At 43.9% G+C, this 57,671-nt stretch carries 39 protein-coding genes (2 of these 39 cut by a window edge); 31 read left to right on the top strand and 8 right to left on the bottom strand.

The window, feature by feature from the left end; all coding sequences use genetic code 11:
• The 16 genes from sucA to IW644_RS07750 all read left to right on the top strand — a co-directional run.
• Positions 1-2,436: the 3' portion of a 2-oxoglutarate dehydrogenase E1 component gene (gene sucA / locus IW644_RS07825; protein ID WP_269917140.1), read on the top strand. The gene continues 384 nt to the left of window position 1, outside the view; only the last 2,436 of its 2,820 coding nucleotides appear in the window; its start codon lies beyond the left edge, outside the window; the stop codon is at positions 2,434-2,436.
• Between the two features lie 9 nt (positions 2,437-2,445).
• A complete protein-coding gene (odhB, locus tag IW644_RS07820) occupies positions 2,446-3,957 on the top strand; it encodes a 2-oxoglutarate dehydrogenase complex dihydrolipoyllysine-residue succinyltransferase (protein ID WP_269917139.1) in 1,512 nt (503 codons plus the stop codon).
• Between the two features lie 153 nt (positions 3,958-4,110).
• Positions 4,111-5,277: an ADP-forming succinate--CoA ligase subunit beta gene (gene sucC, locus IW644_RS07815; protein ID WP_012518365.1), complete on the top strand. Its 1,167-nt coding sequence runs from the start codon at positions 4,111-4,113 to the stop codon at positions 5,275-5,277.
• Positions 5,277-6,149, top strand: a complete 873-nt coding sequence (sucD, locus tag IW644_RS07810; RefSeq protein WP_025255209.1) for a succinate--CoA ligase subunit alpha — start codon at positions 5,277-5,279, stop codon at positions 6,147-6,149. Before sucC ends, sucD begins: the two co-directional genes overlap by 1 nt.
• Positions 6,150-6,334: 185 nt before the next feature.
• Positions 6,335-7,243 carry a sialate O-acetylesterase gene (locus IW644_RS07805; RefSeq protein WP_269917138.1) on the top strand — a complete coding sequence of 303 codons (909 nt, stop codon included), beginning with the start codon at positions 6,335-6,337 and terminating at the stop codon, positions 7,241-7,243.
• A gap of 468 nt (positions 7,244-7,711) precedes the next feature.
• Positions 7,712-10,528, top strand: a complete 2,817-nt coding sequence (locus tag IW644_RS07800; RefSeq protein WP_269917137.1) for a TonB-dependent receptor — start codon at positions 7,712-7,714, stop codon at positions 10,526-10,528.
• Between the two features lie 127 nt (positions 10,529-10,655).
• Positions 10,656-12,176, top strand: coding sequence for a tryptophan halogenase family protein (locus tag IW644_RS07795; RefSeq protein WP_269917136.1), 1,521 nt, complete (start codon positions 10,656-10,658; stop codon positions 12,174-12,176).
• 296 nt (positions 12,177-12,472) lie between these two features.
• The gene (locus IW644_RS07790; protein WP_269917135.1) at positions 12,473-15,523 is read left to right on the top strand and encodes a TonB-dependent receptor; all 3,051 of its coding nucleotides are present in this window, start codon (positions 12,473-12,475) and stop codon (positions 15,521-15,523) included.
• Between the two features lie 83 nt (positions 15,524-15,606).
• Positions 15,607-19,938, top strand: a complete 4,332-nt coding sequence (locus IW644_RS07785; RefSeq protein ID WP_269917148.1) for an alpha-1,6-glucosidase domain-containing protein — start codon at positions 15,607-15,609, stop codon at positions 19,936-19,938.
• A 167-nt stretch (positions 19,939-20,105) separates the two neighbouring features.
• Positions 20,106-20,966: a patatin-like phospholipase family protein gene (locus tag IW644_RS07780; protein ID WP_269917134.1), complete on the top strand. Its 861-nt coding sequence runs from the start codon at positions 20,106-20,108 to the stop codon at positions 20,964-20,966.
• A 694-nt stretch (positions 20,967-21,660) separates the two neighbouring features.
• Entirely contained in the window at positions 21,661-22,170 is a 510-nt protein-coding gene (locus IW644_RS07775; RefSeq protein ID WP_179983403.1) for an RNA methyltransferase, read from the top strand.
• Positions 22,171-22,271: 101 nt separating this feature from the next.
• A complete protein-coding gene (locus IW644_RS07770; protein ID WP_269917133.1) occupies positions 22,272-23,183 on the top strand; it encodes a PEP-CTERM/exosortase system-associated acyltransferase in 912 nt (303 codons plus the stop codon).
• A 133-nt stretch (positions 23,184-23,316) separates the two neighbouring features.
• Complete coding sequence (locus tag IW644_RS07765) at positions 23,317-25,260, top strand: alpha-amylase family protein (protein WP_269917132.1); 1,944 nt, start codon at positions 23,317-23,319, stop codon at positions 25,258-25,260.
• Between the two features lie 176 nt (positions 25,261-25,436).
• The gene (locus tag IW644_RS07760) at positions 25,437-27,335 is read left to right on the top strand and encodes a glycoside hydrolase family 13 protein (protein WP_269917131.1); all 1,899 of its coding nucleotides are present in this window, start codon (positions 25,437-25,439) and stop codon (positions 27,333-27,335) included.
• Between the two features lie 38 nt (positions 27,336-27,373).
• Positions 27,374-28,855 (top strand): MFS transporter, encoded by a 1,482-nt coding sequence (locus IW644_RS07755; RefSeq protein ID WP_269917130.1) that lies wholly within the window; start codon positions 27,374-27,376, stop codon positions 28,853-28,855.
• Position 28,856: 1 nt separating this feature from the next.
• A complete protein-coding gene (locus IW644_RS07750) occupies positions 28,857-30,557 on the top strand; it encodes an alpha-amylase family glycosyl hydrolase (protein WP_269917129.1) in 1,701 nt (566 codons plus the stop codon).
• A 110-nt stretch (positions 30,558-30,667) separates the two neighbouring features.
• Here the strand turns inward: IW644_RS07750 and IW644_RS07745 are convergent, their stop codons facing one another.
• Complete coding sequence (locus tag IW644_RS07745) at positions 30,668-31,690, bottom strand: LacI family DNA-binding transcriptional regulator (protein ID WP_269917128.1); 1,023 nt, start codon at positions 31,688-31,690, stop codon at positions 30,668-30,670.
• A gap of 285 nt (positions 31,691-31,975) precedes the next feature.
• Here IW644_RS07745 and glnS point away from each other — a divergent pair, with 285 nt between their 5' ends.
• Positions 31,976-33,643, top strand: a complete 1,668-nt coding sequence (glnS, locus tag IW644_RS07740; protein WP_269917127.1) for a glutamine--tRNA ligase — start codon at positions 31,976-31,978, stop codon at positions 33,641-33,643.
• Between the two features lie 97 nt (positions 33,644-33,740).
• Here the strand turns inward: glnS and IW644_RS07735 are convergent, their stop codons facing one another.
• Positions 33,741-34,484, bottom strand: a complete 744-nt coding sequence (locus tag IW644_RS07735; protein ID WP_269917126.1) for a YciK family oxidoreductase — start codon at positions 34,482-34,484, stop codon at positions 33,741-33,743.
• A 320-nt stretch (positions 34,485-34,804) separates the two neighbouring features.
• Between IW644_RS07735 and IW644_RS07730 the strand changes: the two genes are divergently transcribed.
• From IW644_RS07730 to IW644_RS07715, 4 genes are all read left to right on the top strand, one after another.
• On the top strand, positions 34,805-37,402 hold the full coding sequence (locus tag IW644_RS07730; protein WP_269917125.1) for a VolA/Pla-1 family phospholipase: 2,598 nt from the start codon (positions 34,805-34,807) through the stop codon (positions 37,400-37,402).
• Positions 37,403-37,642: 240 nt separating this feature from the next.
• Positions 37,643-40,168 carry an acylase gene (locus IW644_RS07725; RefSeq protein ID WP_269917124.1) on the top strand — a complete coding sequence of 842 codons (2,526 nt, stop codon included), beginning with the start codon at positions 37,643-37,645 and terminating at the stop codon, positions 40,166-40,168.
• A gap of 119 nt (positions 40,169-40,287) precedes the next feature.
• Positions 40,288-41,328 carry a protease SohB gene (gene sohB, locus IW644_RS07720; protein WP_269917123.1) on the top strand — a complete coding sequence of 347 codons (1,041 nt, stop codon included), beginning with the start codon at positions 40,288-40,290 and terminating at the stop codon, positions 41,326-41,328.
• A gap of 101 nt (positions 41,329-41,429) precedes the next feature.
• On the top strand, positions 41,430-42,053 hold the full coding sequence (locus IW644_RS07715) for a TetR/AcrR family transcriptional regulator (protein WP_179983413.1): 624 nt from the start codon (positions 41,430-41,432) through the stop codon (positions 42,051-42,053).
• Positions 42,054-42,150: 97 nt separating this feature from the next.
• Here IW644_RS07715 and IW644_RS07710 read toward each other — a convergent pair whose 3' ends face one another.
• Complete coding sequence (locus tag IW644_RS07710) at positions 42,151-42,486, bottom strand: hypothetical protein (protein WP_269917122.1); 336 nt, start codon at positions 42,484-42,486, stop codon at positions 42,151-42,153.
• Between the two features lie 250 nt (positions 42,487-42,736).
• Here IW644_RS07710 and IW644_RS07705 point away from each other — a divergent pair, with 250 nt between their 5' ends.
• Together IW644_RS07705 and IW644_RS07700 are read left to right on the top strand one after the other, a co-directional pair.
• Positions 42,737-43,498: a Nif3-like dinuclear metal center hexameric protein gene (locus IW644_RS07705; protein ID WP_269917121.1), complete on the top strand. Its 762-nt coding sequence runs from the start codon at positions 42,737-42,739 to the stop codon at positions 43,496-43,498.
• A gap of 15 nt (positions 43,499-43,513) precedes the next feature.
• Positions 43,514-44,266 (top strand): methyltransferase, encoded by a 753-nt coding sequence (locus tag IW644_RS07700; RefSeq protein ID WP_269917120.1) that lies wholly within the window; start codon positions 43,514-43,516, stop codon positions 44,264-44,266.
• Between the two features lie 44 nt (positions 44,267-44,310).
• On the opposite strand, the gene IW644_RS07695 is transcribed toward IW644_RS07700, so the two are convergent.
• Both IW644_RS07695 and IW644_RS07690 read right to left on the bottom strand, forming a co-directional pair.
• Complete coding sequence (locus IW644_RS07695) at positions 44,311-45,306, bottom strand: 2-hydroxyacid dehydrogenase (RefSeq protein ID WP_269917119.1); 996 nt, start codon at positions 45,304-45,306, stop codon at positions 44,311-44,313.
• Between the two features lie 199 nt (positions 45,307-45,505).
• Positions 45,506-45,988 (bottom strand): glutathione peroxidase, encoded by a 483-nt coding sequence (locus IW644_RS07690; RefSeq protein WP_269917118.1) that lies wholly within the window; start codon positions 45,986-45,988, stop codon positions 45,506-45,508.
• 88 nt (positions 45,989-46,076) lie between these two features.
• On the opposite strand from IW644_RS07690, the gene IW644_RS07685 reads away from it, so the two are divergent.
• Positions 46,077-46,946: an NAD(P)-dependent oxidoreductase gene (locus IW644_RS07685; protein WP_269917117.1), complete on the top strand. Its 870-nt coding sequence runs from the start codon at positions 46,077-46,079 to the stop codon at positions 46,944-46,946.
• 56 nt (positions 46,947-47,002) lie between these two features.
• On the opposite strand, the gene IW644_RS07680 is transcribed toward IW644_RS07685, so the two are convergent.
• Positions 47,003-48,613, bottom strand: a complete 1,611-nt coding sequence (locus IW644_RS07680) for a response regulator (RefSeq protein WP_269917116.1) — start codon at positions 48,611-48,613, stop codon at positions 47,003-47,005.
• Positions 48,614-48,843: 230 nt separating this feature from the next.
• On the opposite strand from IW644_RS07680, the gene IW644_RS07675 reads away from it, so the two are divergent.
• The 4 genes from IW644_RS07675 to gmhB all read left to right on the top strand — a co-directional run bounded on the left by IW644_RS07675 (position 48,844) and on the right by gmhB (position 52,876).
• Positions 48,844-49,998, top strand: coding sequence for an acyl-CoA dehydrogenase family protein (locus IW644_RS07675; RefSeq protein WP_269917115.1), 1,155 nt, complete (start codon positions 48,844-48,846; stop codon positions 49,996-49,998).
• A 61-nt stretch (positions 49,999-50,059) separates the two neighbouring features.
• Positions 50,060-51,190, top strand: coding sequence for an enoyl-CoA hydratase/isomerase family protein (locus IW644_RS07670; protein ID WP_269917147.1), 1,131 nt, complete (start codon positions 50,060-50,062; stop codon positions 51,188-51,190).
• A gap of 230 nt (positions 51,191-51,420) precedes the next feature.
• Positions 51,421-52,311 (top strand): putative RNA methyltransferase, encoded by an 891-nt coding sequence (locus IW644_RS07665; RefSeq protein ID WP_269917114.1) that lies wholly within the window; start codon positions 51,421-51,423, stop codon positions 52,309-52,311.
• Positions 52,298-52,876, top strand: coding sequence for a D-glycero-beta-D-manno-heptose 1,7-bisphosphate 7-phosphatase (gene gmhB / locus IW644_RS07660; RefSeq protein WP_269917113.1), 579 nt, complete (start codon positions 52,298-52,300; stop codon positions 52,874-52,876). The genes IW644_RS07665 and gmhB overlap by 14 nt, the downstream gene beginning before the upstream one ends.
• Before the next feature lie 83 nt (positions 52,877-52,959).
• Here the strand turns inward: gmhB and IW644_RS07655 are convergent, their stop codons facing one another.
• Together IW644_RS07655 and IW644_RS07650 are read right to left on the bottom strand one after the other, a co-directional pair.
• Positions 52,960-54,486, bottom strand: a complete 1,527-nt coding sequence (locus IW644_RS07655) for a DUF3413 domain-containing protein (protein ID WP_269917112.1) — start codon at positions 54,484-54,486, stop codon at positions 52,960-52,962.
• Positions 54,487-54,494: 8 nt separating this feature from the next.
• Entirely contained in the window at positions 54,495-54,713 is a 219-nt protein-coding gene (locus IW644_RS07650; protein WP_179983423.1) for a DUF1414 domain-containing protein, read from the bottom strand.
• A 160-nt stretch (positions 54,714-54,873) separates the two neighbouring features.
• Between IW644_RS07650 and yejK the strand changes: the two genes are divergently transcribed.
• The 3 genes from yejK to IW644_RS07635 all read left to right on the top strand — a co-directional run.
• Positions 54,874-55,980 carry a nucleoid-associated protein YejK gene (yejK, locus tag IW644_RS07645; RefSeq protein ID WP_269917111.1) on the top strand — a complete coding sequence of 369 codons (1,107 nt, stop codon included), beginning with the start codon at positions 54,874-54,876 and terminating at the stop codon, positions 55,978-55,980.
• 66 nt (positions 55,981-56,046) lie between these two features.
• A complete protein-coding gene (locus IW644_RS07640) occupies positions 56,047-56,922 on the top strand; it encodes a 6-carboxytetrahydropterin synthase (RefSeq protein WP_269917110.1) in 876 nt (291 codons plus the stop codon).
• A gap of 139 nt (positions 56,923-57,061) precedes the next feature.
• Positions 57,062-57,671: the 5' portion of a M23 family metallopeptidase gene (locus IW644_RS07635; RefSeq protein ID WP_442864431.1), read on the top strand. It continues 242 nt past the right edge of the window; 610 of the gene's 852 nt are visible here — the first part of the coding sequence; it begins with the start codon at positions 57,062-57,064; its stop codon lies beyond the right edge, outside the window.

Below are 57,671 nucleotides of genomic sequence, written 5' to 3'. Positions count from 1 at the left end.
GAACTTTCTCACCACAGTCTTTCCGAGAAAGATTTTGATTCAGTATTCAATGTAGGTTCTTACGCCATTGGTAAAGAGTCTATGCCGCTAGGTGAGCTGTTTAAATCCCTTAATCGCACATACTGTGGCTCTATCGGTGCAGAATACATGCACATCACCGATACCGAGCAAAAGCGTTGGTTACAGCAAAAGATTGAATCAGTTCAGGCCAAACCAGAAATCTCACGCGATGAAAAATTAGGCATTCTTAAAGGGCTAACCGCAGCAGATGGTATGGAAAAATACCTAGGCTCTAAATTCCCGGGTGCGAAGCGTTTCTCATTAGAGGGTGGTGACGCTCTGATTCCTATGCTTAAAGGTCTCATCACCAAGGCAGGCACAGCAGGTACCAAAGAAGTGGTTATCGGCATGGCTCACCGTGGTCGTTTGAACGTGCTGGTCAATGTGTTGGGTAAAAACCCTTCAGTTCTGTTTGATGAATTCTCTGGTAAGCATGATGACTCTCTTGGTGCGGGTGACGTTAAATATCACGCGGGTTTCTCTTCTGATTTTGCAACCCCAGGTGGCAATGTTCACCTAGCGCTAGCATTTAACCCGTCTCACTTAGAAATCGTTAATCCCGTAGTAATGGGGTCAGTACGCGCTCGTCTTGCTCGTCGCGATAACGACACTAACACAGTGCTTCCTATTACTATTCACGGCGACTCAGCAATTGCCGGTCAGGGTGTGGTACAAGAAACCTTTAACATGTCGCAAACGCGCGGCTTTGCAGTAGGTGGTACCGTTCGTATAGTGGTGAACAACCAAGTTGGTTTCACTACGTCAAAAACGGAAGATACCCGCTCTACTCAGTATTGTACTGATATCGCTAAAATGGTTCAGGCGCCAATTTTCCACGTGAACTCTGATGACCCAGAAGCGGTTGCCTTTGTTACACAGCTTGCGCTTGAATATCGTAATAAGTTTAAGAAAGACGTAGTAATTGACCTAGTTTGTTACCGTCGTCATGGTCACAACGAAGCGGATGAACCAAATGCCACGCAGCCGTTGATGTACCAAAAAATTAAAAAGCACCCAGTTCCACGTGTGCTCTATGCTGACCAGTTAATTGCTGAAGGCGTGATTGAGCAACGCGATGCCGACCGCTATCTTGAAGAATACCGCGAAGCGCTAGATCACGGTGCATGCGTTGTTGAAGAGTGGCGTCCAATGACTGAGCACAGTGTAGACTGGTCTCCGTATTTAGGACACGACTGGGATACACCATATGATGGTGCAGTTTCGGTTGAAAAGCTTAAAGAGCTAGGTGAATTAATTACCACCATTCCTGAAGAGCACAAGCTTCAGTCTCGTGTTAACAAGCTTTACCAAGACCGCAAAGCTATGGTAGCTGGTGAGAAAAAGCTTGATTGGGGAATGGCAGAGAACTTAGCTTATGCCACTATCGTAGACGCCGGTGAAGACATTCGTATTACAGGTCAAGATTCTGGCCGTGGTACTTTCTTCCACCGTCACGCGGTATTGCACAATCAAAAAGACGCATCGACGTACATGCCACTACAGCATATTCGCGAAGGTCAGGGTGAAATTGAAATTTACGACTCTGTGCTTTCGGAAGAAGCAGTAATGGCATTTGAGTATGGTTATGCGACAGCAGAGCCTACATGTCTGACTATTTGGGAAGCCCAGTTCGGCGACTTCGCTAACGGTGCGCAGGTTGTTTTTGACCAATTCTTAAGCTCTGGTGAAGCGAAGTGGGGCCGTTTGTGTGGTCTAACCGTTTTACTGCCACATGGTTATGAAGGTCAGGGACCAGAGCACAGCTCTGCACGCCTTGAGCGTTTCTTGCAAATGTGTGCTGATCACAACTGGCAAGTATGTGTACCTTCAACACCAGCTCAGGTATACAACATGCTTCGTCGCCAAGTGGTGCGCCCAATGCGCAAGCCACTTATCGTGATGTCGCCTAAGTCATTATTACGTCATCCAATGGCCGTATCTTCGTTAGAGGAGTTAGCAGAAGGTAAATTCCACAACGTAATTGGTGAAATAGACGATATCGATCCTAAGAACGTTAAGCGCGTTGTTATGTGTTCAGGTAAGGTTTACTACGATTTGTTAGACCAACGCCGTAAAAATGAGCAAACAGACGTCGCAATCGTTCGTTTGGAGCAACTTTACCCATTCCCACAAGAAGAATGCGCTAAAGTTGTGGCACAATACAGCCATGTAAAAGATTGGGTTTGGTGTCAAGAAGAGCCTCAAAACCAAGGCGCTTGGTACTGTAGCCAACACCACTTCTGGCAAGCAATTCCAGATGGTGCAAAATTAACATATGCAGGTCGTGATGCATCCTCGTCACCTGCAGTAGGTTATGTATCCGTTCACAACCAGCAACAGAAAGCCCTGGTTGAAAACGCACTCACAATTAAATAAGGAACAGTAATGACAATTGAGATAAAAGTTCCGGTTCTACCTGAGTCAGTTGCCGATGCCACCATTGCAACCTGGCACGTAAAGGCCGGTGACGCAGTTAAACGAGACCAGAACCTGGTTGATATTGAAACTGATAAAGTAGTTTTAGAAGTTGTGGCGCCAGCGGACGGTACAATTGGTGAGATCTTAAACGAAGAGGGTGCAACAGTTTTAGGCGAGCAAGTGATTGCTAAACTAGAGAAGGGTGGCGCTGCTGCTTCTTCTGAGCCGAAAGCTAACAGCGAACCTAAAGAAGAGTCTAAGTCTGAATCAGCACCGGCTGCATCTGGTAAAACTTCAGATGTTAAAGTACCTGTTCTTCCTGAATCAGTCGCTGACGCGACTATCGCTACATGGCATGTAGCCGTGGGTGAATCTGTTTCTCGTGACCAAAACTTGGTTGATATCGAAACTGACAAAGTAGTACTTGAAGTTGTTGCTCCGGCAGACGGATCACTGGCTGAAATCGTCGCAGAAGAAGGCGCGACTGTTACAGCTGAAGAAGTTATTGCTAAATTTGTAGAAGGCGCTGCAAGCGGTGCTTCTACACCAGCATCAAGCGAAAGTGATGATAGTGATGATGGAGACAGCAGCGATGCGCTTAGCCCGTCAGTGCGCCGTCTACTTGCTGAAAAAGGCGTAGACGCAGCGAAAGTGAAGGGCACAGGTAAAAATGGCCGTATCACAAAAGAAGACGTAGAAAAGTACCTTAAAGGCGGCGATAGCGCTGCTAAGGCTACACCTGCTGCCGAGTCTGCACCAGCAGAACTGCCAACAGGCAACCGTACTGAGAAACGTGTTCCTATGACTCGTCTTCGTAAGACGATCGCTAATCGCCTTCTTGAAGCGAAGAACTCAACGGCAATGCTTACAACGTTTAACGAAGTAAACATGAAGCCGATTATGGACCTTCGTAAACAGTATCAAGAAAGCTTCGAGAAACGTCACGGTATTCGTCTTGGCTTTATGTCTTTCTACGTTAAAGCGGTAACTGAAGCTCTTAAGCGTTTCCCTGAAGTTAACGCGTCTATCGACGGTGATGACATTGTTTATCACAACTACTTCGACGTATCTATTGCTGTTTCTACACCACGCGGCCTTGTGACTCCAGTACTTAAAGATACTGATACACTAGGCATGGCTGGTGTTGAAAAAGGAATTAAAGAACTAGCACTTAAAGGCCGTGACGGTAAATTGTCATTGGCTGAGCTACAGGGTGGTAACTTCACAATTACCAACGGTGGTGTGTTTGGTTCACTAATGTCTACACCAATCATTAACCCGCCACAAAGTGCAATTCTTGGTATGCATAAAATCCAAGACCGCCCAATGGCTGTTAATGGTAAAGTAGAAATTCTACCAATGATGTACCTAGCGCTTTCTTATGACCACCGTATTATCGATGGTAAAGAATCAGTAGGGTTCTTGGTAACCGTTAAAGAGATGCTTGAAGATCCAACACGTCTACTTCTAGACGTATAGGACTTTCGTCTCGCGGAATTGTGGTTAGGTGTTAGGCTTGTGTATGCTAGCTTAGCACCTAACGCAACGCTGATATTTGCCCTATAATATCAGTCAAACTAATCAAGTCGCACTTGCGACTTTTGTCTCATAAAAAAATCGGATAGAAACACCATGAATTTGCATGAATACCAAGGTAAGCAGCTATTCAAAGAATACGGCTTGCCTGTTTCTGAAGGATACGCAGCAGACACTGCTCAAGGTGCTGTAGAAGCCGCTGACCGCATCGGCGGTGAAGAGTGGGTAGTTAAGTGTCAAGTACACGCGGGCGGTCGCGGTAAAGCTGGCGGTGTAAAGCTAGTTAAAAACAAAGACGACATTCGCGCTTTCGCTGAAAACTGGCTAGGCAAAAATTTGGTGACTTTCCAGACTGACGAAAATGGTCAGCCTGTGAGCAAAATCCTAGTTGAATCTTGCACCGATATCGCTAACGAGCTTTACCTTGGTGCAGTAGTTGACCGTACAACCCGTCGCGTTGTATTTATGGCATCTACTGAAGGTGGCGTTGAGATTGAAACTGTTGCAGAAGAGACTCCAGAGAAAATCCTTAAAGCTGAAATCGACCCAATTGTAGGTCCTCAGCCTTACCAAGCACGTGAAATGGCGTTTGCTCTTGGTCTTTCTGGCGTTCAAATCAAGCAATTCACTCAAATCTTCCTTGGCCTAGCTAAGATGTTTGAAGAGCTTGACGTTGCACTTATCGAGATTAACCCGCTAGTTATCAAAACTGACGGTAACCTACACTGCCTTGACGCAAAAGTTGGTATCGATGGTAACGCACTATATCGTCAGCCTAAGCTTAAAGACATGCAAGATCCTTCACAAGAAGACGCGCGTGAAGCTCACGCTGCTCAGTGGGAACTTAACTATGTTGCACTAGACGGTAACGTAGGTTGTATGGTTAACGGTGCTGGCCTTGCAATGGGTACAATGGACATCGTAAACCTACACGGTGGCAAGCCAGCTAACTTCCTAGATGTTGGTGGCGGCGCGACTAAAGAGCGTGTAGCTGAAGCATTTAAAATCATTCTTTCTGATGACAATGTTAAAGCGGTATTGGTTAACATCTTCGGTGGTATCGTACGCTGTGACATGATTGCAGAAGGTATTATCGGTGCGGTTAAAGAAGTTGGCGTAGAAGTACCAGTAGTTGTACGTCTTGAAGGTACCAATGCAGAGCTTGGCCGTGAAGTTCTAGCGAACTCTGGTCTAGATATCATTGCTGCTGAATCGCTAACTGATGCAGCGCAGAAAGTAGTTGCTGCAGCGGAGGGCAAATAATGTCTGTATTAATTAATAAAGATACTAAAGTAATTTGTCAGGGTTTCACTGGCGGTCAGGGTACTTTCCACTCTGAGCAAGCAATTGCTTACGGTACGCAAATGGTTGGTGGTGTAACACCAGGCAAAGGCGGCACTGAGCACCTAGGTCTTCCAGTATTTAATACTGTTCGCGAAGCGGTAGAAGCAACTGGCGCAACTGCGACAGTTATCTACGTACCAGCGCCATTCTGTAAAGATTCAATTGTTGAAGCTGCAGATGCGGGTATCGAGCTAATCGTATGTATTACTGAAGGTATTCCAACGCTAGATATGCTTTACGTTAAAGAATACGTAGAAGCAAAAGGCGTTCGCATGATCGGTCCAAACTGCCCAGGTGTTATCACTCCTGGAGAGTGTAAAATTGGTATCATGCCTGGTCACATCCACAAGCCTGGTAAAGTAGGTATTGTTTCTCGCTCTGGTACACTTACGTACGAAGCGGTTAAGCAAACTACTGACGAAGGTTTCGGCCAGTCTACTTGTGTTGGTATCGGTGGTGACCCAATTCCTGGTTCAAACTTCATCGACATCCTTCAGATGTTCCAAGACGATCCGCAAACTGAAGCTATCGTGATGATCGGTGAGATCGGTGGTACTGCAGAAGAAGAAGCGGCTGCGTTCATTAAAGAGAACGTAACTAAGCCAGTTGTTTCTTACATTGCTGGTGTTACTGCTCCTCCGGGTAAGCGTATGGGTCACGCTGGTGCAATCATCGCAGGCGGTAAAGGTACTGCTGATGAGAAATTTAAAGCACTAGAAGACGCAGGCGTTAAAACAGTACGCTCACTTGCTGAAATCGGCAAAGCGCTACGCGAAACTACAGGTTGGTAAGCTAACGCTTATTAGTCGAATTGAAAGCCCGCATTAAGCGGGCTTTTTTGTTTTTAGTATTTTAACCTAATTTACTTTTTGAGTTTTCGTAAGCTTGCAATCGTATTCACGTTGTTATGATTATGTTTACCAGTAATCTTAACGGGTCAATAAATTACGCGAAGAACTATATGAAGAACTGTATTATGAAAAATACCGCAATAGCCTGTTTAGCTTCACTGATTTCCTGCTCGAGTGTAGCCGATGAGTATTTGACCTTTTTCATGGCTGGCCAATCGAATATGGACGGCTATGGGTACGTTTCTGATTTACCGCGTAATCTAACAAAAGAACAAGATGTCATGATTTTTCATGGTAATGGCGTCTTCGATAATCAAGAGAATGGCGGTGTAGGTCAGTGGGATAAGCTAAAGCCCGGTCACGGTACAGGCTTTAAATCAGATGGCAAAGCTAATGCGCTCTCTGAGCGATTCGGAGCAGAGTTAACCTTTGCAAAAGCCATACAGCAGCAGTATCCAAATAAAAAAATTGCCATTATAAAGTATGCGGTAGGCGGCACTGGACTGGCGCTTAATACGGGTTACAGCAACTGGTACCCCAATTTTAATGAAGGCAAAGGACTTAACCAGTACGACTTCGCTCTAGAAACGATTAACAATGCCTATTCCTTCATTGATATCGACGGGGATGGTGAACCAGATACACTTAAACCTATGGGTGTTATTTGGATGCAAGGCGAGGCAGATGCTCATGCAAGCGAAGCATCGGCCAATGCATATCTAAATAATCTTACTTCTTTAATGGAGTTATTCCGTGCCGCGTTACGAACTGATGATTTACCTGTTGTTATTGGCAAAATTACCGATTCCGAAATGGGCGAAGAAGATATTATGTCTTACATAGAAAGGGTGCATTTAGCGCAGCAGCTTTTTGTTGAGTCAGACAATTGCGCTACTTACATGTCTAACTCTGACACATACTCATATGGCGATGACCCTTGGCACTATACCAGTGAAAGTTTTATACAAATGGGGAAAGACTTTGCGTCAGCTTATAAGCAAGCCGCAGAGAAGTGTGGATTCGGCGTTGAATAAACATTAGTGGGCCGTTATTAGCTACTATCTCTACAAAGCCTCGTTTTTACGAGGCTTTCTTGCTTAAGCTAGCCTGTCACACGAGCCTGTTGAATAGGTTTTTAGTGTTTTGACTGTTACTATAAACTACAAATATACGCGTTTAGCGTCCTTTCTACCCTTTAACAAACCTAGTATCAACACCGCTTGCATGTCTTTTTTCGAGCATAGATACACAATTCTCCTGAAACTTAATTTCATAAAAATTTTACATATCGGCTGGTGCGCCTGATATGTGTTGTAAAATTACATCACTAACTCTTCGCGACTTGTTAAAACCGTGTTGCATATATTTTATTGAATACGTATGCAGGCAATTGTGCAAAACCTAGGGCATCTATAGCATTGTCCCCGTGAGATGTATTGTCATTTATTTGTCATAAGAACAACAAAAAGACAACAACTATAACCGTATGGGACACCCGTTTTATGAAACAATTTAAACCCAACCTAATTAAAGCTGCGCTTATTTCAGGCGGTATGGCATTTGGTAGTGCACCTGCACTAGCTCAAGAAGCAAACACTGATGCTGTTGATGAAGCTAATCTAGAAGTTATTCAAGTAAGCGGTATACGCGGCAGCCTACAGCGTGCTCAAGCAATTAAAATGGATAATACGTCCATTGTTGAAGCGCTTTCAGCTGAGGATATCGGTAAACTTCCTGATACAAGTATTGCAGAATCAATTGCACGTCTACCAGGTGTTACTGGTGAGCGTCGCAACGGTCGAACAAGTGGTATCTCAGTCCGTGGTTTTAACGAAAATTACGTTGGAACGTCTTTAAACGGCCGTGAGCTTTTGGGGATGGGTGACAACCGAGGGGTTGAGTTTGACCTTTATCCTACGGAAATTATTTCAAACATTCTGGTATACAAAACACCTGAAGCGGGCATGACCACGCAAAACATCGGTGGCTCAATTGACCTTCAAACCGTTAAGCCTCTTACAGCAGAAAGTACCTTTACCGTAAACGGTACATTCGAGAAGAACGCTGAAGATTCTCCGAATCCAGATTTTGATAATGATGGACACCGCGTCTCTGTAAACTTTGTTGACCAATTCGCAGACGATACAATTGGTTTAGCATTAACGGTTGCAACAATGGAATCGCCTCGTCAAGAGCAACAGTTCCGCGGTTGGGGTTATGCCGGTATTAATTTTGACAATGAGCGCCGTGCTCTTGACCCTGTAGAAGTACCAGAAGATACAGTTGTACTTGGTGGACATGACTCTTTCCAACGTTCTGCCATGCTAGAACGTGATTCTTTTGCAGCTGTTGTTGAGTGGGCTCCGACAGATAAGTTAAATATCCAACTTGATGCGCTTTACATCGATTTCGTTGAAGACGACGTTCGTCGTGGTCTTGAAGAAGGTGGAGCAGAGTGGGGTACAAGTGCTTATACCATCACTGGTGTTGAAGACGGTCTTGTTACCAGTGGATACTCTGACGGTTTCTATAGTGTTGTGAGAAACGATGCTCGCCGACAGGAAGCTGATCTAACCACTGTAGGTATTAACGCTGAGTACCAAATTAATGATTCTTGGACACTGGAAGTTGATTACTCTACAGGTAAAGTAGAAAAAGAAATCATTGACGTAGAAAGTTACTCAGGTGTTGGTCGTGCAGGCACAGAAGGTCGCCCTCTCACTGCTCGCAGTTGGGAAATGACCTCTACCGGTGTTATGTTCTCAGACCACCCAACTATTGCGCCAGTTGACTTAACTGACCCAGCACTTATCACATTAGCCGGTCCACAAGCATGGGGTGCACCACCTCTATTAGAGCCTGATGGTCAAGACGGCTTCGTAAACCAACCTGTTTTCGAAGAAGAGCTTGATACATTGCGCTTCGACCTTAAAGGTTATGTAGATTGGGGTGTGGTTACAGGTCTTTCGGCAGGTGTTGTTTATTCTGACCGTTCAAAATCTAAAGATAACAACGGTGCTTATTTAACGGCTCCTACATATCCAGGCGATGCAGCAATTCCAGATGTATTAGGTGTAACAAATCTAGATTTCATCGGTATCGAAGGCATTTTAGCGTATGACTCGTTAGGCTTATATGAAAGCGGATATTACATCGAAAGTGATGCCAGCCGTGTTCAAAATGATCGCCTAGGTGATACCTACACGGTAGACGAAGAACTCATTACGCTTTACACCAAATTAGATTTGGAAATGGAGTTCGGTGATATCTGGGTACGCGGTAATGTAGGTGTTCAAGTTGTAAACGCAGACCAGCAGTCTACAGGTTTCTCAACTACATCAGATACAGACGGTTACACTATTGCTAATCCAATTAGCGGCGGTGCTGACTACACAGATGTGCTTCCAACTTTGAATCTATCGGCTGAAGTAGCGGAAGGTCAGTTTGTGCGCCTAGGGTTAAGTAAAGTAATTTCTCGTCCGCGTATGGACGATATGCGCCCGAATACCCAGGTGACTTTCTCATTCAACGATAACCAAATTGAAAGTACAGACATTGAAAACGGTCCTTGGAGTGGTAGCGCTGGTAACCCGGAGCTGCGTCCACTTGAAGCGAACCAGTTTGATTTGGCTTATGAAAACTATTTCGCTGATACGGGTTACGTTGCAGTGTCTTTCTTCTACAAAGATATTAAGAACTGGCACCGCAGCACATCACTCGTTGCTGACTTTACTGACTTCTATATTCCAGACCTTCATCAAGGTTCTGAAGGCCAAGCGCCTGTGTTGTTCGAAGGTCAAGTAGGCAGTGTGCTAGACGGTTTTGAAGGCTTTGTACGTGGCTACGAATTGCAGGGCTCGCTACCATTTGACCTTGTACATGAATCTCTAGAAGGTTTTGGCTTATTTGCAAGTGCTACCTTCATGGACGGTGAAGTTGATGCAGCGCCAGGTCAAAGTGAAACAAGAATTCCAGGCCTTTCAGAAGAGTCTTACAGCATGACTTTCTTCTACGAAAGCAACGGTTTCGAGTTCCGTTTAGCTGCAACGAAGCGTGATCAATACTTGACTGAAGAGCGTGGTTTAAGTCTTGCGTTAGTTGATGCAACGAAGCAGGGTGGAACGCTTGTTGATGCCCAAATTGGTTATGACTTCGGCGAATCTGGTATCGATTACCTAGAAGGTTTACGTGTAACGCTTCAAGCACAGAACTTGACTGACGAGGACGACGTTCAAGCATCTGCTGCTGACGGACGCCAAATTACACAGTTCCAGACTTACGGAACAAACTACTTGTTAGGTTTTAACTACAAGTTCTAATCACTTCGTGTGTGTAAAGCCACCTGCTGCTTTTTGTTTTAGCTTATGCTAAAAGAAAGCAAACGGTGGCTTTTCTTTTTTGTATAAAGAAAAATCGTTAATAGTAGCTGATAAATTCGAGACGTTTATGCTTACCCCTCTTAAAAAATCTATAAATCGCGTTGTAATAGCAGGAGGCGGTACTGCCGGTTGGTTAGCTGCTTCACTTTTGAAGAAGCTGCTTGGCCAGGCTATTGAAATTACGCTTGTGGAATCTGAAGCCATAGGTAAGGTTGGTGTTGGAGAAGCAACCATTCCTCCAATTCGACTCGTAAATCAAGTATTGGGTATAGACGAAGCTCAGTTCATCCACGACACTAAAGCTACGGTTAAACTCGCCATTCGTTTTGAGAACTGGAAGACTAAAGGAGAATGTTACTACCACACCTTCGGAGCTCCTGGCAGAAGTATGGCGTTTTGTCATTTCCATCACTATTGGGTGAAGGCTCGCCAACAAGGTCTAAAGAACGATTTGTGGGATTATGATCTTAATTACCTCGCTGCTGAAGCGGGAAAATTCGCCCAAATTAATGCAAAAGACCCCGTCTTAGAACTTCCGTTTGCATACCATTTTGACGCCAGTCTGTATGCGCAGTATTTGCGAAAGCTAAGTGAACAAATGGGCGTAGTGCGTGTAGAGGGTAAGATCGCAAGGGTACAACGTTGTAATGACAGCGGATATATACAAGCGCTGCACCTGGAAAGTGGAGAAGTCATTGATGGCGATTTATTTATAGATTGCACCGGTTTTAAAGGCTTGTTGATTGAAGGTGCTTTAGGGGCGGGCTATGACGACTGGTCCCACTTATTACCCTGTGACAGTGCACTGGCTGTTCCGTCAGAAAGGCACGAAAAAACCGCACCGTACACGCGCTCCATAGCACACGATGCAGGGTGGCAGTGGCGAATTCCGTTACAACATAGGAATGGTAACGGTCATGTTTATAGCTCTCGTTATATAAGCGATGACCAAGCCTGTGACACTTTATTATCAAACCTAGATACTAAACCGTTGAGCGATCCAAAGCTGATAAAATTTACAACCGGTAGAAGGCGAAAGCAATGGTATAAGAACGTGGTGGCGGTAGGCCTATCAAGCGGATTTCTAGAGCCTCTAGAATCAACTAGCATTCATCTTATTCAATCAGCAATTGTGCGTTTAATTCAGCTGTTTCCGCACAATGGTGTGACAAAGAGCTTAATTGACGAATACAACAAACAATCAGAACTCGAATTCGAACAAATCAGAGATTTTTTGGTATTACACTATGTAGTGAATGAAAGAACGGACAGTGCCTTTTTTAACGATATGCGCAACATCACGCTGCCAGACTCATTAGCCCATAAGATTGAGCTTTTCAAAGAAAATGGTGTTCTTCAAAGGGAGCAAAACGATCTTTTCCTTGAAAGTTCTTGGCTTCAAGTTTTATACGGGCAGGGTGTAATGCCAAAGGATTACCATGGCTTAGTAAATAGCGTATCCGATGCACAATTAAATCAAATGTTAACAAAGTTGCTAGAACTTAAAAGAGAGCCTATTGCTAAATTGCCTTCACATGACGATTACATAAACGGGATGGTTGCGAAGTACAAGCGTTCAATGAAGTAGGTTACTCGAAGATTTTCCATGTTATTTAGCGTATTTTTAACGCATTAGCGAGGTAAATAAACGTATTCTATTAAGCAGCCATATGGCTGCTTTTTTATTTCTGATAATAAAGTGTTAACTAAATTGCTAAAAAAACATGATTTATTAAATATATGTTTCTCATATGTAAATGAATACGTATGCATAGCATTGCTCCCTTTTTATACAAACCAGTAGTATTTGGTGTTGAACCATAAGAGGCATTTTTGGGTGTGGTATTCCTAAAAATGTCGATAATAAACAAGGATGGGACACCAATGAAAACATTCAAACCCAGCACTATCATGGCGGCCTTGATCAGTAGTGGGGTCGCGTTTAGTGCGCTGCCGCTCTATGCTCAAGAGTCACCAGACACACCCGTAGGTGAAGTTGAACGACCGCATGAAGATACCTTAGAGCGTATCGAAGTACGTGGTTTCAGTACCAGCTTAATTCAATCACTAAACCAAAAACGTTTCTCTGACACGGTTTCTGAGCAAATATCTGCAGATGACCTTGGCGGGCTTCCCGACGTATCTATGGCCGATGCTCTGACCCGCTTGCCGGGTATCTCGGCAGTGCGTACCGGCGGACAAGCAGCGCAAATCAATATTCGCGGTTTATCAGGCGACTTTGTTTTTTCTACGTTAAACGGTAGAGAGCAGGTATCCACCAGCGGAAGTCGCGCTATTGAATTTGACCAATATCCGTCTGAGCTTATTAGCGAGGCAGCGGTTTATAAATCTCCCAAGGCATCGCTAATTGAAGGCGGTATTGCGGGTACGGTTGAACTAAAAACAGCATCACCGCTGGCCATTGAAGAGCAACATAAATTTAGCGCTAATATGCGCGGTATGTATAACGATAGAGCATCCGAAATAAGCGATGCTACAGAATACGGTCATAGACTAAGCTTTTCTTATCAAGGCAAGTTCCTAGACGATACCCTAGGTGTATCGTTGGGCTATGCACGTCTATTCCAGCCAAGCGTTTCTACGCAGTTCATCGGTTTAGCTTATAACGGTCAAGTAGATGTTGATGGACTAGAAGGGGATACCGACGGCCCGGCAGATTGTCCAAACTGTGAGCTCATTTCAGAAGGTTTTGAGATGCAGCACAAAGGCGGTGAAGAAACGCGCGATGGCTACGTTGCGGCGTTTGAATGGGCGCCTATCGATACGTTTACCTTAAAAGCTGATGCCTTCATTTCAAAATTTGATTCTGAAGCATTTGCTCGAGGCTTTCGCGTTAAGTTAGGTGGTATTAATGCGGGTATTACTAACCCGGTTGTAGTTAACAACAGCGTCGTTGGCGGTACTTTTTCTCGCACAGACAATAGCTTCACCCGAGTTGAACTGGTAAACGACGACAATCAAGATTTCGACAGTGTTACTAACTTAGGTGTTAATGCTAGCTGGGAAATATCACCGGATTTAGCAGTTCAGTTTGACGTATCTCGTTCAAGTGCTGAAAGTGACTTTAGAAACGGCTTGTTATGGTCGCTTGTAGGCGAAGATGCGACAGCTGCGAACCCAGTATTTGATGAAAACGTTCAAATATCTTATTTGCTGAACGGCTTAAACCTACCTGATATTGGTTTTAACCAAACAGATGCCTTTACCGATTTAGACCGGGTCATGGTGAGCAAGTACGGTATCTATCCATTTGAAAACAAGGATGAGCTAGATGCATACCGTGTCGACTTCCAGTATTACGTAGACGTACCAATCATCTCTGGTTTTGAATTTGGATATCGTTATTCAGATCGGGAATACAACAACGATCGCTCTGTCTTTGAATACGGTAATGACAGTGCCTTTTCAGTCAGTGAACCGCCACTTCGTTTAACGTCAGACATGGTTGAACAAGTTGATTGGAGCGGTGATTTTGGATATTTCCCAAGCTATTTATCAGTCGATTTAAACAGTGCGCTCAATGCTTGGTTCCCAGAAGGTAGACCGCAGCCTGTTCAAACATGGGGGCCTGGAGCTGCTGGCGTTATTAATGGCCCAGGAACAGGCCCCGCTACAGCGTGGACACTGCAAGAAAGCGGTGATGTATTTGAAACCGTAAACTCGGCTTACTTAATGGCAAACATCAACACTGAAATTGGTAGTATTCCTATTACGGGTAATATCGGTGTTAGATACGTTAAAAGCAAACAGAGCTCAACTACACTGCAGCGTGCTACCCAGCTTATTCAAGACTTAGAAACGGGGACGTCGGTTGAGGTAAGCGACCCTACGGCAGGCGCGCAAAACATTACAGATGACGTAGGGCTCATCAATAATTTTTATCGTCCAGCGTTAATTAGCCACGAGTATTCAGATGTACTGCCCTCTATTAACCTGAACTTTAAACTAACTGACGATACTCAGCTTCGAGTAGCTGCCGCAAAAGTAATGGGGAGAGCGCCAATTAACCGTTTTGCGGCGAATGCGTCTACTACTATTGAAACAGTTACTGCGTTCCAAGACAGAGACTCAGGTGAAATCACGCTTTCAAACCCAACAGCAAGGGTTAGTGGTAATGCCCGTAATAGCCCGTACTTAGAGCCGTTTTACGCTACACAGTACGATGTGTCATGGGAATATTACTTCTCAGATACAGAAGGGGCTCTGGTTGTAGCGGGTTTCTATAAAGACATTGAGTCATTTGTAGAAGACATTGAAATAGAGCCTTACGACTTTGAAGCAAACGGCATAGTCATTCCAGACAACGTAAGCGTTCCAGTCTACTTAACCCCTGAATTTGCAGGGCAAGAAGCTGAACTAGCAAGGGATGAAAACGGCGATCCTATCTTTGTTACTGTACCTACAGAAAATGGTAGCTATAGCACTGCGGTAAATAACGCAGAAGGTGGCTACATTAGAGGGCTAGAAGTCGCCTACACGCAAATTTACAGCATGCTACCTGGGTTATGGTCAGGTTTAGGGGTTAGCGCAAGCTACTCTTATACGGAAAGTGAAATTCAGCGCACCCTTGGCGATGGCGTTTATGCCGCTAATTTACCAGGGCTTTCTGAAAATGTAGCAACATTAACCGTTTTCTGGGAATACGAAGGGTTTGAAACCCGCCTATCCAGTCGCTATCGCGATGCCTTCGTATCTCAGCAAGTAGCGGTTAACGATCAGGTTGTTAACTTTGATGACGAACTGGTTATTGATTACCAAGCGTCTTACGAAATTAACGACAATTGGAGCGTTCTGTTTCAAGTAAACAATCTAACGGATGAGCCAACCAAAAGCTATTTCGCTTCACAAGAGCAAACCGGCACTATTCAGTACTTTGGCACCCAATATTACCTAGGGATGACATACCAACTATGAAAAACAACATCTTAGGTAATTTATTTGGCGACGCACAAAAACGTTCGGTCGCCAGAAATAGCGAAAATATTCAGGAGAATTTTATGTTTGCTAAAAAGAAAGTAGTGCGCACCGCGTTACTTTTAGTAGGCGCTTATACACTTACGGGTTGCGGTGGTTCTGGCGTAGAGTCAGGCACAAACGATTTGCTTACTTGTGAAGTGCCCAATGTACCTAATGCAGCAGGAACGGCCTGCGAGCCGCCGCCACCTATTCAATGTGACGCACCGTTAGTACCTAACGAAGCAAACGACGCGTGTGAAGCTGGGGCCGACCCGAGTCTACCTGCGCCTGTATTTACCCCGTCATCTAATCAAGCGGTACTATATTACAATCGCGCTGCGGTAGACGCGGATAATTCTAGTAACGACGCTGCTTATGAAGGATGGCGACTACATACTTGGAACAATGACGAATGTGATGCCTATGCTGACGCAGACACGGATTGGGCGAACGGTCGAATTCATAGCGGTATCGATCCGAACTATGGCGCCTATTGGATATTAGACCTTAAAGAAGGTTACGGCAGCTGTCATAACTTCATCATTCACAAAGGTACTGATGATGCCGGTAAAGAGATGGGTGGCGGTGATTTTCAAGCTTCATTAGTACAAGACGATGAAACTTTTGTGCGAATGAACTTTACTCTTTCGGGCGAGCCAACGATTTTTGAATTCCCGATCATGTCGCTTGGGCCACAGCCGGTTGATATAGAAGGCTTTGGTGCCCATTGGTTAGATGCAAACACCATTTTATGGGATGTTCCCGAAACTGTATCAGAAGTGAAACTTCACTATTCAGCTCAGGCTGATTTAGAGAGCACCCTAGAAGAGGGTATCAATGGAACTGAAGTAGCGCTAATGAGTACAACACTTACCGAAGAGCAATCTGCTCGCGCACCGCATTTATCTTCGATGCAAGCGTGGGAAGGAGACTGGTCGGTTGAAGATGCTAAAAGTGTATTGACCACACAAGCGGTCGTTGGAGGATATGATGCAGACGGTGCACTTGTAGCAGCAACCGGTATTCAATTGGCAAACGCAATTGATGCACTTTACACCATGGGTGAAGATGATGCCGACGAGGCACAACTTGGCGGGGTTTATACAGACCAAGGTATTACCGCTGCGCTGTGGGCGCCTACCGCTTCGAATGTTGACCTTTTGCTTTATAACGATAATAAAACGTTAAGTCAGCGTATCGATATGGTACGTGATGACGCGTCAGGCGTATGGCGCTATGAAGGCGATATGTCGCTAGACCGTCAGCTTTATCGCTATGAAGTTACGGTATATCACCCTGTTACAGGTAACGTAGAAACCCTGCTTGTAACAGACCCATATTCTGTGTCGCTTAGCACAAACGGTCGTTTCTCACGCTTTGTAAACCTTGCCGATGAAGATTTAAAACCTGAGGGGTGGGATACTCACACCATTCCTACGGTAGAAAATTATGAAGACGCGGTTATTTACGAAGGTCACATACGTGATTTCAGCGTACGCGATATGTCTACTTCTGAAGAAAATCGTGGGAAATACCTTGCCTTTACCGAAGAGGGAACGGCACCGGTTGAGCACCTTAAAAAGTTGGTAGAGGCAGGGCTAACCTATTTTCATATCCTTCCAGCGAATGACATCGCAACTATTGATGAAGACCCAACTAACACTGTTGATTTGTACGATACAGTGGGCAAACTTTGTCGCTTAAATAGCAGTGCTGCGGTATGTGAAGAAGAAAGCGCGGACACATTGTTGATTGATGTTTACAACGCTTACGACCCGTTATCACAAGCGGGTAAAGCTCAGCAATTGACCAATGACTTACGCAATCTGGATACGTTCAATTGGGGGTACGACCCTCATCACTTTAATGCGCCTGAAGGTAGCTATGCATCAAGTGCTGAAGGTGTTGAACGTATTGTAGAAATGCGCGCTATGATCCAAGCGCTTCATGAAATGGGGCTTCGTGTTGCACTCGATGTGGTTTATAACCATACCAATGCATCTGGTGTTTTCAGTAAGTCTGTTCTAGATAAAGCGGTACCAGGGTATTACCACCGTTATGAGGTAGATAGTGGGGCGATTGTCCGCGAAACGTGCTGTGATGACACAGAACCACGTAACGTGATGATGGAAAAATTCATGGAAGACTCCTTGCTTATGTGGGCTGAACAATACAAGTACGACTCTTTCCGTTTTGACATCATGAGTCAGGCAACCAAAGATACCATGATACGCCTTCGTGATGCTGTTAAAGCTATTGATGAAGACAACTACTTTTATGGCGAGGGTTGGACCAAAATAGACCGCGGTTACGAGCAAGCCAGCCAGCTCAATATGGCCGGTACTGAAATTGGTACTTATAACGATCGCATTCGTGAAGCTATTCGTCAGGGCGCTATATTTCGACCCGAAGATGATGGGCTGTTAAGTGCACAAGACCGTGTGAAAATGGGCATGATTGGTACGCTTAAAGACTATGTATTGGAAACCTCTTCAGGCAGTGCTGGTGCGACGAGTAACTTGGGCGGCTATGCAGAAGACCCCGCAGACATCATTAACTATGTGTCTAAGCACGATAATGAAACCTTGTGGGACCAATTAAATTACACACTTCCACAAGACATCACGTTAGAGCAGAGAGTGCGCGCACAAAATGTGGCTATGGGCATCAACCTAGTGTCTCAGGGGATTCCATTTCTACAAATGGGCGGCGATATGCTTCGCTCTAAATCAATGGACCGAAACACCTACGACTCGGGAGACTGGTTTAACTATGTAGATTTCACATACGAGACTAATAACTGGAATGTAGGCTTACCGTTAGCACAAGACAATGAAGCCCGTTGGGAAGAAATGGGTGAATTTATTTACAATCCTAACCGTGCAGCTTCTATGGCGGACATTATGTTTGCATCAGACGTATTTGCGGAGTTGCTAAACATTAGAATGACCAGTCCTTTGTTTAGATTAACCTCGGCGGAAGATATTATCGATCGTATTGGGTTCCACAATATTGGTTCACGCCAACAGCGTGGTCTTATCGCAATGAGTATTGACGATGGTGTATCAGATAACAGCGAAGTATCTCGTCAAGATCTAGATATGATGAACGATGCGGTAATGGTTCTGGTTAACACGGGTTACGAAGAGAAATCTATCACTGTAAATACAGCAACCGGCTTTTCACTTCACGCAACACAAATGAACTCAGTTGATGCCGCAGTACGTGGTGCAACTTTTGTTGAGGGTGAAGACGGTAACGGAACCTTTACTGTACCTGCACTGACTATTGCTGTGTTTGTTAAGCCTCAGTCTGGTGCTCAAGGGTACGGTCTATCAGCGTATGCTACATCTGGCGCACCTGACGTTGTGCCCTACGGCGATACCCTGACTTACCTACGTGGAGACATGAACGGTTGGTCAACGGATGATGCATTTACTTATCAAGGTGACGGTGTATATACGGCTACTGCTGCGCTTGAAGGCGGTGTAACTTATGGCTTTAAGTTTGCCTCTGAAGACTGGAGTACCGTGAATTTTGGTGCTGCAGATGGTGAAGATGGGCTGGTGATATCAGGTGAAGAGAAAGTACTTGCCCGCACAAATACTAATTTGTCGTTTACACCTGATATCAGTGCAACATACCTGTTTACCATCGATGCATCAGACAGCGAAGCGCCTATATTAACGGTTGAAAACGAAGAACCCTACGTTGGAACGCCTGTGTACCTTCGTGGTGCAATGAACGGGTGGGGTACAGACGATGAGTTTTCTTACCAAGGTGGTCGTATCTATACCTTTGCTCGAGATATTGAGCCTGGCACTTACGAGTTTAAAGTGGCGTCCGAAGACTGGAGTACAGTGAACTTTGGTGCTTTGTCTGCCGACGATGCCGATCGTAACCTAGCGCCAGGTCAAACCCTTGGTTTGGCTGCGACTAACGATAACCTTGTTCTAAACATTGAAACTGCTGATCGCTATGTGTTTGTGTTCAACGTGACTGACTTAGATGCCCCTACCATTGGTGTATTTAAAGAAGCGTTTTGGGGAGACACCCAAGTTTATATCCGCGGTGGTATGAATGGTTGGGGTGTAGCAGATATGTTTGAATATCAAGGAGAGGGTGTTTACGCAGCCGACATCGAGTTAAGTGCAGGTAGCATCGAATTTAAAGTTGCCTCTGAAGATTGGTCAACGGTAAACCTTGGTAATCCTAACGATGCAGCGAGTAATATCGTCACGCCAAGTGAGCCTAAAATTTTGGGAGCGAGCAATAACAATTTGATGATTGAAATCGCTGAATCTGGCCTGTATGAGTTTAAGGTTGCCGGGCCCGATGGTAATGCACCCATGTTGACTGTAACGATGAAATAAATGCTCAGCAGAAAATTTAGTTAACGTCTAAGTGTTAACCATTTAAAAGCCGCGACCTTGTTCGCGGTTTTTTCTTCTTGGCATACCTCTTGATTCTCTTGTAGGATAGTTGTTACCGTAAGTGGTCCTACCAGAAGGTTGTGAATGTATCTACAGGGAGAGAACAGATGAAAAGTGCATTAGTTGTAGAAGGTGGCGCTATGCGCGGAATATTTGCGGCTGGCGTACTAGATAAATTCATGGAGCAAGACTATTACCCCTTTGATTTTACGCTAGGGGTGTCCGCTGGGGCGACAAATTTGTCGACTTACGTTTCCAAAATGCAAGGCTTGAGTAAAACTATTATCACCCAATATGCAACGAAGCGAGAGTTCTTCAGTCCGCTTCGTTTCATAAAAGGTGGTCATATGACAGATGTTCATTGGTTATGGCATCATTCAAAGCAATCAATGAACATTCCCTCTCCAGGTGAAAAGAGCAGTATGCCCTTGTTCGTGGGTATTACGAATGCAGAATCAGGTGAATGTGAATATATTCAGGCCACAGAAACTAATGTAGACGAATTGATGGTAGCGTCTTGTGCGCTACCTACCGCATATCGAGATGAAATAATCATTAACGGTACGCGCTACCTAGATGGCGGAGTTGCAGATGCAATACCTGCAATTAAAGCTTATAACATGGGTGCAAGGGACATTACCGTAATACTTTCTCAACCACTTGGGTTTACTAAGCCTGAAGTAAAATCAACCTGGTTGATGCAAAAGATGTATGGAAACCAACCCGCAATTCTAGAAAAAATGCTTAAGCGTGCGACCATTTATAATGAAACCCTCGATTTTCTTAAACAACCACCGAGCGACTGCATCATTCGAGTAATAGCACCAGATGAAGCTTTCTGCGTTAAACGACTTACTATGGATAAGAAGAAGTTATTGAAAGGTTATGGGCAGGGTAGGCGTATGGCCCGACGTCATCTTAAAAATCTTAATTCAAATGCCGATGGTTTAAATTACCAAATAGCCTAGAGAGTCCGCAGCAATTACACGAAAGCCCTGTATGAATTTAGCAACAGTTATCATTAAGAGCTTGGATATCATCCAGGCTTTTTTTTGTTCGTAAAGAAAGTCAATATTTACAGAGGGTTATCGTGTTTCAAAATGGCAACACACTATCGGGCTTATCGTCTATAGTTTATTTATTACCTTCAATTCTTATCAGTTCTTGGCCCTAATCAGACAATTGATCTGGCAAAACAACTACTAGCTCCTACAATAAGCCAAACGCACCAAACCCTATTTTTTATCATAACTAGTTGATAAGAAGCGTGTTTATCTTTTACATGTTATTAAAGATGTAAACTTTGCACCGAACTTGCAAAATTTTCACACTCTTGGTCTGCAATTTGCTGTAACCTGAACAAGATTAGTTATTTTCTTTAATACGTTAATTGCAGACACGTGAAACGCTTGCCAATATAAGAAAAGCGTAAAGTTGTAGACGAGAAAATGGCATTTAGCGCATTAAATGGCCTGATTTATAGGGTTATGCTAAGGCGTAAACCAATAACTGATTACCTGCAACAACGTATCGGTCACGATGACGTCGCTGTAGGCTTTATGTATTTGTTCTAATACTTATGATTAATTTTTGTGGTTACGCGTAGCAGCTTGTTTTAAGTCGTGGCAGTATCAAACTCAAATAATAAAAAGCTAATAAAAAGTGCAAATAGCAAATCAAAAAATTTCGATTGGGCTAGTTAACCCAAAAAATCCAGTCAATGTAGCATCTATTTTACGGGCTGCAGGATGCTACGGTGTCGCTAGCGTATTTTATACGGGGCAGCGTTATCGTTTCGCTAAAGACTTTAATGCAGATACGAAAGCGTTTCATAAGGTTATTCCAACGGTTGGCGTTGATAATTTACGGGATGTTGTACCAGAGGGGGCGTCCGTAGTTGCGGTTGAACTTGTTGAAGGCGCTGAGCCTTTACCAACGTTCGAACACCCAGAAAATGCCTTCTATATTCTAGGCCCTGAAGATGGAAGTGTAGGCGAAGACACTCTATCGTGGTGCGACCACGTTGTTTATGTACCCACGTATTCGTGTATGAATTTGGCGGCAACAGCGAATGTTTTACTGTATGACCGCCTATCTAAGTCTGATTTTGTAAGTGGGGATGCGCTTATCAGACAAAGCCGAGATACCAATAATAAGACAAAGATAAAATAGCGTTTTAAATATTAATTTAAAACAATATACCAAAGGCTACTGCTGCGAACAGGAAGTTACCCACAAGCCTAATAATTAAGATAAATTAGGGGACTTTTGCGTTGAAAACAACAACAATGAGCGCTGCTCGTGCGCTAAATAGTGCTGTAACTAACAAGTTAAACCAGTTACCTCGACAACTGCTTAAAGCATTTCCACGCCGATTGTCACTTGAAGAAACTATTACCAGCTTCTTTTTTAGCCGTTATGAACTCGTTATAGCTAACGAAGAAAATGAAAAACAAGTGAGCTATAAAACCCGTCATAAAGTTTATTGCGAGGAAATGAAGTTTGAGCAAAAAAACGCGGCAGCCATTGAAAAAGACAAATACGACGATCGCGCAATCAACTGCTACATAAAACACCGACCAACAGGCGAATGCGCAGGTACCATCCGTTTGGTCTTGCCGACCGAAGCAGGGTTATCGCTGCCTTTAGAAGAAAAGTGCGCAGGTGCTTTTGATGACGGTTCATTGCTTCCCTCTAGTTGCGACCCTACGAGCATTTGTGAGATATCAAGATTGGCAATTCCAAGAGAGTTCAGAGTTCGCCAAATGCGCTCGAAAATCCTGCCTGCCGATAAGCTTGAAAAGATAAAACAAAAGAAGAGTACACCCTTTAACGTAGAGCACTTTCCTTATCTTTCTATTGCGCTGTATTTAATGGCAACCAGTATCTGCCAACACTTAAATATTAAGCATGCATACGTTTTGATGGAACCCAAATTAGCAAGAAGAATGAAAGCATTTGGTATTCATTTCAATCCAGTAGGAGATGCCGTAGAGTTTAACGGCAAGCGTGTTCCCTACAGGCTATCTACGAACGTATTATTAGAAGACTTAGCTAAGCCGCTAAAAAGTTTTCACAAGAAGATCCACAGTAAGCTTGATGATGCGTTACACGCTATTGCAACTGTTCCGACACATACCGCTCCTCCCATACAGAAACCATTGCGTGTGGCACAAGCGGCTTAGATATTGTTGTAAAGCCATTTTTAAAAGCCGTCCTCTAGGGCGGCTTTTTCATTTCTGAATACGTATGCATGTTTTTTAACATACATTTAACGCGTATCCTGTTGGCATCATTTACATTTTTGTCACGAAAACTATGTTTAATAAAAAGTCGGGTTTTTCCCTTAAGCCTCTATCTGTTGCTATGCTTTCCTTGGGTTTGATGGCGTGCACTGGTCCGTCGCCATCAGCAAATAATCAAACACACGAGGGCAAAGGAAGTAAGCCTTCAGCATCAAATCAACAAAGTGATATGTTAACGCATACGGATAACAGTGAAAGACAAGGTAAACCTGTGGTCTATCAGGTATTCACTCGACTATTTGGAAATACTAATTCTACTAATCAGCCTTGGGGTACGATCGAGCAAAATGGCGTAGGCAAATTCAGCGACTTTACCCCTAAAGCTCTTGAAGCCATCAAGGCTCTAGGCAGCAGTCACATTTGGTATACCGGTGTACCGCATCACGCCGTAATCAATGACTATACTGACTTCGGTATATCAAATGACGACCCAGATGTAGTAAAAGGCCGCGCTGGTTCCCCATACGCTGTAAAAGATTACTACAATGTTAATCCTGATCTAGCTGATAACCCAGCAAAGCGCCTAGAAGAGTTCGAAGCCCTGATTGAAAGAACTCATGCTGCAGGTATGAAAGTCATTATCGATATTGTGCCTAATCACGTTGCCCGTGATTATCATTCGCTGTCTGCCCCTGAAGGCGTAAGTGATTTTGGTGCAACAGACGATACGTCTGTAGAGTATGCCCGCGATAACAACTTTTATTATGTCGTTGGCGAAGCATTTAAAGTGCCCACCGCTGACAACTACCAAGTGCTAGGTGGCGCACCCCACCCATTGTCAGACGGTAAGTTCGATGAGTTTCCTGCAAAGTGGACAGGCAACGGCGCAAGAGCTGCGCAGCCAGATATTAACGACTGGTATGAAACGGTAAAGGTTAACTATGGAGTTAAGCCAGACGGCACTTATGATTTTCCCTTGCTACCTGACGAATACAGTCAAAAATCTATCGAAGAGCACGCCGCGTTTTGGCAAGGGAAAGATCTTCCAGACTCATGGTACAAATTCAGAGACATTGCCCATTATTGGGTTGACAAAGGGGTCGATGGATTCCGTTTTGATATGGCCGAAATGGTACCAGTAGAGTTCTGGTCTTTTCTCAACAGCAGCATTAAGCAAAAAGCACCTGATGCATTCTTGCTGGCAGAAGTTTATCAGCCTGACAAATATCGCGATTACCTTCATAAAGGCAAGATGGACTATTTATACGACAAGGTAGGCTTTTACGATACGCTAAAAGCAATTATGCAAGGAAAGAGCAATGTAAGTGACCTGGTCGCTGTTCATAAAAAAGTCAGCGATATTGCACCACACATGCTGCACTTTTTAGAGAACCATGATGAGCAACGTATTGCTAGCCCTGATTTCGCAGGTAGCGCTGAAAAAGGTAAGCCAGCACTTGCTGTGAGTACGCTTATAAGCAGTTCTCCAACGCTGCTTTATTTTGGCCAAGATGTGGGCGAAGACGGTAGCGAAGAGACAGGCTTTGGCGACCCAACGCGTACGTCTATTTTCGATTACGTTGGCGTTCCTGCTCATCAGCGGTTTATGAATAATGGAAAATTTGATGGTGGTCAATCTACAAAAGAAGAAAAAGAACTGCATAAGTTTTACAAACGCGTGATGTCTATCGCAGCTACTAACCCGGCCGTTGTTGGAGAATACCAAAGCCTCCATGCGCTCAATCTCGGCGTCGAAAATTCAGCGTATTCGGAGCAGCAATTTACATTTGCTCGTGTACAAGATGATCATGGTTTCTTGGTTATCGCAAACTTTAGTGATGCACCAGTAGGGGAAATAGAATTTACAGTACCAGCAAGCGTATTAAGTGCAAATTACAAAACGATTAGCCTTAAGCCACTTCTCTCTCATGACGGCATTATCTTAGAAAAAGGTGATGTTAACTACAGAGCCTCGTTATCACTAGATGGGCTAGAGACGAAAGTATTTGCCTTCTAGATAGTGTGTAAAGCTATAAACGAAATCTAATGCTAGAGATTTTATTTAAACGAGACACCCTGTGTATTGACTTGGTGTCTCGTGAATACGTATGCAGAGCATTGGTCAGTCAGGCTATGCAATGTAGTATCTCGGTAATATTTTGCACTTAACGTATTTTTAACATCGGTGTCTATATGTTTAATCGCAACCGCGTAACTAATGCTATTTTCCCATCACGCAGTGTCTCGCTCTCACTTGTTGTTAGCCTTGCTACTTTATTTCCAGCATTTTCTGCTTTTTCTTCACAAGAAAGTAACCTAGACGTTTATCCACCTAACTGGTGGGCAGGCATGCAACATACTGAAGTAGAACTGATGATTTTTGGCAAAGACGTTGCTGATGATAAGGTTTCCGTGTCCGAAGGGCGTGTGCAAATAAAACAAAGCAGAGCACTTGATAGTGAAAACTATCTTTTTGTAACGCTAGATATTGCCGACGCGAGTCCGCAAGAATTGGTGTTATCGTTAAAAGACGAGGACGGTAGTTCACGGGACATTCACTATTCATTGGAAAAACGTGCTAAAGGTTCGTCAGCGAGAGAGGGCTTTGGGCCAGAAGATGCCATATACCTAATTGCCCCCGACCGGTTTGCTAATGGCAGTTTAGAAAATGACAACGTTGATGGTTATCAGGATAAGGTCGATAGGACTTTTAAAGGTGGGCGCCACGGTGGTGATATCGAGGGCATTGCTAATAACCTCGACTATATAAAAGAGATGGGCTTCACCCAAATATGGACGATGCCCATGCTTGAAAACGCAATGGAAAAGTACAGCTACCATGGCTACTCTACCACCGATTACTACAACATTGACCCGCGCTTTGGCTCTAATGAGACGTTTGTTGAACTAAGTAACAAAGCAAACGAAAACGGTATCGGCGTTATTATGGATATGGTGCTTAATCATATTGGTAGTGAGCATGTATGGATGGAGGATACACCGTCTTCTGATTGGATAAACAATAACGGACAGTTTGTCGGTACTACCCACAAGCGTGAATCGCTTCACGACCCTCACGCCATAGCGAGCGATATCAAAGGATTTAGCGACGGTTGGTTTGTACCAACAATGCCAGATCTCAACCAGCGCAACCCACATTTAGCAAATTACTTAATTCAAAATGCCATTTGGTGGGTAGAAACCGCAAATCTGAGCGGCATACGAGTAGACACTTATTCATACCCTGATAAAGGGTTTTTAAGTCAGTGGACCAACCGTATTATGAAGGAATATCCTAACTTCAATATTGTCGGGGAAGAGTGGTCGGTAAACCCTGCTATCACAGCCTATTGGCAAGCAGGCAGCCAGCGACACGATGATTATGATAGCGCGTTGCCTTCTGTGATGGATTTCCCTCTTCAAACTGCAGTTGTTAAAGCGCTTAATAGCGATGAAAGCTGGAATTCTGGGTTTATTACCGTTTACGAAACCTTAGCTACTGATTTCTTGTATGGTGACCCTAATAATCTGGTTATCTTTCCGGATAATCACGATATGAGCAGAATATTCACCCAGTTAAACAACGACAAAGCTAAATGGAATATGGCAATGACGCTGTTTTTAACAACACGCGGTATACCTCAAGTATTCTACGGTACTGAGATTTTGATGGGCAATGAAGGGACAGAAGACCATGGTATTATTCGCTCTGACTTTCCTGGCGGGTGGCCATCGGATAGCGAAAAAAATGCGTTTAGCGGTAAGGGCCTTTCTGGCGACGAGCTGTGGGCGCAAGAGCGTATAAAAACCTTATTAGCGCTGCGCCAAACTCATCCTCAATTATTTAAAGGTGAGCTTAAACATTATGCGCCTGTAGACGGGGTTTACACATATTTTCGAGTAGCTGAGGATACAGCACAGAAGCTTATGGTTATCCTTAATAAAAAACCGGTAGATTTGCCTTTACCAAAGTACGCAGAGGTATTGGGTACGGATGTATCAATAACTCGCGTGAGTGACGGCCAAACATTTAACGCCTCTGAAACCATAAGCCTTCCTGCTATGTCGGCTAATGTTTTCATTGTGCAATAACCGTATCAATTAAAGTAAAACAATAAATAGAGCAAAATATGCAAGCAACTCAACCACGCCTTTCTTTTTGGCAAATATGGAATGTCAGCTTTGGCTTTCTGGGTGTTCAATTTGGTTTTGCACTGCAAAACGCAAACGTCAGTCGGATCCTATCGGACCTAGGTGCAGACCTTCATTCACTATCGCTATTTTGGCTTGTAGCGCCCATTATGGGCTTGATAGTACAGCCTATTGTTGGCTCGGCATCGGATAGAACCTGGAATCGATTAGGTCGCCGTCGGCCGTTTATACTTGCCGGTGCGCTTGCTGCAGTGGTAGGTATGATCTTATTACCCAATGCGCCGATCTTCGTTGCCTTCTTAGCACCTATGCTTATGGGGGCCTTAATGGTTGCACTGATGGATGCATCGTTCAATGTGTGTTTCCAGCCGTTCCGCTCACTGGTATCCGATATGGTACCAGCGTCACAACGCAACATAGGTTATTCAATTCAGTCGCTTCTTATTAATATCGGTGCGGTTATTGGTTCTATATTGCCATTCGTTCTAACCAATGTGGTAGGGCTGGAAAATACCGCTCAAATGGGAGAGGTTGCGCCTTCGGTAATGTGGGCATTCTACATCGGTGCGACTGTACTACTAGGTACGGTTATTTGGACCGTTATACGCACTAAAGAGTATGCGCCACAAGAATATAATCGCTACAAGGGCCTTACCGATGAAGCAACTTTAAATGAAAGTAAGGCTAAAGCACCGCTTAGCCAACGTTTAGGTGAGTTTTTTGCTCTAGTTAAAGACATGCCTACCACCATGAAACAACTGGCAGTTGTTCAATTCTTCTCTTGGTTTGCGCTTTTTATTATGTGGGTTTACACCACGCCAGCTATTACTCAACATATTTGGAACGTTGACAAGCAATGGTTTGACCCTGCTTATATTGCTGCGGCCCCTATGGTGCCAGAGACTATTGTTATGGCAAAGGGTGCTGCTGGCGACTGGGTAGGCATACTTTTCGCGGCATATTCTGTGTTCGCTGCAATCTTTTCTATTTTCTTAGCAAAGCTGGCTGATAAATTTGGTCGTAAAACAGTGTACGCTTCGTCTTTAGCGCTTGGTGGCTTGAGCTATGTAAGCTTCTTGCTATTTCAAGACCTTACTATGGTGAACGTAAACCTGCTTATTACTGAAGTGACAGTGCCACTAGGTGCAGTAAAACTTCTTATTCCAATGATAGGCGTGGGTATTGCGTGGGCGGCTATTTTAGCTATGCCTTACGCTATGTTAGCCGGCGCATTACCAGCGAATAAGACCGGGGTTTACATGGGTATATTCAACTTCACCGTGGCAGCACCGCAAATTGTTTCAGGCCTAACGGCTGGGTGGATCTTAAGCAGTGTATTCGATAACGATGCCAAGTACATTATTGTGGTTGCAGGTGCTTCTATGCTAATTGGTGCCGTGTCGGTCTTCTTTGTTAAAGAGTCTGATAAACAAGAACTTGAAGCGGAGCAGGGAGCTTAATATGTTATTTAAACGTTCAGCAATTGCATTAACGATAGCTGGTTTGCTTTGTTCGGCTTGCACCAGCACGGCGACATCGTCTTCAGACAAAAAAGAGATGCATACTTCACAGCCTATTGTGGGTACCAGCACGCCCTTTGCTAGCGAAGCGGTGTACTTTGTAGTAACAGATCGCTTTGTCGACGGTGACCCTAAGAATAACCACGAAGATCAGGGTGGTGAACACCCTACTTGGCAGTTGCCGCTTGAAGGGCCCGACGGTAAAAAAGCCTATGTGGGTTATATGGGCGGTGATTTAAAAGGCATCTTAAATAACGCAGATTACATCAAAGATATGGGGTTCACCGCGGTATGGATGACACCTGTACATGATAACCCTGACTATGCGTTTAATGGCGACGAGCCTATTACGTACGGCGGTGCATTTAAAGACGGCGGTAAAACTGGCTATCATGGTTACTGGGCAACTAACTTTTATAAAGCGGATGAGCATTTAATTAGCGACGATTTGAGCGTAAGTGACTATACCGCACGGATGCGCCAGCACGGTCTTAAATCAGTGTTTGATATCGTTGCAAATCACGGCACACCCAGCTTTACCATGAAAGAAGATTTGCCAGGTTATGGTGAGCTTTACGATAAAGATGAAAACTTAGTTGCTGACCATCAAAACCTAGCACCTGAAGAGTTAGATCCTGAAAACAATCCGCTACATAGCTTTTTCCATAATTATCCAGACTTAGTAAAGCTTTCAAACCTAGATGATGAGAACCCAGAAGTTCGGGATTATTTAATTAACAGTTACCTTTATTGGATATCGCAAGGCGCTGATGCATTTAGGATAGATACCATAAGGCACGTGCCGCATTCATTTTGGCGTGAAGCGTCTGACCGTATTCGCAAACAAAACCCAGACTTCTTTATGTTTGGTGAAGCGTTCGACTACGAAGCTAACAATATTGCGCAGCATACGTTACCTAAAAATGGTGGTGTAAGCGTTCTAGACTTTCCTATGCAAAAAGCCATGGTAGGCGTGTTTGAAAAGCCGCTAGAAAGTGATTTTGCAGACTTAGAAAAGGTACTATATCTCACTCACGGCCCTTACAATAACCCCTATGAACTAACCACCTTCTATGACAACCATGATATGGCGCGCATTAATGCAACAGATGAGGGGTTTATTAACGCGCACAACTGGCTGTTTACTGTTCGCGGTATACCGGTTGTTTACATGGGCTCAGAAATCGGTTTCATGCGCGGTACGGCTGAGCATGCTGGTAATCGTAACTACCTTGGCCAACAGCGTATCGATCAGGCTAAGAGCCATCCTATTCAGCAGGCGCTAACAAAAATCGCCAATGTGCGTAAAAACACTGTTGCCTTGCAACGCGGTGTGCAGGTAAATCTGGAACTTAGCGGCCATCGCGCGGCATTTTACCGCGTTATCGATACCAAAGATGCGCATCAAACAGCGCTAGTGTTGCTAAACAAGGGGGATAATGCCCAAACGTTTGAGGTGAGTAACCTAATGCAGTCGGGCGATTGGGTAGAACAATTGTCTGGGCTAACCCAAAACGTAGAGAACGGCGCTGCGTTAAACGCTACCGTTAAAGCTAATGGCGTTCAAGTGTGGGTTCGAGAAGGCAAGCCTAGTAACCCTGCGTTACTCACTCAAATTGAACATCAACTTGCTCGTCAGTAAAAAAACAACGAACGCAATAAACTGAAAGTCAAAAAAAGCCCCGAGCGTTAAACGTTCGGGGCTTTTTTATGGAAGTAATAGCTATTCAAAAAGGCACAAGTTAACGCCGTTTATTCGCTGCCACAAGATTGGCGTACAATGATGTCTGCGGGCATTAAGTAATCCTCCACCTCTTCATTGTTTATTGCTTTCAATAGGGTATTTACCAATAGTTCACCAGCAAGCTTTGTGTTTTGCTGTACCGTGGTGAGCGAAGGCGTGGTGTAAGCAGATACGGCAATATTGTCGTAACCTACCACAGCTACATCGTCCGGAACGTTCACTTTCGCTTGTCGAAGTGCGCGCAAAACACCCATAGCAATAAGGTCTGATGCACAGACAATAGCTTCAGGTAGTTCGCCAGATTGTAGCAATGACTTGACCGCTTCAAAGCCTGCATCTTCGGTAGAAATGGCGTTACGTTGGGCACTTGATTGCGCCAAGCCATGAGATTCTAATGTTTTAAAATACCCATCGAAGCGCGCTTTAAATTCCGGTGCGTGCTCGCCATTGTCGCCAATAAAGGCAAACGATGTTTTACCCAGTCCGATGAGGTGAGAAGTAATGCTTTGGCCACCTTGATAGTTATCACAGCCGATACTGACACCCGGGTGGGCTTCATCAGGTGCCCCCCAGCGAACAAAATGCGTACCTTGCGATTCAAGCTGAGCAACTTTGTTCTGATAGTCAGTGTAGTCACCGTAGCCTAACAATATAATACCGTCAGCCTTGTTTGAATCTTCGTACTCCGCATGCCAGTCGTCTTCTAAGTTCTGAAATGATACGAGGAGATCGTAGTTTGCTTGCGCACAAGCGCGAGTAATACTACCGAGCATCGCTAAAAAGAAAGGGTTAATCATCGAGTCGTCAGATGTTGGATCTTCAAACAAGAGTAGGGCAATTGTGCTGCTCTTTTGTTTTCTTAAATTACTGGCGTTCTTATCTACCTTGTAATTAAGTTCCCGGGCGATGCGCTGAACGCGGTCTCGAGTTTCTTGGTTAACCAGCGGGCTGTTGTTGAGCGCTCGCGAAACGGTTGATTGAGAAACCCCTGCCAAGTGGGCAATATCAAAAGAGGTTGCTTTTTCTTTCATAAACACCATGTTTTGCTGCTACGACAATGTTGTCGCCAGATTAGATTACCATATTTTTCATATATCGCGCGCTTTTTGCTAATGCTACTGGAAATTAATGAAGCTTTACTCCTGAGTTTTGTTTCAGCAGGTGCTAGCGTGGTTTTTATAGTGCGCTTCATATGTAGATCGCTCTTAAATCAATCACTTGTTAGGCTTCTTTGAATAAAACATGGTTGAAGTAATTGCGAGAGTGTTATACTCAGCGAGATTTTGAAATATTACGTGCATAAGGGGAACAAGCGAATGGCCGAGACTGAACACCGTCCGACCAATTTTATCCGTCAGATTATTGATAAAGACCTGGCTAGTGGTCTACATGACGCTATTAAAACTCGGTTTCCACCAGAGCCGAACGGCTTCTTACATATTGGTCATGCCAAGTCTATTTGCTTGAATTTTGGTATTGCACAAGATTACACAGGTTCGTGCAATTTGCGCTTTGACGATACTAACCCTGCAAAAGAAGACATTACGTTCGTTAATTCTATCAAAGAAGACGTTCAGTGGCTGGGATTTACGTGGGATGGCGAAGCGCGTTATTCATCGAATTATTTTGACCAACTACATGCGTATGCGGTTGAGCTTATCGAAAAAGGTTTGGCTTACGTAGATTTTTCTGCGCAAGAAGTGATGCGCGAAATGCGTGGTACGCTAAAAGAACCTGGTCAAAACAGCCCTTATCGCGACACCGACGTTGAAACTAACCTTCGCGAATTTGCCAAGATGACGGCAGGCGACTACAAGGAAGGTGAGTGTAGTTTGCGCGCCAAAATCGACATGGCGTCGCCATTCATGTGTATGCGCGATCCGGTAATTTACCGAGTCAAACATGCACACCATCACCAAACCGGTGATAAATGGTGTGTATATCCAATGTACGATTTTACTCACTGCATATCTGATGCTATTGAGGGGATCACGCATTCATTATGTACCTTAGAATTCCAAGACAATCGTCGTCTTTACGATTGGGTTATCGAAAATATCTCAATTGACTGTACGCCTCGTCAGTATGAGTTTTCACGTCTTAACCTTGAGTACACGGTATTAAGCAAACGCCGTCTTATTCAACTAGTCGATGAAAATCATGTAAGTGGGTGGGATGACCCCCGTATGCCTACTATAGCGGGCTTACGCCGTCGTGGTTATACACCAGGCTCTGTGGTTGAGTTCTGCAAGCGAATTGGCGTGACCAAGATGGACAATATGGTTGAAATGTCTATGTTGGAAGCCTGTATTCGCGACGACTTAAATGCTAACGCACCACGTGCGATGGCCGTGTTAGACCCAATTAAGCTTGTTATTGAAAATTACGATGAAGGGCAGACAGAAACGCTTACTGCACCGAATCATCCTAATGATGAAGCCATGGGTACACGTAGCATCAGCTTTAGCCGCGAAGTGTATATTGAAGCAGAAGACTTCCGTGAATCGGCAAACAAAAAGTTCAAACGTTTAGTACTAGATAAAGAAGTACGTCTACGTAACGCCTATGTCGTTAAAGCTAATCGCGTTGAAAAAGACGAAGACGGCAATGTAACTACTGTTTACTGTACTTACGACCCAGATACATTGGGTAAAGATCCAGCTGATGGGCGTAAGGTGAAAGGCGTTATTCACTGGGTAGACGCAGCTACGGCACAGGCAGCAGAATTTAGACTGTATGACCGTTTGTTTAATGTGCCTAATCCGGCGGCAGAGGAAAACTTTACCGATGCTATTAATCCTGACTCTTTGGAAATCAAACAGGGCTGGGTAGAAGCAGGGTTGGTTAACAATGTTCCTGAAGTTGGCGCCTGGCAGTTTGAACGCACGGGTTACTTCTGTGTAGACAAAGACAGCACAGACGACAAGCCAGTTTTCAACCGTACAGTAGGTCTAAGAGACACATGGGCAAAAATGGGCGAGTAATTTAACTATTGATTACGCGCTATTTGCTTAAATGAAAAAAACCGCTTAAGTGCAGACTTAGGCGGTTTTTGTTTAAAGAAGCATGAAAATTAATTGGCTACTTTGGCTGGCAATCAAGAGACTGACCATTTACTTCCTTACTTTCATCACCCATTAGGTAAAGATACATAGGCATAATATCTTCTGGTGTTTTTAATGTTTCTGGGTTTTCTGCAGGAAAAGCTTGTGCACGCATATGAGTACGGGTACCGCCTGGATTAATACAGTTGAAACGCAGCGACTTGTTCTGATATTCATCAGCGAGGGTTTGCATTACACCTTCTGTAGCGAACTTGGATACAGCGTATGTTCCCCAGAATGCGCGACCTTTTCTTCCTACACTCGATGTAGTGAAAATAACTGATGCATTTTCGGCTTTTTCTAATGCCGGGATAAGGGCCTGCGTCATATAAACCATACCATTTAGGTTTACTTGCATTACGTCTTGCCACTCTTGTGCATCAATATCTTTAAATGCACTTAGGTGTCCTAAAATGCCGGCATTGTGAAGGACACCATCTAATCGACCAAATTGGTCAATAATGGTCTGCGTCATCTGTTGATAATGAGAGGGCGTTGCACCTTTTATATCTAAAGGAACAATGGCAGGTTCCTGACCGCCGGCTGCGATAATATCGTCATACACGGCCTCAAGTTTAGATACGGTACGACCTAATAAAATACAAATAGCGCCGTGCTCGGCATAAGTCTTTGCAGCTTGTGCACCAATCCCATCGCCAGCCCCGGTGATAAGAATAACTTTATCGCGTAGTAAATCCGCTGGTGCGTTGTAATCGTTCATCGTCTTCCTTTAAAAGGTTAATTTGTATCGCGTTGCATAGGGCGTTAATACCCAGCTTAGAATATAACTGCAAATGATACCCAGCCTAGCGTACAAGTAAAACAATGAATGAAAAATTCTTCAAACGTAAAAAAAGTTAACAAAAGTAGTTAACAAAACTTTGCAAAGTTGCAACAAAGTCAATAAGATTGAGGAAGATACAACTGGTCTAACATGTTTAAAACTATCAACTACACCTGTAAAGACAGGGTAGACCAAGCTACTTTTAATAGAGTTAGGTTTTAGACACAGAATAACAACAATGCTTGTAGGGAGTAGAGATGAGAAAACTCGTATTAAGTTCCAGTGTGGCCCTTGCGCTGGGTCTAGCAGGCTGTGGTGGCTCCGATGAAACCCTTTCCGACATTCAAGCCGAAACAGAAGTTCAAACACCATTTTCACGAATTGTTTTCGACCCAGCTAATGGGAACCTAAACATACCCAACGACCTTCTAATGCTTCCGGGCGATGACGGTTTTTTTGATTACACACTGAATATACCGGTCGATGACCCTACAGATTTCGCTGACCCGCAAAATGCTCTTAACGTGTTAGACGGTTGGTCAACTCAACACCCGTTTGTAATTAACGTAGATACGCCTGTCGGCGCATCGCTTGACGAAAGTACGCTAGCATCTGGCGTACTATTATTTGAAGCAACATTAGGCCTTGATCAAAGTGACCCGGAATGTGCGCAAGTAACAACGCCTTCTGCAGGATGTAAACTTGGTGATCAACTTACCTTTGGCGTCGATTACGTACTTAGCCTAGCCGATAGTAACACTATAACGTTTGTTCCTTTAAAACCGCTTAAACCTGCTCAGGGTTATATGCTGGTTATGACCACAGATTTAAAAGATTCGTCTGGCAAATCAGTACAGGGCTCAACTACGTGGGACTTAGTAAGACAAGATATCAACACTAACCCTTTATCCAGTGATGCACAGCTTCAAATACAGGGGTTAGTTAATTCATTAGTTAATCCTGTAATAGGCGCCGGTTATGACCGTGAAGACATTACTTATGTCTCTGCCTTTACCACTCAGTCTACCGCCAACTCTCTTGATACTATTAAAAAGGTAATGATAAGCGGTTTTGCACAACTTGCCGCCGGGGGCGACCCGTCAGCAGCAGCTGCACTTCCAGCTATAACCGTCAGCGATGTTTCTGCTGCGCCAAATGCCATGGAAGCGTTAGGACTAGTTAACGAAACTGTTGTAGCGGGCGCGGTTGAACTTGGTAGACAAGGTCTGCCTGATAATGTTCAAGCGGCTATTGATGCGACTGACTTTAGTCTACTCGAAACTTGTGCAGGCCTTGCTGGTACTGTGTCAGGTCAACTATCTGCTCAGTGGGGGGCGTTGAACGAATTTGCTGTTGGCGTATCAACAGGCATTCTAGCGCAAGCAGGACCATTTTGTGCGGCGCAACGTTATGAAGGTAACATCGCTTTGCCTTATTTCTTAGGTGTACCAAGTGCTGAAAACCCATTAGCGCCGGTAAATGATTTTTGGAAAGCAGCGTGCGACAGTGGCATTGTGTTAGCTGGCGCATCGCAAGAGTTGCTAGCTGATGCTCAGCCAGGTCCGAATGCAGAAATATGTACTTCCCTTGGGCTTGCTGATGTTCGTATAAATGGCGAAATGCTAGACAGCGCGAGAAACATTACTAAATTTAACCCGTATCCACAGCCAACGGGTGGAAATATGGGCATGGAAACGTTAGACGTGCAGGTAACTATTCCAGATCCTGCAATTGCGGGCGCTCTAGGCTTCCCAATTAGCATGCCTGAAGCTGGCTGGCCGGTGGTTATTTTGGCCCACGGCATTACCAGTCAAAAAGAAGACATGCTTGCGATTACCGGTACTTTATCTCTAGCAGGTATTGCATCAATCGCTATTGACCAACCTCTACACGGTAGCCGAGGCTTTGATCTTGATGGTGACGGTACTGATGACTTAAACGCTACAAGCGTAAGTGCTACACACTATATGAACCTTGCTAGCCTACCAACTGCACGTGATAACTTGCGTCAAAGTGTATCTGACTTGCTAGGCCTGCGTTTAGGGCTTAATGCTGTTGTAGATACAACCGCAGCACAAAATGTCAAATTTGATATGTCACGTGTGTCTGTTATGGGTGTGTCGCTAGGTGCAATGACTGGTGGTAATTTTGCCGCGGTTGCAAATACATCAATGGGTGGCGATTTAGCAGCGCTTGACGGTATGTTCGCTGTTAGACAAGCTTCTCTTGAATCTCCAGGAGGTGGTGTAGCGCAATTCTTATTAGAGTCTCCTTCATTCGGACCTCTAATTAAAGGCTTGTTGCTTTCACAGGCGTCAGAAGACTTTGTTGCATTGCTAAACCAGCTTTATGAAACAACTGATGTCACTGAGGAGCAGCTTAGTGCGGCGGTTTCTATCTTTGAAGATAATCTAACTGCAGAGCAAGCAGCTGAAGTAAATGCAGTATTTGCAGAATTCGCATTCGCTGCGCAAACAGTAATGGATGCAGGTGATCCAACTAACTATGCACAAACGCTAGGAAGTAATACACCTGTTCACATGATGACGGTTGTAGGTGACGGTAGCGAAGAAAACCTACCTGATCAGGTAATTCCAGTTTCAACAGCATTGCCTCTGTCAGGTCAGCTTCCACTAGCAGCGACAATTGGTTTAGAGCAAGTTACTACTACTCAAGGTCCAGGTACAGACCCAATTAGTGGTGTTGTTCTGTTCAATAGTGGTGCGCATGCTTCTAGCTTAAGCCCTGCAGCAAGCGCAGCGGTAACCACAGAAATGCAAAAAGAAGTAGCAGGGTACATTGCGTCTGACGCACTGGCGCTTCCAATTTCTGATGAGAGTGTCGTTGCAAACTAGTTACCTATAGTTTGCTCGACAAAGCAGTGTTACACCTGCTTACATTTTAATGAGTTAAAGCCGGCTTCAATGCCGGCTTTTTTGTCTTAACGACTTAAATGTTATTTGAATGTGGCTGCATGTTAATGTAGTGTAAATTAAAGGTCCGATCAGTCTTATTGACACTAGAAATCAACATATTGAATAAACATAACTTACGAAAAAACGGACTATCTCATTCATCATTAGGGAATATTTGCGATGACCAATCAAGGCACATTTAATACTAAACGAACGCTTATTGCGTTTACACTCGCCGGGCTATTAACCGCATGTGGCGATAACGACAACGACTTCTCAGATATAGAGCAACCAGCGCCGCCCACAGTTATCACACCTGAACCTGCGCCTATACCTATTCCTGCTTTTGCACCAGACGGTACTTTGTCAGCTGACATAACATGGACGACCTACGGTGTCCCGCACGTAAAAGCTGATAATCTTGAGAGCATGGCCTATGGGGTGGGGTACGCATTTGCAAGAGATAACCTTTGCGTACTGGCTGACCAAATTGTTAAATACAACTCAGAGCGTGCCAAGTTTTTCGGCCCAGACCAAGTGCCTGGTAGCGGCGACTCTGAGCACCTTATCAACGACTTTGGCTTTTTAACACTTGGTATTAGGGAGCTCGCTGAAGAGAATTTACCACGTTTGTCTGCAAATTCTCGCGCAATGTTTAAGGGTTATACGGCAGGGTATAACAGGTACTTGAATGAAACCCCTTTAGATGAGCAAGATCAAAGCTGTGCAGGACAGCCTTGGGTAACAGAAATTGATAGCGTTGACCTTTTAACATACTCCTTAGGCGTGGCGCTTTTACCCGGCGCTGCTAATTTCTTAGGTCCAATGTTTATTGCCGCGCCACAAGGTGAGAGCTATTTACCAACTCCTGCCGAGTCATCAAGTGTAGTTGCCTCTTCATTAAAAATATTGCCTACAGTGGGTTTGCCAGATAGAAATCCACAGGAAATGGGTTCTAACGGGTGGGGGTTAGGAAGCGATAAAACGGCAAATGGGAAGGGAATGGTATTAGGTAACCCCCATTTCCCTCACACCGGAAACTTGCGTTTTTGGAACTTCCACGCTCAAGTTCCTGGCCATCTAAACGTAACCGGTAGCTCCCTTACGGGTTTACCAGGTGCAGTAAACATTGGTTTCAATGAAAACGTAGCTTGGACCCACACATTCTCCACAGCTGAGCATTTCGTTGTGTATCAGCTAACCCTTGATGAAGGTGATGCATCAGGCCTTACCCATTTAGTTGATGGAAGCAAACGCACTATCTATGAAAAAAACCTTCAAATTGACGTTGCTGTAGGTGGCGGGCAAACCATCAAGCTAAATAAGACTGCCTATTACACGAACTACGGCCCAATGATTGAAGTTCCGGGTAATTTTGATTGGAATGCTAGCAATGCGTTTGCTATTAAAGACGCTAACCTGCCTAATTTTGATATTGTCGATCATTGGCTGGCCATGAATATGGCCACATCAATGGATGAGTTTAAACAGGCGTTCAAAGACTATGACGGGGTTATTTTTAATAACACCATGGCTGCGTCAGCTGATGGTCAAGTATTTTATATCGACGACTCTACAGTGCCGAATTTAACTGAAACGGCTATTGAACAATTAACAACGAACCCGCTGCTTATTCAAACGAAAGCCGCTGCTGGTTTTACCGTATTACCGGGTAATATTTCTCAGTTCGACTTTGAAGGCCCGGTTCCTTATGAAGAAGCGCCGAAGTATGAAGGCACTGACTCGGTACAGAATTCAAACAATAGCTATTGGTTAACTAATCTAAACTCTCCCATCGTTGTCAGTAATCCGCTATTTGGAAATGTAGAGAATCAACAGTCATTACGCTCACGAATGGGGCAGCAGTTTATTGAAAATGAGGCTGGGAGTGATGGTACTTTTACCCCCGAGGAAGTTGAGGGGCTATTACTTAATAACCGAAGCTATCTAGCAGAAAACATATTGCCATCTTTGCTTGAACTATGCGCTGAACAAGGTGATACGCCGGTAGATGTAGACGGAGTTAGTGTTGATGTATCACAGGCCTGTGCGGCCTTAGAGGACTGGGATGGTACAATGAACCTTGCGAGTACTGGTGCACACGTCTTCAGAGAATTTGCTTTTCAGTTTAACCAAGCTCCGCAGTGGGAAGTACCGTTTTCTCTTGATGCCCCTGTAACTACGCCATCAGGTTTAGTAAAAAATGATACTACCCTTGAACAATTGGCGCGAGCTACGCAGGTGATCGAACAAGCAGGGGTAGCCTTTGATGCCCCGCTGGGTGAAGTGCAATTTGTCGAACGTAGCTTACCAGATGGCTCTGCCTCAGGTGTTAAGCTACCGTGGGCTGGTGCTCATAATATTGAAGGTGGTTTTAACGTATTTAGTGTAAGTGGCAACAGTAATGGTACACAGTTACCTAAACATAGCTACGAAACAATTAACGATAATACGGCAATGAGTGCTGAAGCTGAGGGCTATCACATTAACTATGGTACAAGTTGGGCGATGGTTATTAACTTCACTGATGAAGGGCCAAAGGGCCGAGGTATACTAACGTACTCACAGTCTCGTAAGTTTGGCAGTGAACATTTCTTAGACCAAACACAGCTTTACTCTACACAACCTACACTGCGGGATATCTATTTCACTGATGAAGAGGTTGAAGCAAATAAGATTGAGCAGGTTAACCTATCGTCAGAATAAGATGAGACTGGTATTATAACGCGATTACATCAGCGGCTTTGCCTTAAATTGGGTAAGGCCGCTCTTTACGTTGTGGGTAAACAACGTTGCTTACCCGTTTATTTTACTAGGAGTAAAGTTTGGAGTTTTTGTACGAATACGGTTTGTTTGTTGCCAAAGCAGTAACGTTAGTTATCGCCTTCGTTGTTGTTGTATCAACCATAGTTGGTTTAGCAAGCAAACAGAAGCAGGGGAAAGGGCAACTTGAAATCGTGTCTATTTCTGAGCAATTAAAGGACATTACAAACTACGCGAAAGAAGTCCTTTTAGATAAAAACGCATTAAAAAAATTAGCTAAAGAACAGAAGAAAGAGTCCAAAGCGAAGAGCAAGGCTAAAAACAAAACGACAGATCAGGGTGACGAGTCAAAGAAGTCTCGTTTATATGTTATCGACTTTAAAGGGTCTATGGATGCCAATGAGGTCGAGCACCTGCGTGAAGAGATCACTGCAATCTTATGTGTGGCAAATAAAGAAGATGAAGTTTTAGTACGTCTTGAAAGTGGCGGTGGCGTAGTACATGGTTACGGACTTGCTGCGTCGCAATTACAGCGCATTAAAGAAAAGGGTCTGAAATTGACCATTGCCGTAGATAAAGTTGCGGCAAGCGGTGGCTATATGATGGCGTGTGTTGCCGATAAATTGTTGGCGTCACAGTTTGCGTATATCGGTAGTATTGGTGTTCTAGCTCAGCTACCTAACTTCAATAAATTGCTGAAGAAAAACGACATAGAATTTGAGCAGCATACTGCCGGAGAGTTTAAGCGTACGCTAACGATTTTTGGTGAAAATAACGATGAAGGCCGCGCCAAGTTTAGAGAGGAAATTGAAGAGATTCATGTGCTCTTTAAAGATTTTGTGCAAAGTCAACGCCCAGAAATGGATATAGACAAAGTAGCTACTGGTGAGTATTGGCCAGGAGTTAAAGCAAAAGCACTTGGCTTGGTTGACGACATCACCACCTCCGATGACTACATTCTTTCGCATTACCCGGCACGCGAAATTTTCAGCGTTAAGTATGCTGTGAAGAAAAATGTTGCGGAAAAGCTTGGTATGTCGGCAGCTAATGTTGTTGAGCGTGTGTTTATGAAAAGCATGAACAAAGCGCGTCATTGGTTTTAATAGCTATAAACCATCTGTGTTTGTTGCGGCATGAACATAACACCGTTAATAAGCACAGATGGACGTAAAATTTTTAACCGACAAAAGATAATAAAAAGAATATGGCACGGCATACTAAAAACGATATATTAGATGCAGCGGAATACTTGTTTTCTCAAAGTGGGTTTACCCAAACCTCGATGCGGGAAATTACTGCCAGAGCAGAAGTAAATCTAGCGTCGGTGAATTACCATTTTGGTAGTAAGAAAAACTTAATACAAGCGGTGTTTAAGCGATACTTTGATGAGCTTATGCCACAAGTTAAGACTTGCTTAGACGCTCTCCCGCCTATTGAAGGCGCTAAAGGCGTTGAGCAGCTTTTATATTCGCTTATCCCTCCCATGTTAAATCTGAATGCTATATCCGAGCAGGGCACAGCCACCTTTGTAAAATTGCTAGGCCGGGGATACAACGAAACACAAGGGCACTTGCGTAAGTTCCTAATGCATGATTATGGTGACTGTATACGCGCCCTCGTAGATGCTATCAGACGCTGTTTACCTGAACTTCCAGAAGAAGAGCTATTCTGGCGACTGCATTTTGCTATGGGAAGTTTTGTCTTTTCGATGGCATCGAGTCAGGCATTAACAGAAATCGCTGAATCCGATTTTCATAAACACGTAGATATAAAAGAAGTCATCCAGCATCTTGTGCCATTTGTCGCGCAGGGACTTGCCGGTAAATAAACCACTTCTATAGCTAACGTAAGAACAAAGCGCTAGTCCCCTCAAATGGAGACTAGGCATAGTGTGAAACAAGCGTTATGAGAAATGCTTGTTGAACCTAGCGAGGAAGGGTCGCGCCAGGTGCTTCAGCGTTTAGCTTTTCAGCCCAAAAATCCTTAACCGAAAAACCTGATTTGTTGGAAGCACGTGCTTTTTTCTTAGCAGGTTTGGCTTTTGCTTTGGTTTCGCTTTTCTCTTTCTTTGCTTCTGTTTTTTCAGACGAATTCGATGCTAGCGATTCTGCCATTTCCTGAAGCTGTGCTAAGCGCATATTTTTGCCGCCATCTACGCTGTACCAACCGCTCTTACTTTCAATAGTCGGCGCTTTGCCATTAGCTTTTTTATAGGCTTCAGTGAAAGCCGCGATAACTGCATCTTTGTCTAAGTTTGCCATGCTTTTTTGCTCTTTATTTTGTTAAGATGACGAACGTTTTTGTCTTGTAATACCAATAAGTGACAGCTGATTGATTAAAGCGCAACACGTTACCGCTAAAACGAATAAAAAGTAGGCAGTGATTTAAACAATCCACTTTTTTCCCGTTTTCCTGCGATAAGCGTTTGTCGACTTATAGGTGTTATACGAAACGTTCGCGTATTTTATAGCGTTTTTTTAACAATTTGTCTAACTTTCAACCGGAGGACTTGTGTCTATTACCCGCCTAGAACTACAAAATTATCTTGATGGAATGTTAAGGGTTAGCGAAATCAGCGATTATTGCCCAAATGGCTTACAGGTAGAGGGCACAAGCAAAATAGAGAAAATTGTGACAGGCGTAACTGCATCTCAGGCTTTAGTAGATGCGGCGATAGAAGCTAACGCCGATGCGCTTATCGTGCACCATGGTTACTTTTGGAAAGGTGAATCGCAGGCTGTGACTGGCATGAAAAAGCGCCGTCTTTCTACTTTACTAGCCAACGATCTAAATTTGTTTGCTTACCATCTTCCTTTAGATGTTCACCCAGAATTTGGTAACAATCGTCAGCTTGCGTCTCTTCTCGATGTTCAAAATGTAAGTGCAGTCAGCGGCGTAAAACCTGTGGGTGTTGTTATGCAAGGAAATTTTGAGGAAGCAATTGAAGGTGCGGCGTTACAAGATAAATTGCAGCAGCTGTTAGAACGAGATGTGCTAATTGAAGGGCCTGCTTCAAAACCAATTACGACACTTGCTTGGTGCACTGGCGGAGGTCAGGGATTCATAGAACAAGCGGTTGAGTTAGGTGTAGATGCATTTATTACCGGTGAAGTATCTGAGCAAACCGTGCATACAGCAAGAGAAATGGGTATTACTTTTTTTGCGGCTGGCCACCATGCTACCGAACGCTACGGCGTGAAGTCTTTAGGTGAACATATTGAGCAGCAATTCGGCGTACCTGTTGAGTTTATTGATATCGATAACCCTGCATAGCGAAGTCTGTAGTATATGAATAACGATCGTATCTTCGACGGTATTGCTGAGAAGTTCTCAAACAACATTTACGGGACAACCAAGGGAAAATTGCGGCACACATTATTATGTGATGTTCTTGAACCTTATTTAAAAGCGCCGCTTCGAGCCATCGAAATAGGTGGGGGCACAGGAGTAATGACGGCTCATATAGCCGCGAAAGAACATGCTGTTGTGCTCACCGATGCGTCAAAAGATGTGCTCAATCAAGCGGAAGCTTTACTTTCTGATGCGCCAAATATAGAAATACGGCATCAATATTTACAACAAATAGAAGACCTTAGTGATTTCGATTTTGTGGTTTGTCATGCGGTTCTAGAATGGCTGGATGCGCCCTTTGATGCTATAGATTTTATGTATAGCAATATGAAACCCGGAGCGCGCTTAAGCTTGAGTTTCTTTAATCAAGATGCGAATTTATTTGCCAATGCCATTTACGGTAATTTTGATTATATCGCCAAAGGGATGAAGGCGAAAAAGCAGGTGAGACTTAATCCCAACCAGCCGCTAAGCGCAATGCGAGTAGTTGAGTATTGTGAGTCGTTAGGCTTTAACATACTAGAAAAAGCTGGCATTCGCTGTTTTCACGATTATATGCGGGATATTACGCATCAAAGTAGCAAATTTAGCGATCTACTTGCTCTTGAACGACAGTATCACCAGCAGGAGCCCTATTTGTGGCTAGGAAAATACTTCCAACTCATTCTTGAAAAGCCACAAGACGGTTGAGTTTACAGTCAGCGTTGACGTATTGGGTTTATCCTAATGGCTGCTTACAGCGTGTTGTCACCGGTAAGGATGTTTTTAAGCGTCGTTACCGCAATTTCATTCAATGCCTCATAAGTGAAAAAGCCCTGGTGACCCGTTATCAATACATTGGGAAAGGTTGTTAAACGCTGAAAGGTATCGTCTTGTATGATTTCCTGTGAATGGTCACTGAAAAAGAGTTCAGACTCTCTTTCGTAAACATCTAACCCTAAATAGCCTATCTGTTTCGACTTAAGCCCTTTTATAATGGCAGTACCATCAACAAGGCCGCCACGTGATGTATTGATTAGCATTACGCCCGCCGGCATTTTCGCTATGCTGTCAGCATTGATAATGTGATAACTCTTTTCATTGAGTGGGCAGTGCAAGGTGACAATGACGCTTTGCTCTAACAGTTCGTTTAGCGGAACATACTGGGCTCCCAAAGCGATCACATCATCATCCTGGCTTGGGTCAAAACAAAGAACTTTACATCCAAACCCTAACAGTATGCGGATGACGGCTTTACCAATCTTCCCTGTACCTACAACGCCCACCGTTTTGCCGTGTAGGGTGAAGCCCATTAAGCCGTTTAGGCTAAAGTTACTTTCTCTAACACGATTATAGGCTTTATGGGTTTTTCGGTTTAAGGTCAGAATGAGTGCGAGCGTGTGTTCAGCTACCGTTTCAGGGCTATAAGCAGGCACGCGACTTACTGATATGTTAGCTTCAGCAGCAGCGCTAACATCTACATTATTGTAACCTGCGCAGCGAAGCGCGATGTGTTTAACACCACAGTCTTTTAGCACTTTGATGGTTGCAGCATTTACATCGTCGTTCACAAAGACAACCACATCACTATATCCCTTACAACTTATAGCAGTTGATGGATTAAGTGGGTGCTCGAAAAAAGTGCCCTTAATGCTTTGGTTATTGGCGCTATTGTGGTTTTCTAATAGCTGTGAAAATACCACTTGCTCATAGGGGCGAGTACTAAAAAAGGCAATATGATTATTTTGCATAGTATTTCCACACGTGTACGTATTTTCATTTGGCGTAGTTTTCACTTTACTACCCAACTGCTAATGCACTATATAGTGCCAACAATGCGTAATAAATTAGCACGCTACTATTTGAACTGTGTAGACACAGATCAACAAAATAATAGTAGCGTCAGTCGACCCAGAGCACTTCAGTTGCACTCAAGTTAGGGCGTAGGATCTATGCCCCTAAAAGTTTAACAATATCTTTTTCAATAGACTCTGGCTTTACGGTAGGCGCGTAGCGTTTTAGTACTTTACCTTCAGCATTGACCAAAAACTTAGTGAAATTCCACTTTATACGTTTGGTTCCCAGCAGCCCGGGAGCACCTTGTTTTAACGCTTCAAAAAGCGGGTTTGCATCTGGCCCATTAACATTTGTCTTTTTAAAAAGCGGAAATGACACGCCAAAATTTAGGCTGCAAAATTGTGCTATATCGCTATCATTTCCGGGTTCTTGGTGGCCAAATTGGTCGCATGGAAACCCTAGTACCTCAAAACCCCGGTCTTTATATTTCTTATAAAGCGCTTCAAGCCCTTCATATTGAGGTGTAAAGCCACATTTACTGGCGGTATTAACAATAAGCAGTACTTTCCCTTTGTATTGCTCAAGTGTAGTTTGCTCGCCGTTATTCAACGTAATTGGGTGAGTATAGAGTTCCAAATTAATATTCCTATGTTTTTGTTTTTGTTAAGTCTGTTACTCTTACGTAATGCAAACCTATTTAATTGGCATCTAGAGTATATTCTGTATGAGTAATTTGAAAGTGAGTTTTTTGGGCTTGGGTGTAATGGGATTTCCTATGGCAGGTCACCTTAGCAAAGCGGGTTATTCTGTTACTGTGTATAACCGTACGGCGAAAAAGGCACAAGATTGGCTAGCCGCCTATGGCAACGCTGATGCTAGTGCGTGTAATTCGGTGGCCGAAGCCGTTAAAGACGCAGATATCGTTTTTATGTGCGTAGGTAATGACGATGACGTAAGAGATGTTGGTACGCAAGCACTAGAAATAATGAAAGCAGGTAGCGTGCTGGTCGATCACACAACCGCATCAGCAGATGTAGCGAGAGAGCTTTACGCAAGCAGTAACGATAAACAAATAGGATTTTTAGATGCGCCAGTGTCTGGAGGGCAGGCTGGGGCTGAAAATGGTCAACTGACTATCATGGTTGGCGGTGATGAAGAAGTTTTCGCTCAAGTAGAGCCAGTAATGGCACATTATGCTCGCCATAGTCAGTTGCTGGGTAAAAGCGGCAGCGGTCAGCTTGCAAAGATGATGAATCAGATTTGTATTGCCGGTATTGTGCAGGGCTTAGCCGAGGCGCTTCACTTCGGCCAGCGCGCTGGACTAGATTGTAACGCAGTCATTGATGTTATTAGCAAAGGCGCTGCGCAGTCTTGGCAGATGGAAAACAGAGCTAGCACCATGTTGAACAACAGTTTTGACTTTGGGTTCGCTGTAGATTGGATGCGCAAAGACCTAAACATTGCGCTTGATGAAGCGCGTAAAAACGGGTCTACCTTGGCGCTTACAGCGCTTGTTGACCAGTATTATTCTGATGTACAAAAACTTGGTGGTGGCCGTTGGGACACTTCCAGCTTACTTACACGTTTAAAATAGTCTCTTTTTGAGCGTAGGTTGCTGTAATGTAAAAAAGCACTAGCACTTTAAATAAACTAAAGTGCTTGCTCTTGTGCGGACAAAGTAAGCTGTTCTAAACGGGTCCTATTTGTCTCGTTCAGCGGCAATGAAGTGATTTTTTCAAGTAAAACATTGATGTTAAACTTACGGTAAACACCTGTATCTGCTTCAATCATGCATTGAAGCAGGTTTAACCCGAAAGCTGCGGTGTCTGGCGAGAGCTGAAATGCATCGTAAAAATGCTTCATTGCTTTATCAAACATTCCTTCTATAAACAGTTGGGTGCCAGATTCATTAATAGAAATAGCCTGTTCGTGGTTTAGCCCCAATCGTTCACCACCAGTGAAAATTAACTCGTCGTTCATCACTTGTTCCGAGATGGCCTGTAGTTCAGCATTTTTCTGTTTAGCCATTAACAATAACTCACCTGCTTTGCGTTCATCGCCAAGCCCATGATGAACCTTGGCAGCAATCACTAAGACAGACGGCTCTGTACGCAGGTAATTATCAATGTGGTCACTTTCAAGCAGATGACTGGCTTTATCTATATCGCCATCTAACACTGCTGAAAACGCCAGAAGGTAATCCCTTTTTTGCAGTGTTTGAGGGTCGCCTTGGCTTCTACCCGCAATACCAACCAGTTTTCTCGCTTGAGACAAGCTTTCTTCTCTGTTGGTTTCAGGTGACTCTTCTGCCAAGAACAAATAAAACTCTGCCAATTCAAAGGTAAAGTCGTTAAACCTGTCTTTAGCACTGCGGTGCATCGCACGCTTTTTCTGCAAAAGATCGATAGCTTCAACAACTTTGTCCTGTTTTTGATACGCTAAAGTTTTAAGTTTAGCGGCAGGCAAACTCAATTCACTGAACTTTATCTCGTTAAGGTATTTTTCTACCTGTTCATAAGAATTCTGCTCAAAGGAAATAGAAGCTAGCCATTCAAATGCCTTATCCCGCGCCAGGCTTGAATTCACCATTTGGCTTAGATGGCTTTTGCAGTGTGGCCACTGCCCAGACGCGTACTGGCATTTAACTTTGCCCCATTGCGCCCACAACACTTTATCGCTGCGGGTGAGCACATCATCATAAATACTCAAAGCCCTTTGGATATCGCCATTTTCATAAAGAAGCCTTGCATAAAGTTTTCGTATATCCGCTACAAGGCGAGGGGGGATGCCTTCTGAGATTTTGGCGCGTACTACACTAATAGCCCTTTCTAATTGTTTATTGTCTAGCGAATGCAAAACATTCTTAACAAAATCACGGTATTTTAAATAGTGATTAATTTGGCGGGTCAGTGAGGCAATAGTATAGGGTTTGATGAGTAAAACGTCGGGTTGTAGATCCATGATCCGACCGATTATTTGAGGAGAGCGGTCTGAAGTAAGAAAGATGATTCCTGTACTCGGCCTAATAAACCCGGCTTCTCTCAAGTTTTGCACCCATTCGACACCAGTTTTGCCTTGGCCAAGGTGGTAGTCCATTAATAACAGTTCAAAGTTCTGTTTTTTAAGCGCCGCTTTCAATTCAACGCCAGATGCAAAGCTACTAACCGATAAATTTGCAATAGACATGAGGTGGCCTCGAAGCGCGGTTCGAGCGGTAGCATTGTCTTCTACTATGGCTATTCTAAATTCCACGGCAATCATATGAATACTTTAAACTAAAGCTAGCTTATCAGCGGCTGGGAAAAAGTGCATTATTAAAAAGGATAAGTTTTGTCTACCAGCATTAGTCTCAGAAGTGAAAACCATTCCCTCGTCACAAAATATTTACGTTATGAGCTCATATATTTAAATAAATATTTACCTTTACGTTTACGTAAGGGGTAGGTATTGGTTATTGTGTTTAGAAAGCAACTCAGTTGAAGGTATGTCTAATGAACTTTGAATTAACCGATGACCAATTAGCCTTTGAAGAAACAGCTCGCCAATTTGCTCAACAAGAATTAGCGCCAAATGCCGCAATGTGGGATAGAGAACACCATTTCCCTGTAGAGGCAATTAAAAAAGCCGGCGAGTTAGGTTTTTGCGGCTTGTATGCACCTGAAAGTGCGAGTGGCCTAGGTCTGTCAAGACTCGACTCTTCAATAATCTTTGAGCAGCTTTCAATGGGGTGTACTACAACTACAGCCATGTTGACTATTCACAACATGGCTACGTGGATGATAGCGACATGGGGCACCAGTAAAGTTAAAGATATGTGGTGCGAACAATTAGTCACAGGGGACAAGCTTGCCTCTTATTGCTTAACAGAGCCTGGCGCTGGATCTGATGCTGCTTCACTTAAAACTAGAGCAGCTAAAGCTGACGGTGGATATGTACTAAATGGCGCTAAAGTATTTATCTCTGGAGCAGGGAGTACAGATGTTCTCGTTGTCATGGCGCGTACTGGCGAGGATGGTCCAAAAGGCGTATCTGCGTTTGCAGTCCCTGCTAATGCAGATGGTATTGAATACGGAAAAGCAGAAGAGAAAATGGGGTGGAATGCCCAGCCCACTCGTATGATCACATTTGACAATGTAAAGCTTGATGATAGTTGGTTGTTAGGTGAAGAAGGTCAAGGCTTTAAAATGGCCATGCAAGGGCTTGATGGCGGCCGAATTAATATTGCTACCTGTTCAGTAGGCACAGCACAGCAGGCGCTAAACGTAGCCCGTGATTATATGAATGAGCGCGAGCAGTTTGGTAAACCTATTGCAGGGTTCCAAGCTCTTCAATTTAAGTTAGCTGATATGGCGACTGAGTTAGTTGCGGCTAGGCAGATGGTACGTATGGCAGCGTGTAAGTTAGATAATAATGACGCAGATAAAACGACTTACTGCGCTATGGCTAAACGCTTTGCAACAGACGTAGGTTTTAATGTGTGCAACGATGCGCTCCAATTACACGGCGGATACGGTTATATTAAAGAGTATCCATTAGAGCGTCACTTTAGAGATGTTCGTGTTCATCAGATACTTGAAGGTACTAACGAAATTATGCGTGTGATTATTGGGCGTCGCCTACTTTCCGATGAGCGAAGCGTTCTTTAATGCGGTTGCAGCTCAGTTAGAAAAAATGCGTTTCAAGGCACAATCAATGGAGAAAGTGAATATGACAGATGCGGAGTCAGTAGTCATTGTAGATGAGTTAAAAACATCGAACGGCGACTTTACAATAGGACGTTTAACGCTTAATAAGCCAAAAGCACTGAATGCGCTGGACCTAGCGATGGCAGAAATCATGCTAAAAGCACTTCAACAGTGGCAGACGCGTAGTGATGTTATAGCTGTGGTCATTGATGCTGCAGGTGATAAAGCGTTTTGCGCTGGTGGCGACATCGTATCTATGTACAAGTCGATGTTGGAAGCACAAGGGCAAATTCCATCGTTCTTGGAAACGTTTTTTGAAACCGAATATACCTTAGATTATACCATTCACAACTACAGCAAACCCATTGTAGTGTGGGGCAGCGGCATTGTGATGGGCGGCGGTATGGGTCTGCTATGTGGTGCTAGCCATCGCGTAGTAACCGAAACGTCGCGATTAGCTATGCCTGAAATTACTATCGGATTATACCCTGACGTAGGAGGGAGTTATTTCCTTCCCCGTCTACCTGGAAAATCAGGTTTGTTCTTAGGCTTAACAGGCGGGCAGATGAATGGTGCAGACGCCCGTTTTGTAGGCCTAGCGGATGCGCTAGTAGCTAGCTCAGAAAAAGAGACTTTGATACAAAAGCTTTCGAACTATTCATGGGATGAGATAGAAAGTAATCGTTTAAATGATTCTGTAACCTCTATTCTTGAATCTTTAAAGGCAACGGATTCTGCGCCTAGCAGCAATGTAGAGCCTAACATGGCATTCATTGATGATTTGTGTGCAGCTGATAATGTCACTGACGTAGTTAATTCAATTCTTGGCGCTGATATGAGCCAAGATAAATGGTTGTCTCGAGCACAAAGCACATTGGCAAAAGGCTCTCCGATAACTATGCATTTAGTTTATGAACAGTGTAAAAGAGGGGCAACGATGACCCTCGCTGATTGCTTTAGAATGGAAGCTAATATGTCTTGTCGCTGCGGTGAAAGTGGTGAGTTTCAGGAGGGCGTGAGAGCCCTATTGATAGATAAAGATATGTCGCCCAAATGGAAATTTGAAAGCGTAGAAGATGTGCCGCAAGATGTGGTAGAGCATTTCTTTACCTCTCCATGGCCCGAAGATAAACACCCCTTATCAGGTTTATAAATTACTTTTTTTGACAGAATGTGGAAAAGACATTTTTAAAAAATAGGCATAATTTAAATCAGCGAGCCAAGCGTAAACATCACTGATAACGTTTGGCTTTATTACCTTTGCATCTTTCTTCCTTTGTACTTTTCTACCTTTTTACCCTTACCGTTATTTTGCGCTGTTATTGCCGTAAAGGTGTCGATTTTGATATCCTTTAGTAAATTCACGATAACAAAGATCTCGTCATGTGGCACTGCCCACTTTGTAAATCACCTATTTCATTAAATTCAACGCCAATCCGCTGTGAAAACAATCATAGCTTCGATAAAGCAAAATCTGGCTACGTTAACTTATTACCGGTTCAGTTTAAGAAGTCGAAACTTCCGGGTGACGATAAGGATATGGTGAAAGCTCGTAGAGAGTTTCATCAATTAAACACCTATCAACCGCTGAAAGATAGGTTAATCGAGGTGGTAGGGGACTTAATTGTTGAGTCGTGCAAAGAAAAAGGGTTGGCAGAAGACGGTTCTAAACAAAGTATCTCTATTTATGATGCTGGTTGCGGTGAAGGAAGTTATTTAGACGCAATGGTTCAGGGCCTTGCGCTTAAAGGTTTTTCTATTGAGGCTGCGGGCAGTGATATATCTAAAATAGCCGTGGAGTTGGCCGCTAAGGCTTATAAACATGCTCAGTTTGTTGTAGCAAGCAGCTTTGAACTACCCCTTGAAAAGTCTACTCAAGATTTAGTGATACAGGTCTTTGCGCCTGGAAGCAACGACGAGTATGAACGGGTATTGAATAGTGAGGGGCTACTTTTAACCGTCGACCCTGCGCCTAACCATCTGTTTGAGCTTAAACAGCAAGTCTACGACACACCAAGAAAACATCAAATTGATGATGGGCCTAGAAGTGGATTTACTCGCATCCATGACGAGTGTTTTTCATTTCCCATCAATTTTGAAAGTGAAGATCACAAGATAGCACTTATAAAGATGACCCCTTTTTATTGGAAGTTACCACACGGTAAAATCGAGTCTATTGTAGCGTCGTTAGAAAAAGTAACCGCAGACTTTCACATCCAAATTTGGAGAAAGGGCGCGACTGTTGGTGATGAGAAAATAGATGTCCAGCCATAATCAAAAAGCGCTGTTTTTAGACCGAGACGGTGTTATTAACGTTGACCACGGTTACGTTGGTAAATATGAAAATTTTGAATATGTAGAAGGTATCTTCGACGTCGTACGCAAGTTTCAAAATGAGGGTTACCTGCCTGTAATCGTCACAAATCAAAGTGGAATAGCGAGAGGCTATTACACTGAAAAAGATTTTCATAGGTTAATGGCGCGGGTGCAAAAAGATTTCGCTTCTCACGATGTACAACATATCCCTGTTTATTATTGCCCTCACCACACCCAAGGTAGCGTAAAAAAGTTTGCTATCGAGTGCCAGTGCAGAAAACCATTGCCAGGCATGCTGTTCCAAGCTGCTAAAGAACTTGATGTCGACTTGTCCAACAGCATACTTATTGGTGATAGTTGGCGAGATATAGAGGCTGCCAATGCTGCCGGTCTAACGGAAAGCTTCTATTTGTCACATAAACTTATAACTGATGAGCAGCTGAGTAAGCTTAATTCTTCTCACCGTGTATCTAACGTTACTAGCCTATCTGAAATTATAAAACTGTTACGCGTAACGCTTTAAGTTTTTGTTACTAAGAGAAAAAAGCAAAATGTGTTGCAGCGATAGGTTTGTCTACCGCTGCGACAGAGAAGCTCTAGTTCTGACTAGTTCTGTGTGGAAAAGCGGGATAAGTGCTTTATGGCCTGACTGAGCAAGTCAATGTTCAAAGCGTCTTTACTGCGTTTGCCGGAAGTCAAATCGCTGATTTCATAGCTACCGTTACTTAGAACATCTGTCCGTTTATTTCCATGAAATACTACGATTCGCTCGCCTGAGGTACTTACTAACCAAGGGCGCGATGGTGCCAATAAGTTTTGCCCAGTCGAATAGAAGGTTGATGGTGCGTTACAACCCAAGGCATTCAATATAGTTGGTGCCAAATCTTCTGTACTTGCTAATTTACCTTTGATATCTAGCGTGCTGTAAAGTGCACCCTTACCATTTTCACTGCCAAAGCCTGTCGCTATTAGTACGTCATGTTTTCTATCAATAGTATTTTCAACATAGTCTTTGATATCTGAACCTTTCATAAAGGTAATGTGCAGCCCTTCATGGTTATTACTCAAAGGCTGTACATAGCCAGACAATTGAGGGAGAGGTAATGCGACATCGCTATGTATTGATACCGGCATACCCGACCCCAAAGGTAAGGCCAATAGTACAGGGCGCTTTTGAGACAAGGCATCCTGATAAATTTCCGGTACACCAAATAAGGTTGCCGTCATTAAACCTTCGACACTGCTGGCCGTTGAATAATAATTGGCAAGGGTATTTAACGACACACCTTCAATACCACTTAAGTCAACAGCGTTATCATTATCTACTTGAACGACTACGGTAAGATTTCTATTGGTCTCGATAGAGCAATAAACTGGTTCAGCAGGATAAGTGATATTGTGAATATCAGGGTTAAATTGCAGCTGCTTTCGCTCCTCATAGGCCGCTAAGTCAAGCAAACCGTAGCGCGACATGGTGGTTTTAGCTGTCGCAGGGTAGGAGAGCGGAAACATGTTGTCTTGGGCAATAATAGGTTGATAAAGCTTGGCATCAGCCCACACATGAATAGCATGACTGGTTACAAAACAACTCACGAAAAATGTTGTAACAGGTATGCCCACTTTATAGCGCGTGAAGCGCTCAACACGCTTCCATATCGCATTAGCTAAAACTAGCTGGAAACCAAGCCAAACAATGAACAGAAGGAACAAGAAGGCCCACTGCTGCCAACTCTCTATAGCCATTGTGGATTGTGCTTCGCTGCGCAGTAAGTCTGCAGCATGAAAGCTAATATGAAACCCTGTGCGATTGAACAATAAAGCATCAAACGCTAAAAGTGCTAAGCCCACCGCAGCAATAATGGATGCGCTAGCTTTTATCACTCTCGGGTTATTAACCAAATAACAAAGGGGGAGAACAAAAATGACAAAGCCAAAAAAGGTCATAAACCCAATATGGCCAAACCAATTGGCTAAAAGGTACACGGTGCCGACACCTGTGCCTGGCATAGGTGATGAGAAAACAAAAATCGAGGCAATAACAATGGCGATGATAATATTCGCCAGGGCAAACCAGTGCCCCCAATTTACCAGTTTAGTAACGCGCTGGCGACGAGGTGATTCGGCAAGTATCATGCAATCCCTTAGCTTTTTGTTACGCTTTTCTTAAGTACATCGGCAAACTGTGCTGCCATGGCTTCGCGGTTTTCAGGAGCAACCTGAGTATTTAAAATATGTGTAATGACGTTGCCTAACACCATAAGTGAAAGATCGCGGTTTGCACCGCCTTCTTCTAGGGTTAGAATAACGTTATTCATTAGCGTTTCGAATTCGTCGTTGCTATAGCGGCTCTGTTGGGGCATTGCTACGCCTCTTTTTTATGATTATCTTTGATAAAAAGAATGGTTTTAAACGTAAAATGATTATAATCGTTGTTTGAGTGAGTACAATCATTCATTCTAAAATCCCGCAATTCTTTGAATATTTCTGACACTTTTTAAGCAACAGGACACCAGATACTCTATGAGTGCACTGATTCATCACTTTGTTGTACATCGCTTGATTGTAAACAAAGAAGAGAAAATTGAAGCAATTCCACGTGATAACTGCTTGGCAGTAACCCCGGAAATTGAGCTTTTAGCCCATCAAATTAACCATAGCTTCAATGCTAAACCCGGAAAAGGCGTGGGGCATTTTGTCACTGAAGTAACCCGCGAAGCAAAAGTGGAAGGCGAAGAAGGCGAAGCAACTACGCAAACAAGCACTGAGAACGTGGCTGAGTTCGCCGAAGGCCTCAGGCAATACATGGATATTCAAAAAGAAGCGGGAGACAACGTAGAAGATGCATTTCACGCGTTTTCAGTATCGGCGACTAATCGCTTAGTACGTACTTTAGCTGATACAGGTACGGTAGAAACTGGCTTTCTTATATTCTGCCAATATGAATATTTAGCCACCCAGTATTTAATGATAGCGTTACTCAATACCCGTTCTCATGTAGAGGTTACTAATTCATTAGACCTGTCTGCCCGGGAACATTTAGATTTAGCTAAAATGCAGCTGGCCGTACGTTTCGATTTAACTCAGTGGGATATCCAGCCAGAGCAACAGCGTTACGTAAGCTTTATAAAAGGTAGAATGGGTCGCAAAGTATCTGATTTCTTTATGCAGTTTGTGGGCTGTGAAGAACTGGTTGATGTTAAGCAACAAAACAAGCAGCTAATTTCTACTGTCGATGCTTATCTTGCCAGTGAGTCGTTAGACCCACAAGAGCAGCATCAGCATAGAGAAGAAGTTAAATCGTACTTCAAAGAAAAGATTGACGCAGGCGAAAGCTTGTCGGTGGATGAACTGGCAAACCGACTTCCTCAAAACGAGGAAACCAGCAGCAACTTTTCTGCCTTTACTCAGTCTATGGAAGCACCACTTGAGAAAGAAATTCAGCCCGATCCAGCAGCGTTAAAACAGCTTGCAAAGTTTACCGGTCAGGGTGGTGGGGTATCGCTAAGTTTTGAACGTAAGCTAATGGGCGACAGAGTGTTTTATGACCCGGCTACCGATACACTAACTATTCGTGGAATTCCACCTAATTTAAAAGATCAGCTTAATCGCCAATCTTCAATGGACTAGTCGCTGCGAAGCGCAGATAAAAAACGTATACTAGTTAATAGAATATCAACTCGATTCAAGGGTGTTATGCAATTATTTGTAAATGATTTGACAGTGATGGACTTCTCTTACCTTTGCCCAAAGCGTGGCATGGTGGGTGAAAGCTGGATTGTCGATGTGATTTTGGACGGTGAGCTTAATGAAGAGAGCATGGTTCAAGACTTCGGTCACGTGAAAAAAAACCTAAAGCGACTTATTGACGAATATGTCGATCATAAGCTTTTAGTACCCGCGGAATACAGCGGTTCAGAGGTTATTCACGATGACGTTACCGAACAGGTAGAGACCCGCTTTACCTGCACCGATGGGCGTAGCATCATGTTACATTGTCCAGCGGAAGCCTATGCATTCGTTTATTCAGATGAAATAAACATGGAGTCTGTCGGCGTTTACTTAAAAGAAGTGCTAGCAACGCACCTTCCTGAAAACGTTGAAAACATAACGCTGCATTTGCGTGAAGAAATTATTAACTCGCCGTTCTATCACTACACTCACGGACTTAAGAAGCACGATGGTAACTGTCAGCGCATAGCTCACGGGCACCGTTCTCGCATTGATATTATCCTTGACGGTAAAGTGAGCACGGAAAGTCAGCAATATTGGGCAGACCGTTGGGCAGACATTTACATTGCAACCCGCGAAGATGAAATTGCCTACAGCGATAGAAAGCTTAAAGGTGAAGTTGAGAATACTGAAGACTACTACTGTTTCGCTTATGAATCTTCACAGGGTTATTTTGAACTACTTATTCCTAAATCAGATTGTGAAGTCATCGAGACCGATTCGACGGTTGAGTGTTTAGCTCAGTATCTTCTTGAAGAACAAAAGAAGCGCACGCCTGACGGAGTTTGCCAAGTAATTGCCTATGAAGGCGTGGGTAAAGGCGCAACGGTTAAAGGCTAGCGTTAGCAGAAAGCAGTAAAGGACAGGGCATAATATGGCTACCACACATACTAAAGGCACGTTAACTAACCCAATAATCAGCGTAATAACAAGAGCGTTGGGTAAGAAAATACCAAGTGCATTAACGTGTATTTTTGCAATGGGTGTAATTACCGTAAGCCCTGTTGCGACTGCGGCAATTGCTACGAGTGATGATACTGAAATATCGTCTGACCCAGCCCAAGATAAAAACGCGATTGAGGTTTCGCTAAATGGTAAATTTACCCAAGGCGCCTTGTTACGTGGTCAGGCACCAGTAGGCGCTACGGTCACTCTTAATGGCGAGCCAGTGCAGACAAACAAGGACGGCAAATTTGTTGTGGGTTTTGAAAGAGAAGCACCTCTTCAGCAACGTTTAATAGTGACGCTAGATAATGGTAAAACGTGGAAGCGCGATATTACCCTTGAAAAGCGCGAGTACAATATTCAGCGCATTGATGGTTTAGAGCAGAAAATGGTTACGCCGCCTGCTGAGGTAACTGCACGGATAAAACGAGATAACGTCAACGTTGCCAATGCGCGCAGCGGAAATAGCGATTTAGACGCTTTGTTCACCCGTTTTGAGTGGCCAGCTAAGGGCAGAATATCGGGCGTGTATGGTAGTCAACGCATATTAAATGGTGTGCCGAAATGGCCGCATTACGGCGTAGATATCGCTAACAAAACAGGCACTCCCGTATATGCGCCTGTGGATGGTGTGGTTACCATGG

This window comes from Alteromonas sp. PRIM-21 (genome assembly GCF_027563165.1).
Classification (GTDB): domain Bacteria; phylum Pseudomonadota; class Gammaproteobacteria; order Enterobacterales; family Alteromonadaceae; genus Alteromonas; species Alteromonas macleodii_A.
Note: the sequence above shows the minus strand (reverse complement) of the source record. Positions and strands in the feature narration are given on the sequence as shown.

Coding starts and splice junctions, on each gene's coding strand:
- IW644_RS07745 (WP_269917128.1), bottom strand. CDS start 31,690: ATGAAAGAAAAAGCAACCTCTTTTGATATTGCCCACTTGGCAGGGGTT.
- IW644_RS07715 (WP_179983413.1), top strand. CDS start 41,430: ATGGCACGGCATACTAAAAACGATATATTAGATGCAGCGGAATACTTG.
- sucC (WP_012518365.1), top strand. CDS start 4,111: ATGAATTTGCATGAATACCAAGGTAAGCAGCTATTCAAAGAATACGGC.
- IW644_RS07665 (WP_269917114.1), top strand. CDS start 51,421: ATGTGGCACTGCCCACTTTGTAAATCACCTATTTCATTAAATTCAACG.
- IW644_RS07800 (WP_269917137.1), top strand. CDS start 7,712: ATGAAACAATTTAAACCCAACCTAATTAAAGCTGCGCTTATTTCAGGC.
- gmhB (WP_269917113.1), top strand. CDS start 52,298: ATGTCCAGCCATAATCAAAAAGCGCTGTTTTTAGACCGAGACGGTGTT.
- IW644_RS07760 (WP_269917131.1), top strand. CDS start 25,437: ATGTTTAATCGCAACCGCGTAACTAATGCTATTTTCCCATCACGCAGT.
- IW644_RS07640 (WP_269917110.1), top strand. CDS start 56,047: ATGCAATTATTTGTAAATGATTTGACAGTGATGGACTTCTCTTACCTT.
- IW644_RS07700 (WP_269917120.1), top strand. CDS start 43,514: ATGAATAACGATCGTATCTTCGACGGTATTGCTGAGAAGTTCTCAAAC.
- IW644_RS07695 (WP_269917119.1), bottom strand. CDS start 45,306: ATGCAAAATAATCATATTGCCTTTTTTAGTACTCGCCCCTATGAGCAA.
- IW644_RS07655 (WP_269917112.1), bottom strand. CDS start 54,486: ATGATACTTGCCGAATCACCTCGTCGCCAGCGCGTTACTAAACTGGTA.
- IW644_RS07805 (WP_269917138.1), top strand. CDS start 6,335: ATGAAAAATACCGCAATAGCCTGTTTAGCTTCACTGATTTCCTGCTCG.
- sucD (WP_025255209.1), top strand. CDS start 5,277: ATGTCTGTATTAATTAATAAAGATACTAAAGTAATTTGTCAGGGTTTC.
- IW644_RS07765 (WP_269917132.1), top strand. CDS start 23,317: ATGTTTAATAAAAAGTCGGGTTTTTCCCTTAAGCCTCTATCTGTTGCT.
- IW644_RS07755 (WP_269917130.1), top strand. CDS start 27,374: ATGCAAGCAACTCAACCACGCCTTTCTTTTTGGCAAATATGGAATGTC.
- IW644_RS07675 (WP_269917115.1), top strand. CDS start 48,844: ATGAACTTTGAATTAACCGATGACCAATTAGCCTTTGAAGAAACAGCT.
- IW644_RS07780 (WP_269917134.1), top strand. CDS start 20,106: ATGAAAAGTGCATTAGTTGTAGAAGGTGGCGCTATGCGCGGAATATTT.
- glnS (WP_269917127.1), top strand. CDS start 31,976: ATGGCCGAGACTGAACACCGTCCGACCAATTTTATCCGTCAGATTATT.
- yejK (WP_269917111.1), top strand. CDS start 54,874: ATGAGTGCACTGATTCATCACTTTGTTGTACATCGCTTGATTGTAAAC.
- IW644_RS07790 (WP_269917135.1), top strand. CDS start 12,473: ATGAAAACATTCAAACCCAGCACTATCATGGCGGCCTTGATCAGTAGT.
- IW644_RS07680 (WP_269917116.1), bottom strand. CDS start 48,613: ATGATTGCCGTGGAATTTAGAATAGCCATAGTAGAAGACAATGCTACC.
- IW644_RS07735 (WP_269917126.1), bottom strand. CDS start 34,484: ATGAACGATTACAACGCACCAGCGGATTTACTACGCGATAAAGTTATT.
- IW644_RS07730 (WP_269917125.1), top strand. CDS start 34,805: ATGAGAAAACTCGTATTAAGTTCCAGTGTGGCCCTTGCGCTGGGTCTA.
- IW644_RS07725 (WP_269917124.1), top strand. CDS start 37,643: ATGACCAATCAAGGCACATTTAATACTAAACGAACGCTTATTGCGTTT.
- IW644_RS07650 (WP_179983423.1), bottom strand. CDS start 54,713: ATGCCCCAACAGAGCCGCTATAGCAACGACGAATTCGAAACGCTAATG.
- IW644_RS07710 (WP_269917122.1), bottom strand. CDS start 42,486: ATGGCAAACTTAGACAAAGATGCAGTTATCGCGGCTTTCACTGAAGCC.
- IW644_RS07685 (WP_269917117.1), top strand. CDS start 46,077: ATGAGTAATTTGAAAGTGAGTTTTTTGGGCTTGGGTGTAATGGGATTT.
- IW644_RS07670 (WP_269917147.1), top strand. CDS start 50,060: ATGACAGATGCGGAGTCAGTAGTCATTGTAGATGAGTTAAAAACATCG.
- IW644_RS07750 (WP_269917129.1), top strand. CDS start 28,857: ATGTTATTTAAACGTTCAGCAATTGCATTAACGATAGCTGGTTTGCTT.
- IW644_RS07785 (WP_269917148.1), top strand. CDS start 15,607: ATGTTTGCTAAAAAGAAAGTAGTGCGCACCGCGTTACTTTTAGTAGGC.
- IW644_RS07795 (WP_269917136.1), top strand. CDS start 10,656: ATGCTTACCCCTCTTAAAAAATCTATAAATCGCGTTGTAATAGCAGGA.
- odhB (WP_269917139.1), top strand. CDS start 2,446: ATGACAATTGAGATAAAAGTTCCGGTTCTACCTGAGTCAGTTGCCGAT.